General features: G+C 31.4%; 59 protein-coding genes (2 of these 59 running past the window's edge). 21 read left to right on the forward strand and 38 right to left on the reverse strand.

What is annotated here, in order from left to right; translation table 11 throughout:
- The 15 genes in view from ACTTBE_RS03235 to ACTTBE_RS03305 are tightly spaced (at most 20 nt apart) and all read right to left on the reverse strand, a layout consistent with a single transcriptional unit that may run on beyond the window.
- Window positions 1-635, reverse strand: partial view of a hypothetical protein gene (locus tag ACTTBE_RS03235; protein WP_440677114.1) — the start only. 976 nt of this gene lie to the left of the window's left edge; the window shows 635 of its 1,611 coding nt (coding positions 1-635); the start codon lies at window positions 633-635; its stop codon lies beyond the left edge, outside the window.
- Window positions 628-960: a gamma-glutamylcyclotransferase family protein gene (locus ACTTBE_RS03240; protein WP_262590442.1), complete on the reverse strand. Its 333-nt coding sequence runs from the start codon at window positions 958-960 to the stop codon at window positions 628-630. Before ACTTBE_RS03240 ends, ACTTBE_RS03235 begins: the two co-directional genes overlap by 8 nt.
- Before the next feature lie 20 nt (window positions 961-980).
- Entirely contained in the window at window positions 981-1,400 is a 420-nt protein-coding gene (locus tag ACTTBE_RS03245) for a DUF6691 family protein (RefSeq protein ID WP_440651631.1), read from the reverse strand.
- The gene (locus tag ACTTBE_RS03250; protein ID WP_440677115.1) at window positions 1,397-1,816 is read right to left on the reverse strand and encodes a YeeE/YedE family protein; all 420 of its coding nucleotides are present in this window, start codon (window positions 1,814-1,816) and stop codon (window positions 1,397-1,399) included. The genes ACTTBE_RS03245 and ACTTBE_RS03250 overlap by 4 nt, the downstream gene beginning before the upstream one ends.
- A 4-nt stretch (window positions 1,817-1,820) precedes the next feature.
- Window positions 1,821-2,255 (reverse strand): CoA-binding protein, encoded by a 435-nt coding sequence (locus ACTTBE_RS03255; RefSeq protein ID WP_440651635.1) that lies wholly within the window; start codon window positions 2,253-2,255, stop codon window positions 1,821-1,823.
- Between the two features lie 4 nt (window positions 2,256-2,259).
- Window positions 2,260-2,460 carry a hypothetical protein gene (locus ACTTBE_RS03260; RefSeq protein ID WP_440618199.1) on the reverse strand — a complete coding sequence of 67 codons (201 nt, stop codon included), beginning with the start codon at window positions 2,458-2,460 and terminating at the stop codon, window positions 2,260-2,262.
- Window positions 2,461-2,462: 2 nt separating this feature from the next.
- A complete protein-coding gene (locus tag ACTTBE_RS03265; protein WP_440677116.1) occupies window positions 2,463-3,242 on the reverse strand; it encodes an enoyl-CoA hydratase in 780 nt (259 codons plus the stop codon).
- Window positions 3,243-4,094, reverse strand: a complete 852-nt coding sequence (locus ACTTBE_RS03270) for a HalD/BesD family halogenase (protein ID WP_440677117.1) — start codon at window positions 4,092-4,094, stop codon at window positions 3,243-3,245.
- A 6-nt stretch (window positions 4,095-4,100) separates the two neighbouring features.
- Window positions 4,101-4,475 (reverse strand): cytidyltransferase, encoded by a 375-nt coding sequence (locus tag ACTTBE_RS03275; RefSeq protein WP_440677118.1) that lies wholly within the window; start codon window positions 4,473-4,475, stop codon window positions 4,101-4,103.
- Window positions 4,472-4,882 (reverse strand): AAA family ATPase, encoded by a 411-nt coding sequence (locus ACTTBE_RS03280; protein WP_440677119.1) that lies wholly within the window; start codon window positions 4,880-4,882, stop codon window positions 4,472-4,474. Before ACTTBE_RS03280 ends, ACTTBE_RS03275 begins: the two co-directional genes overlap by 4 nt.
- Window positions 4,882-6,117, reverse strand: coding sequence for a M24 family metallopeptidase (locus ACTTBE_RS03285; protein ID WP_440677120.1), 1,236 nt, complete (start codon window positions 6,115-6,117; stop codon window positions 4,882-4,884). The genes ACTTBE_RS03280 and ACTTBE_RS03285 overlap by 1 nt, the downstream gene beginning before the upstream one ends.
- Window positions 6,114-6,749 (reverse strand): class I SAM-dependent DNA methyltransferase, encoded by a 636-nt coding sequence (locus tag ACTTBE_RS03290; protein WP_440677121.1) that lies wholly within the window; start codon window positions 6,747-6,749, stop codon window positions 6,114-6,116. Before ACTTBE_RS03290 ends, ACTTBE_RS03285 begins: the two co-directional genes overlap by 4 nt.
- Window positions 6,749-9,154, reverse strand: a complete 2,406-nt coding sequence (locus ACTTBE_RS03295; protein ID WP_440677122.1) for a GcvT family protein — start codon at window positions 9,152-9,154, stop codon at window positions 6,749-6,751. The genes ACTTBE_RS03290 and ACTTBE_RS03295 overlap by 1 nt, the downstream gene beginning before the upstream one ends.
- Window positions 9,154-10,194, reverse strand: a complete 1,041-nt coding sequence (locus ACTTBE_RS03300; protein ID WP_440677123.1) for a homocysteine S-methyltransferase family protein — start codon at window positions 10,192-10,194, stop codon at window positions 9,154-9,156. The genes ACTTBE_RS03295 and ACTTBE_RS03300 overlap by 1 nt, the downstream gene beginning before the upstream one ends.
- Before the next feature lie 11 nt (window positions 10,195-10,205).
- The gene (locus tag ACTTBE_RS03305; protein WP_440677124.1) at window positions 10,206-11,393 is read right to left on the reverse strand and encodes an aromatic ring-hydroxylating oxygenase subunit alpha; all 1,188 of its coding nucleotides are present in this window, start codon (window positions 11,391-11,393) and stop codon (window positions 10,206-10,208) included.
- A gap of 272 nt (window positions 11,394-11,665) precedes the next feature.
- Here ACTTBE_RS03305 and ACTTBE_RS03310 point away from each other — a divergent pair, with 272 nt between their 5' ends.
- The 5 genes from ACTTBE_RS03310 (at window position 11,666) to ACTTBE_RS03330 (ending at window position 16,453) form a co-directional block, all read left to right on the forward strand.
- Window positions 11,666-12,676: a glycine betaine ABC transporter substrate-binding protein gene (locus tag ACTTBE_RS03310; protein ID WP_034390126.1), complete on the forward strand. Its 1,011-nt coding sequence runs from the start codon at window positions 11,666-11,668 to the stop codon at window positions 12,674-12,676.
- Window positions 12,677-12,732: 56 nt separating this feature from the next.
- A complete protein-coding gene (locus tag ACTTBE_RS03315; protein WP_440677125.1) occupies window positions 12,733-13,620 on the forward strand; it encodes an ABC transporter permease in 888 nt (295 codons plus the stop codon).
- A 57-nt stretch (window positions 13,621-13,677) separates the two neighbouring features.
- Complete coding sequence (locus ACTTBE_RS03320; RefSeq protein WP_440677126.1) at window positions 13,678-14,406, forward strand: methylenetetrahydrofolate reductase; 729 nt, start codon at window positions 13,678-13,680, stop codon at window positions 14,404-14,406.
- The gene (locus ACTTBE_RS03325) at window positions 14,399-15,757 is read left to right on the forward strand and encodes an aminomethyl transferase family protein (protein ID WP_440634385.1); all 1,359 of its coding nucleotides are present in this window, start codon (window positions 14,399-14,401) and stop codon (window positions 15,755-15,757) included. Before ACTTBE_RS03320 ends, ACTTBE_RS03325 begins: the two co-directional genes overlap by 8 nt.
- Before the next feature lie 150 nt (window positions 15,758-15,907).
- Window positions 15,908-16,453, forward strand: a complete 546-nt coding sequence (locus ACTTBE_RS03330) for a hypothetical protein (RefSeq protein ID WP_440614125.1) — start codon at window positions 15,908-15,910, stop codon at window positions 16,451-16,453.
- Here ACTTBE_RS03330 and ACTTBE_RS03335 read toward each other — a convergent pair.
- Genes ACTTBE_RS03335 through ACTTBE_RS03350 form a run of 4 tightly spaced genes read right to left on the reverse strand, consistent with a single transcriptional unit; the run spans window position 16,450 to window position 19,853 of the window.
- Window positions 16,450-16,617, reverse strand: a complete 168-nt coding sequence (locus tag ACTTBE_RS03335; protein WP_440677127.1) for a hypothetical protein — start codon at window positions 16,615-16,617, stop codon at window positions 16,450-16,452. The two genes, ACTTBE_RS03330 and ACTTBE_RS03335, sit on opposite strands and share 4 nt — an antisense overlap.
- Window positions 16,610-17,254, reverse strand: a complete 645-nt coding sequence (locus ACTTBE_RS03340) for a DUF3726 domain-containing protein (protein WP_440677128.1) — start codon at window positions 17,252-17,254, stop codon at window positions 16,610-16,612. Before ACTTBE_RS03340 ends, ACTTBE_RS03335 begins: the two co-directional genes overlap by 8 nt.
- A complete protein-coding gene (locus ACTTBE_RS03345; RefSeq protein ID WP_440677129.1) occupies window positions 17,223-18,884 on the reverse strand; it encodes a hypothetical protein in 1,662 nt (553 codons plus the stop codon). The genes ACTTBE_RS03340 and ACTTBE_RS03345 overlap by 32 nt, the downstream gene beginning before the upstream one ends.
- A 3-nt stretch (window positions 18,885-18,887) precedes the next feature.
- Window positions 18,888-19,853 carry a membrane dipeptidase gene (locus tag ACTTBE_RS03350; RefSeq protein WP_440677130.1) on the reverse strand — a complete coding sequence of 322 codons (966 nt, stop codon included), beginning with the start codon at window positions 19,851-19,853 and terminating at the stop codon, window positions 18,888-18,890.
- 91 nt (window positions 19,854-19,944) lie between these two features.
- Between ACTTBE_RS03350 and purE the strand changes: the two genes are divergently transcribed.
- The 6 genes from purE (at window position 19,945) to ACTTBE_RS03380 (ending at window position 23,608) form a co-directional block, all read left to right on the forward strand.
- The gene (gene purE, locus ACTTBE_RS03355; protein ID WP_440677131.1) at window positions 19,945-20,436 is read left to right on the forward strand and encodes a 5-(carboxyamino)imidazole ribonucleotide mutase; all 492 of its coding nucleotides are present in this window, start codon (window positions 19,945-19,947) and stop codon (window positions 20,434-20,436) included.
- Between the two features lie 2 nt (window positions 20,437-20,438).
- Complete coding sequence (locus ACTTBE_RS03360) at window positions 20,439-21,485, forward strand: 5-(carboxyamino)imidazole ribonucleotide synthase (protein ID WP_440677132.1); 1,047 nt, start codon at window positions 20,439-20,441, stop codon at window positions 21,483-21,485.
- A 1-nt stretch (window position 21,486) separates the two neighbouring features.
- Window positions 21,487-21,954, forward strand: a complete 468-nt coding sequence (locus tag ACTTBE_RS03365; protein ID WP_440677133.1) for a GNAT family N-acetyltransferase — start codon at window positions 21,487-21,489, stop codon at window positions 21,952-21,954.
- 122 nt (window positions 21,955-22,076) lie between these two features.
- Window positions 22,077-22,283 (forward strand): cold-shock protein, encoded by a 207-nt coding sequence (locus ACTTBE_RS03370; protein WP_075506166.1) that lies wholly within the window; start codon window positions 22,077-22,079, stop codon window positions 22,281-22,283.
- 137 nt (window positions 22,284-22,420) lie between these two features.
- Window positions 22,421-23,167, forward strand: coding sequence for an aspartate/glutamate racemase family protein (locus ACTTBE_RS03375; protein WP_440677134.1), 747 nt, complete (start codon window positions 22,421-22,423; stop codon window positions 23,165-23,167).
- Between the two features lie 3 nt (window positions 23,168-23,170).
- Window positions 23,171-23,608 (forward strand): hypothetical protein, encoded by a 438-nt coding sequence (locus ACTTBE_RS03380; RefSeq protein WP_440677136.1) that lies wholly within the window; start codon window positions 23,171-23,173, stop codon window positions 23,606-23,608.
- Window positions 23,609-23,615: 7 nt separating this feature from the next.
- Here the strand turns inward: ACTTBE_RS03380 and ACTTBE_RS03385 are convergent, their stop codons facing one another.
- The gene (locus tag ACTTBE_RS03385; protein WP_440677137.1) at window positions 23,616-23,897 is read right to left on the reverse strand and encodes a hypothetical protein; all 282 of its coding nucleotides are present in this window, start codon (window positions 23,895-23,897) and stop codon (window positions 23,616-23,618) included.
- A gap of 109 nt (window positions 23,898-24,006) precedes the next feature.
- Here ACTTBE_RS03385 and ACTTBE_RS03390 point away from each other — a divergent pair, with 109 nt between their 5' ends.
- Entirely contained in the window at window positions 24,007-24,858 is an 852-nt protein-coding gene (locus tag ACTTBE_RS03390) for a DMT family transporter (protein WP_440677138.1), read from the forward strand.
- Here the strand turns inward: ACTTBE_RS03390 and ACTTBE_RS03395 are convergent, their stop codons facing one another.
- The 4 genes from ACTTBE_RS03395 to ACTTBE_RS03410 are packed head-to-tail and all read right to left on the reverse strand — an operon-like array spanning window position 24,859 to window position 29,965.
- Window positions 24,859-25,446 (reverse strand): sarcosine oxidase, encoded by a 588-nt coding sequence (locus ACTTBE_RS03395; RefSeq protein WP_440677139.1) that lies wholly within the window; start codon window positions 25,444-25,446, stop codon window positions 24,859-24,861.
- The gene (locus ACTTBE_RS03400; protein ID WP_440677140.1) at window positions 25,443-28,439 is read right to left on the reverse strand and encodes a sarcosine oxidase subunit alpha family protein; all 2,997 of its coding nucleotides are present in this window, start codon (window positions 28,437-28,439) and stop codon (window positions 25,443-25,445) included. The genes ACTTBE_RS03395 and ACTTBE_RS03400 overlap by 4 nt, the downstream gene beginning before the upstream one ends.
- A complete protein-coding gene (locus ACTTBE_RS03405; RefSeq protein WP_075506172.1) occupies window positions 28,439-28,708 on the reverse strand; it encodes a sarcosine oxidase subunit delta in 270 nt (89 codons plus the stop codon). The genes ACTTBE_RS03400 and ACTTBE_RS03405 overlap by 1 nt, the downstream gene beginning before the upstream one ends.
- Window positions 28,709-29,965, reverse strand: a complete 1,257-nt coding sequence (locus ACTTBE_RS03410; RefSeq protein WP_075506173.1) for a sarcosine oxidase subunit beta family protein — start codon at window positions 29,963-29,965, stop codon at window positions 28,709-28,711.
- A gap of 124 nt (window positions 29,966-30,089) precedes the next feature.
- Between ACTTBE_RS03410 and ACTTBE_RS03415 the strand changes: the two genes are divergently transcribed.
- Window positions 30,090-31,775 (forward strand): formate--tetrahydrofolate ligase, encoded by a 1,686-nt coding sequence (locus ACTTBE_RS03415; RefSeq protein ID WP_440677141.1) that lies wholly within the window; start codon window positions 30,090-30,092, stop codon window positions 31,773-31,775.
- On the opposite strand, the gene ACTTBE_RS03420 is transcribed toward ACTTBE_RS03415, so the two are convergent.
- From ACTTBE_RS03420 to ACTTBE_RS03450, 7 genes are all read right to left on the reverse strand, one after another.
- Window positions 31,767-32,555, reverse strand: coding sequence for a type 1 glutamine amidotransferase (locus ACTTBE_RS03420; RefSeq protein WP_440677142.1), 789 nt, complete (start codon window positions 32,553-32,555; stop codon window positions 31,767-31,769). The genes ACTTBE_RS03415 and ACTTBE_RS03420 overlap by 9 nt on opposite strands.
- Window positions 32,555-33,706: an iron-containing alcohol dehydrogenase gene (locus ACTTBE_RS03425; protein WP_440677144.1), complete on the reverse strand. Its 1,152-nt coding sequence runs from the start codon at window positions 33,704-33,706 to the stop codon at window positions 32,555-32,557. The genes ACTTBE_RS03420 and ACTTBE_RS03425 overlap by 1 nt, the downstream gene beginning before the upstream one ends.
- Before the next feature lie 51 nt (window positions 33,707-33,757).
- Window positions 33,758-35,014 carry an MGH1-like glycoside hydrolase domain-containing protein gene (locus ACTTBE_RS03430; protein WP_440677145.1) on the reverse strand — a complete coding sequence of 419 codons (1,257 nt, stop codon included), beginning with the start codon at window positions 35,012-35,014 and terminating at the stop codon, window positions 33,758-33,760.
- Complete coding sequence (locus ACTTBE_RS03435) at window positions 35,014-36,207, reverse strand: carbohydrate ABC transporter permease (RefSeq protein ID WP_440677146.1); 1,194 nt, start codon at window positions 36,205-36,207, stop codon at window positions 35,014-35,016. Before ACTTBE_RS03435 ends, ACTTBE_RS03430 begins: the two co-directional genes overlap by 1 nt.
- Window positions 36,197-37,456: a carbohydrate ABC transporter permease gene (locus tag ACTTBE_RS03440; RefSeq protein WP_440677147.1), complete on the reverse strand. Its 1,260-nt coding sequence runs from the start codon at window positions 37,454-37,456 to the stop codon at window positions 36,197-36,199. Before ACTTBE_RS03440 ends, ACTTBE_RS03435 begins: the two co-directional genes overlap by 11 nt.
- A 47-nt stretch (window positions 37,457-37,503) precedes the next feature.
- Complete coding sequence (locus ACTTBE_RS03445; protein WP_440677148.1) at window positions 37,504-38,835, reverse strand: ABC transporter substrate-binding protein; 1,332 nt, start codon at window positions 38,833-38,835, stop codon at window positions 37,504-37,506.
- Window positions 38,836-38,948: 113 nt separating this feature from the next.
- Window positions 38,949-40,025, reverse strand: a complete 1,077-nt coding sequence (locus tag ACTTBE_RS03450; protein ID WP_440677149.1) for an ABC transporter ATP-binding protein — start codon at window positions 40,023-40,025, stop codon at window positions 38,949-38,951.
- A gap of 81 nt (window positions 40,026-40,106) precedes the next feature.
- Between ACTTBE_RS03450 and ACTTBE_RS03455 the strand changes: the two genes are divergently transcribed.
- On the forward strand, window positions 40,107-41,438 hold the full coding sequence (locus tag ACTTBE_RS03455) for an NAD(P)-binding domain-containing protein (RefSeq protein WP_440677150.1): 1,332 nt from the start codon (window positions 40,107-40,109) through the stop codon (window positions 41,436-41,438).
- Here the strand turns inward: ACTTBE_RS03455 and ACTTBE_RS03460 are convergent, their stop codons facing one another.
- From ACTTBE_RS03460 to ACTTBE_RS03490, 7 genes are all read right to left on the reverse strand, one after another.
- Window positions 41,439-42,401, reverse strand: a complete 963-nt coding sequence (locus ACTTBE_RS03460; RefSeq protein WP_440677151.1) for a 2-dehydropantoate 2-reductase N-terminal domain-containing protein — start codon at window positions 42,399-42,401, stop codon at window positions 41,439-41,441.
- 8 nt (window positions 42,402-42,409) lie between these two features.
- The gene (glpK, locus tag ACTTBE_RS03465; protein ID WP_440677152.1) at window positions 42,410-43,888 is read right to left on the reverse strand and encodes a glycerol kinase GlpK; all 1,479 of its coding nucleotides are present in this window, start codon (window positions 43,886-43,888) and stop codon (window positions 42,410-42,412) included.
- 4 nt (window positions 43,889-43,892) lie between these two features.
- Window positions 43,893-46,046 carry an ABC transporter permease gene (locus ACTTBE_RS03470; protein ID WP_440677153.1) on the reverse strand — a complete coding sequence of 718 codons (2,154 nt, stop codon included), beginning with the start codon at window positions 46,044-46,046 and terminating at the stop codon, window positions 43,893-43,895.
- A gap of 3 nt (window positions 46,047-46,049) precedes the next feature.
- Entirely contained in the window at window positions 46,050-47,081 is a 1,032-nt protein-coding gene (locus ACTTBE_RS03475) for a quaternary amine ABC transporter ATP-binding protein (RefSeq protein ID WP_440677154.1), read from the reverse strand.
- A gap of 65 nt (window positions 47,082-47,146) precedes the next feature.
- Complete coding sequence (locus tag ACTTBE_RS03480) at window positions 47,147-47,698, reverse strand: hypothetical protein (protein WP_262590399.1); 552 nt, start codon at window positions 47,696-47,698, stop codon at window positions 47,147-47,149.
- Window positions 47,698-48,075, reverse strand: a complete 378-nt coding sequence (locus ACTTBE_RS03485) for an MORN repeat-containing protein (RefSeq protein ID WP_440633621.1) — start codon at window positions 48,073-48,075, stop codon at window positions 47,698-47,700. Before ACTTBE_RS03485 ends, ACTTBE_RS03480 begins: the two co-directional genes overlap by 1 nt.
- 82 nt (window positions 48,076-48,157) lie before the next feature.
- The gene (locus ACTTBE_RS03490) at window positions 48,158-49,102 is read right to left on the reverse strand and encodes an ABC transporter substrate-binding protein (protein ID WP_440677155.1); all 945 of its coding nucleotides are present in this window, start codon (window positions 49,100-49,102) and stop codon (window positions 48,158-48,160) included.
- Window positions 49,103-49,247: 145 nt separating this feature from the next.
- Between ACTTBE_RS03490 and gcvT the strand changes: the two genes are divergently transcribed.
- From gcvT to ACTTBE_RS03525, 7 genes are all read left to right on the forward strand, one after another.
- A complete protein-coding gene (gene gcvT, locus ACTTBE_RS03495; protein WP_440677156.1) occupies window positions 49,248-51,587 on the forward strand; it encodes a glycine cleavage system aminomethyltransferase GcvT in 2,340 nt (779 codons plus the stop codon).
- A gap of 4 nt (window positions 51,588-51,591) precedes the next feature.
- Entirely contained in the window at window positions 51,592-51,942 is a 351-nt protein-coding gene (locus ACTTBE_RS03500; RefSeq protein ID WP_440647519.1) for a hypothetical protein, read from the forward strand.
- A gap of 102 nt (window positions 51,943-52,044) precedes the next feature.
- Window positions 52,045-53,373 (forward strand): NAD(P)/FAD-dependent oxidoreductase, encoded by a 1,329-nt coding sequence (locus tag ACTTBE_RS03505; protein ID WP_440614090.1) that lies wholly within the window; start codon window positions 52,045-52,047, stop codon window positions 53,371-53,373.
- Between the two features lie 70 nt (window positions 53,374-53,443).
- Entirely contained in the window at window positions 53,444-54,913 is a 1,470-nt protein-coding gene (locus ACTTBE_RS03510) for a glutamine synthetase family protein (RefSeq protein WP_440653866.1), read from the forward strand.
- A 30-nt stretch (window positions 54,914-54,943) separates the two neighbouring features.
- Window positions 54,944-55,888, forward strand: a complete 945-nt coding sequence (locus tag ACTTBE_RS03515; RefSeq protein WP_075506194.1) for a glutamine amidotransferase — start codon at window positions 54,944-54,946, stop codon at window positions 55,886-55,888.
- Complete coding sequence (locus ACTTBE_RS03520; protein WP_262590392.1) at window positions 55,876-56,730, forward strand: GXGXG motif-containing protein; 855 nt, start codon at window positions 55,876-55,878, stop codon at window positions 56,728-56,730. The genes ACTTBE_RS03515 and ACTTBE_RS03520 overlap by 13 nt, the downstream gene beginning before the upstream one ends.
- Window positions 56,730-57,671, forward strand: the 5' portion of a protein-coding gene (locus tag ACTTBE_RS03525; RefSeq protein WP_262590391.1) for an FMN-binding glutamate synthase family protein. The gene runs 462 nt beyond the window's last position; the window shows 942 of its 1,404 coding nt (coding positions 1-942); the start codon lies at window positions 56,730-56,732; its stop codon lies off the right edge, out of view. The genes ACTTBE_RS03520 and ACTTBE_RS03525 overlap by 1 nt, the downstream gene beginning before the upstream one ends.

Here is a 57,671-nt window from a genome sequence, read left to right on the forward strand (position 1 = left end):
TTACCGTATAGAGAAATTTTAGCAGACTGTTCTAGGCTATCTACATCTCTAAATAAAATTACATTCACCAACGCAACTAAAACAGTGCCTCCAATAATTGCAAAACGACCAAGGGTTTGCATTGTTGTATGCATAATTTTAACTTGATCTTTACTGTAATCATTTCCACTCTCATCAGTTAATGGGACAGCTTCAACAGTCATAGCATCAGCAACAACATCTTGAATTACATAACCAACAGGTGCTAAAATTACGCTAATCACAAACCAAGTCTCAACTGTGAAAATTTCAGACATGTCTTCTGTATGAATTATAAGTCCATACATAATCAGCAAACTTAAAGCGATTAAAGAAGCTCCAAAGTAAACCATATAATTTTTTCTATCCCATATAAGATCTACCAAATGTCCTAAAGGCATTTTTAAAGCCCATGGAATTCCAGCCCAAAACCCAAGTCCAGCTAAAAATGCTGCAGATAAATTTAAGTAGTCTTTAACAAAAAAAGTTCCAACTATTCCAGTTAATCCAGAAATACCAGCTGCAACATAAACCATCAAAGGAGGAAGATAAGTCCATTTAAATTGTCGACCCAAATCTAAAAAAGTGCTGTCTAAAAATTTTAAAATTTTATTCATTTAATTCATAAATATAAGCTAATTGTATAGATCCATCATTCAAATAAACGTTGGTTGTAGATCTTCTGTATTCTTTTCCTTCAAAATCATCCAACATTTTTAAATTATTTTGAAGATTATCTGATTCAAGTAACCAGCCACTAACTTTTTCTCCTGATTTGTCCAATTGAATCACAGGAAAACCAATTTTATTTCCCCATCCTTTTTTAAATAAATTGCCTAAAACAAATCCCTGTTTCCAAGTACCTTCCAAATGTTTTAAATAATTTTCATTTGCTTCACCAGGTTGTAATGAACCATAGACAAATAAAGAATTGATGATCACGGTTAATTTAAGTTTTATAGTTACTTAACTTTGTTTAAATTCAAAGTTTTCACAAAATAAAAACCAACTAACATTGAAACAACAAAAGTTATTGAGTAAATATTCAATAAAGCAACAGAAGTTATAGCTGGACCAGGACATAATCCACCCAATCCCCATCCAGCACCAAATAAAGCTGAACCTAATATTAATTGATTATTAATTGTTTTGTTATTTGAATAATTAAATTTCTCTGCAAGCAGTGGTTTTTCTTTTTTCTTAATTATATGAAACAAAGGAGATGAAACAACCAAAGCTCCCATCATCACAAATGCAAGAGAGGGATCCCAATTTCCAAATAAATCTAAAAAGCCTAATACTTTTGCTGGATTAACCATTTCAGATATCACTAAACCAATACCAAATATTATACCTGAAAGAAGGGAAGCTAATTTGTTCATAATAAATTTTTTACAAATACAGTTAATATTCCAACAATCATAAATGTAATTGTTGCAACAATTGATCTTAAAGAAAATCTTCCAATACCGCTTATACCGTGGCCACTTGTACAACCACCACTGATCCGTGTTCCGATTCCAACCAACAAACCAGCTGCTATCATCAAGACATAAGAATTAGAAATACTAATGTTTATTCCTCTATTAGAAAATAAGGAGTAAATAAATGGTGCAATAATTAAACCCAACAAGAATAATAAATTATCAAATTTATTTTCTTTTTCTGTTAAAGCGTTACTTGCAATCCCACTAATTCCAACTAAACGACCGTTCAGTAAAAAAAATACCACTACTGCTAATCCAATTATCAATCCACCAGTAAAAGCCGGTATTGGTGTAAAATTTACTATGTTCATAAAATTAATTACTCAAAACAGGAAAAGCCTGTCTTACTTTTAAAAAAAATTTTTGATATTCCATTTTGGTACATTTGTTTTCTATATATTCTATATTATTTTTTTCTACAAGTGACTTGGCATTTTCATCTCTTATTCCAAGTTGTAACCATAATACCTTAGCACCAATTTTCACTGTATCTTCAGCTATACCAAAGGCTTCTTTAGAAGGTCTAAAAACATCTACAATGTCTATAGGATCTTTAATCTCTGTTATCGAAGCATACACTTCCTCACCTAAAATTTTTTTACCCTTTGCTGATGGGTTAACTGGATAAACTTTATAACCATATTCTTGCATATATTTCATTACAATAGTTGAGGGTTTTTTTAAATCATTACTGACACCAATCATTGCTATAGACTTAGAATTTTCTAAAATCCTCTTTATGTCGCTCATTTTGTTATTTGTTTTCTTTTTTAATTTGTTCCTCGCAGAATTTTCTTGCTTCTTCCAAATCAGTAATTTTAGTCTCAGATAATTTTTGACTTCCTGCAATACAAGCATCCACTGCTCTTTTTAAATTATGATCTTTAAAATTTAATACAAAGTACATTCCAAAAATAACAAATAAAATAATGAGTATATTTTTTTTGTTCTTCATTATTATTTATGTTTCCAATTTGGTTGTCTTTTTTCTAAAAAGGCCGAAATACCCTCTTTGGCATCCATTGCCATCATATTAACTGTCATCATTTTGCTAGTGTGCGCATAGGCTTTTCTTAAAGGCATTTCTAATTGTTTATAAAAAGCTTGTTTTCCAATTTTAATGGTCAAATTTGATTTCGATGCAATTTTTTTTGCAACTTTCAAAACTTCATCATTTAATTTTGATTTGGAAAAATGATCATTTATTAAACCAATTTCTTTTGCATAATTTGCTTTGATAGGCTCTCCTGTTAGAAGCATCTGCATCATTGGTTTACGATTAATTTTTCTACTAACGGCCACCATTGGTGTGCTGCAAAACAATCCAATATTTACACCTGGTGTCGCAAATAATGAGTCTTTAGTGCTATATGCAAGATCACAACTTGCAACTAACTGACAGCCTGCTGCGAAAGCTGCGCCATGAACCTTAGCAATAACTGGTTTTTTTCCTTCAACAATTTGCAACATAACCTTTGAGCAAAGATTAAATAACTTTTGATATTTATCTTTATTCTTAAGACTTCTAACTTCTTTTAGATTGTGACCAGCGCTAAATCCTTTACCTGCACCCTCTATAATTATTACTTTAGTTTTTTTATCAGCATCTAATTTTTTTAATGATTTTAATAAATCGGAAAGATTTTTAAATGAAAGAGAATTATATGTTTTTGGTTCATCAATAATAATTGATGAAATCTCAGAATTAATTCTCTTTATTTTAATATTACTAGTCATTTAATCAGTTAATCCATCGGATCTAGCCTGATTTCTTTCTATATGAATTGGTAAAACTTTACCATAAATTGCTTTTGAGTGTTCTGGAGTATTTACTCTATAAGGATCTAAGACATAAGCAGGAATACACATATATCTGGATTTTTGACCTTCTACTTTTGTAACTCTATGAAGTGTAAATCTTCCTTTAAAAATTTGAAGATCTCCTGGTTCTAATTTAAGCTGCCTTACTCTTGATCGATTTCCTTCTAAAACTTTTTTTACCTCATCAAAATTTTCGTTTCCTGGTGCTCTAATATTTGGACAATATTCAAAAACACCTCCTTTTTCAGGTTTCTGTATCATCAAGCTTAGAGTGAATTCACAACTATCAAAATGCCAAGGAAGAATTCCATCTGGTTTCATAACATTGTACGCATGACAAGCTAAAGGATCTGCCCATCTATAAATAGGAGAAATTCCTAAACATGCAGAAACAAATTTTAAAAGTTCTTCTGTTTCATAAAGATATTTCATTTCTGAATTTTTTGGAAAGCAATCTGAATTTAAATATCCATTATACCTTTCCATAAAATTTCTTTTTGGATGTTTTACAGGTAAACTTGGATCATCTTTAGCATAAAGATATGCATTGATGCTTTCTTTTGACATGTAAACTTCATCAAGTTGTTTTTCCAATTCTATATTCATTACCTCTAAAGATTTAGACAAAATAAAATTTGGGATAGTTGAACAACTATATTGGTCTAATTCTTCCTTACATTTTTTAACTAAATTTTTAATGATTGGAGAATTTAAATCGTGAATAGGATATCTTTTTAAATCGACAATAGTATTTAATCTATCGTTCATTAAAAATTATTTTAATTTACCCTCTTCTCTCATTTGAGCTCTAATTTTAGTTGCCGAGATTTTTTGAGTTTCTTCATCTAAAACTATTTCCTCAATTTTATATCCAACACCTCTTCCGTAACAAATATTTGTAATATTAGGAACCAACATAATTTTAAATTGACTTTCAAACTCAGGATTTAATCTTTCTTCAATATTTTTTTTTACAGTTTGAAAATCAAATGGATTATCATCAACACCTTGTACATCTCTTATTTGGATACAAACTTGTCCTGTTTTTTTTATTATCTCTTTAAACAGTTTATAGTGCCCATCATGAAAGGGTTGCCATCTTCCTAACATTTGCGCTGTCGGTTTTTTATTATCCCATTGATATGTCATTTTTTAATCTCCTCAATTATTAAAGGTGCCCATTTTTTAGCATCCTGAGTTGTTACATGGTAGTCAAAGTTTTTTGGATTAACAAACATTTGGTTGGTATCTTCAAATCTACCTTTCTTTATTGTATCTACCCAAATTCTAAAATCTGCTGGAAACAAATTTCTTGCCTCAGGTGTAGGAGCAACAAAATCTGCAATTACATAATGACCCTCAGCTTTTAATTTTAGAGCAAATTCAGCCATTCTTTTAGCTTGTCTTACTCTACCTTCCTCTGAAAAATCCCAATCATCAGCTGCTTTTCTAACTTCATCAGCATTTAATCTTTTTGCATTTAAATGAGGCGCCATTTCATTTGCTAAAGTTGTTTTACCTGCACCAGGTAAACCCATAACCAAAATAATTTTCATTAAATATCTTCTAACGGATAATGGGACATTAATTCAAGTGCATTTTCACCAATTAAGTATTGTTGCTCAAGCTTAACACCTTCTTTACCACCTACTTTTCCAATATAACTTTCTACTGTAATAGTCATATTTTTCTCAAAACAACCTTCCTTTTGACCACCATCTGTTGGGTATCTTATGAATGGCCATTCATCACAGAGTCCAATTCCATGAACCATACAAGAATATCTATTTCCATAATAGTCATCAGGCAAATTCCATGATTTTTCAATAAATTCCTTAAACGATAATCCTGGTTTAATTAAATTAGAATTGTAATCAATTTGTTCAACTGCCATTGAATATAGTTTTTTTTGATCATCATTAAATTTGTCTCCAACAACAAATGCACGAGATATATCTGCACAATAACCATAGGGGCCAACCATGTCAGTATCAAAAGAAACAATTTCTTTATCTTGGATAATTTTATTACTGCATTCTTGCATCCATGGATTAGTTCTTTCTCCTGAAGCTAACAATCTACATTCAATCCACTCACCATAATTTTCTATATTCGTTTGATGGAGTATTGACCATAATTCATTCTCAGTCATTCCTGGTTTTAATTGTTCCTTCATCTTAACAATACCCATTTCAGCGACATCAATCGCTGATCTCATACATTTAATTTCATCATTTGATTTTATTACTCTTGCTTGTTCTAAAATTAATTTAGCATCAACCACTTGGATGTTCTCTTTATTTAATGCTGAAACCGCAGGACCATTTAAAACATCAATAGCAATTTTTTTAGATTTAAAATATGAGTTTGATAAATCTTTAACTTCATTAACCCATTTTTTTAATTGTTGCTCTGATTGATCACCGTTACTAAAATAATCCCAAGTAATTACAGGTCTTAATTCATCAATAAGATGTAAATGCTCTGATAATTTCTCACAATTGAAATACTCATAAAGTATTGTAGGACCATTAACTGGAATAAAGCAATATCTTGTTAAGTTATGCATATTATAAACACTCATGTTTACACTATCTAATGCATATCGAACATTTACCGGATCGAATAAAATACACGCTTCTAAATTATTTTTTTCTAATTCTTTTTTAACTCTATCTAAACGATAAGATCTTAGCTTATCAAAATCAATCTCGTCTTCTCTTAATCTTTTTTTGATAATAAAATTCTGTTTAGGTTTAAATTCTGGAACTATTTTTCTCTTAAATCTCATTTTGTAATTTTATAAATTCCTAACCATGCATTTACATTTTTACTAGCTATGTAATCTGATTTAAAGAAATCTTTTTCTTCCCATAATTCTTTGTTTTTAAATTCCTCTATTTTTGTATTAAAACTGTATTTCTTAAAAATACCCTCATTTATGGTGAAACCAATATAGCCACCTGGTTTGGTAATTCTTAAAAATTCATCTAAAGCATTATTTTTGACATGACCAAATGTGAAGGTTCCAACGCATAACACGCTATCATAAGTATTATCTGCTTCAGGAATTTCTTTATTTAAATCTAATTTACTTAATTTTTTGTAAAGATTTTTTGGAACTGAATTTAAAAGATCTTGAGATAAGTCTATTCCATGAAAATTATTGAATCCAAATTTCTCTAATTCTTGAGCAACTAACCCTGTACCACAACCCGCATCGAGTATTAATGCATCTTTATTTTGCTGATGTTTATTAAAAGCTGCGGCTGTTTCTTTTGGACCTGTATAGTTCCAATCAATCATGTCTTTATTATATTTGTTATTTTCTGACCAATCTGCGTAATAACTCATCACGTCTTCTGTTTTGTCTAATTTATAAATGTTTAAATTTTTAGATACGTCTTTATCCTGATCAGACATTAACTTCTCATTTTTTGACCACTTGGATCATAAAGTGGTTCTTTAATAATTGAGCAATTAAATAAATCTCCATTTATCTCTACTTGAACTTTATTTTCGGATTTAATTTTATCCTGATCAACAAAAGTAAAAGCAACACTCTTATTTACAAAATGTGCAAAACCACCTGAAGTAACATAACCTATACTTTGATCTCCATTCATAACAGCTTCATTATTTGTTACATCAATATCATTGGTTTCAACAATTAAAGGTATAAGTTTGTTTGAAGAGTTTTCTTTTTGTGCACTTTCTTTACCTATAAATTCTTTATCCCAATTGATAAAAACATCTAATCCTGTTTCTTTAGCAGTAAAATCTGGTCTATAATCTAATGTCCAAGCTCCCCAATTTTTCTCAAGCCTCATTGACATTAATGCTCTTCCACCAAAGGGTTTAATATTAAATTCTTTTCCAGCTTCAACTAGTTCTTCGTATAATTTTAATTGATAATGAGGTGCTACATATATTTCGTAACCAAGTTCTCCAGTAAATGAAATTCTATTTACTAGTGCAGGAACTCCACCAACAAACATTCTTCTTGAGTCTCTAAACTTAAATTTTTCATTTGAAACATCATCTCTTACTATTTTTTCTAAAACCTTTCTTGAATTAGGTCCTGCAATTGATAATCCATGAAACTCATCAGATCTATTTTTATAATTTAAATTAAATTTATCTAAGTGACTTTCAAACCAACGTCTGTGCATTTCTTGAGCAGCACCAGATCCAAATACCATAAATTCATTTTCATCCAAACAAGCAACTGTTAAATCTCCACACAATTTTCCTCTATAAGACAACATTGGTGATAAAGATATTCTTCCAGGTTTTGGAAGTTTTCCAGCCATGATGTGATCTAAAAATTTTCTAGCGTCAGGTCCTTTGAATTCATGTTTTGAAAAATTTGCAACTTCAATCAAGCCAACATTCTCTCTTACATTAATAACTTCTTTTGAAACATAATCATGTGATCTTGATCTTTTTATTGTTGGTTCTTCATGAGCGTCTTCTTTGTTGTTTGCAAACCACAAAACATTTTCTAATCCAAAACTATCTCCCATCACAGCACCTTTATTAACAAAACGATCATAAAGAGCTGTTGTTTTTTGTTTTCTTCCTTTTGGTAAAGTTTCATTGGGAAAAGTCATAATAAATCTTCGTTCATAATTTTCTGAGGATTTTATTGTTCCGTATTGTGGTGATGCATAATCTCCAAAACGAGCAACATCCATTGCCCAAACATCAATGGAAGGCTCACCATCAATAATCCATTCAGCAATACATTTTCCAACTCCACCCCCTTGGCAAAACCCAGCCATCACACCAACTGCAACCCAATAATTTTTCATTCCAGGTACAGGACCAATCAAAGGACTACCATCTGGACCAAAAGTAAAAGGTCCATTAACTATATTTTTTATTCCTGCACGCTCTAAGGCAGGCATTCTCTCAAACCCAATTGCTAATCGATCTTCAATATTATCTAATTTCGGTTCCAATAATTCATGACCAAAATTCATTGGTGTCCCTTGTACCTTCCAGGGAGTAGATTTTGGTTCATAAGTTCCAAGCAACATTCCTTTTCCTTCTTGTCTAAAATAAATATTTCCTTCAAAATCTGTTCCAATAGGCAATCTTTGGTCACCCATTGCTTCAATTTCTGGAATAGGTTCAGTGATTAAATAATGATGTTCCATTGGTTGAACTGGAAGATTTAATCCTGCTAATTGACCAACTTCTCTTGCCCACAAACCACCCGCATTAATTACTATTTCAGCATTAATGTTTCCTTTTTCAGTAAAGACATCCCAGGTTCCATCTTCTTTTTGTTTCGTGTCTTTAACAACTGTATGAGTGTAATATTTTCCACCATGAACTTTTGCAGCTTTTGCAAAAGCATAAGTAACACCTGATGGATCAACTTCACCATCAATAGGATCCCATAAAGCTAGCAGATATCTTGAAGGATCAATTAAAGGATGTTTCTTTTTCACTTCTTCTAAAGAAATAAATTCTTGGTCAAGTCCCATGTATCTTGCTTTTGATCTTTCTCTCTTTAAATAATCAGCCCAAACTTCATTTGAGGCTAAATAAAAACCTCCACTTGGTTTAAATCCAGTTGAGTGACCAGATTCTTTTTCTATCTCTTTATATAAACCTATTGTATAAGCCATCATCCGAGAGATATTTGGGTCAGAAGAAATTACATGAACATTTCCAGCAGCATGCCACGAAGAACCTGATGTTAATTCATTTCTTTCAAGTAAAATACAATCTTTTAATCCAAATTTAGATAAATGGTAAAGAATAGAACACCCAACTACACCGCCACCTATGATTACAACTTTGGCATGCTTTTCCATTAATATTTAATTTCTTTATTTACTTTTTTTAAAGATTTATCAGTACCATGATGAAAATGTTTGCTCATGTCCGGCATGTATTTCATTGAAATTGGTTTTTTACCAATTGCAACAGACATTTCTCTGACATGATGAGCTTCAGCACCACAACATATACCAATAAAATTTATTTTATTCTGAACACAATCTTTTGCAAATTCTGCCATTTCAAATCTGTTGCAAAATAAATTATCTAAAGCTACAGGAAATGCATTTCCACCAGGAATACAATCGCAGCCATGATCAGTAATATTTAAAAAACCAGGTTCTTCCTCAGTAGTTCTGTAAGGAACTGGAAGACCTGACACATGACAAGAAACTTTGTCTCTAACTTTTTTTAAAAGTTTCATTGTCATCTCTGGTCCTCTGTAACAATTTAATCCAACTACATCAGCACCTAGATCTTCCATCATCTTACATGCATCTTCAGCACTGTGTCCTTCTCTAGTTTTATCACCTCTTGGAATTGCAAAATTACAAACTGCAATTAGCCCAGCGTCCTTAATTGCTTTTAATGCAATTTTCATTTCATCAGTCCAACTAATTGTTTCAGCAATAACAAAATCAACTCCAGCTTCTTTTGCCCAAGCAACTTGTTCTTCATACATTTGTTGACATTGTTTGTGAGTATTTGCATCACCAGGATCAAATACGTTTGTATTTGCAACATCTCCACAAACCATCAAATCTAAATCTTCAAACTCAGCAGCAGCATCTTTTGCAATTTTAAGAGCACCTTTTTGCATCGGTTCTAACAAATGTTCTTTGCCAATTATTCTTAGCTTTTCTCTATGACCATAATAAGTAAATGCCTGAACTACATCTGAACCAGCTCTGATAAATTCTCTATGTAATTGGGTTACTACCTCTGGATGCTCCAAAACAACTTCAGGAACAAATGGACCTGCTGAAAGATAACCTCTTCTTTCCATTGCAAAAAGGTATCCTTCTGCACACATGATAGGACCCTCATTTAACCTTGTAATTAAATCTTTTTTCATAATTTATCCTTTCATTTTGTTAAATTTGTTGCAACCCATTTGTGAAACATCAAAGTAGGTGTATCCATTACAGGTGAAAAATTTCCACCATTATAAGCAGGTGAGCTTCGCCCTTTTTGCATTCCTTCAATTGCAGTTACATCTTCGTTCATAACTTCTTGCCAAAATGCAAAATTTTTTTCTCTAATCCCTTTAAACTCATCGCTCGAAGCGCTTTCATCTCCGATATAATATAATTCAAAGTGTTCTTTTGTCTGATTGTTTGAAATTGGTTCTAACCAAAATGCATAAAAATGATCTATGTGAATTCCCAACATTACATTTGGGTATAATGATACATATTCAGATTTTTCAGATACTTCACTTGGCCAATTAGGAAAACATTTAAATTTTATATTCCCATCGAACTGTTGTGAATATTTATCACTTCCTTGTCCAGAGAAATTAAAATTTTCATCCTCTATGTGGTAATGATCTGAAATATTTGAAACTCTATTCAGCTCTGGATGTATCCAGGGTAAATGATAGCTTTCGCAATAATTCTCTATAGCAAATTTCCAATTACTATTTACAATCATATTAAAGTAACCATTGTCAGAAGCATGTCTTATTAATTGTTGATCTTTTTTAGAAATAAACTTAGACCATCTATCTTCTAAAGGTTTAATAAATTCCTCAAATGGTTTTGCGTTAGAATTTATGTTGATGAAAATTAAATCCATCCAAACTTTTGATCTTATTTCTTTAAGGTTGCTATTATTTTTATCAAATCCTTCTACATCATGTTTTCCTAATCCTCCTATATGAGGAGTAACAGTTAATTTACCATTAAAATCATAAGACCAGGAATGATAAGGACATCTTATTACATTTTTTAATTTACATTCTTGGTCAACTAATTTGAAACCTCTGTGACTACAAACGTTATGAAAAACTTTTATCTCATTATCTTTGTTTCTGACTATTAATATTGGAATATCTAAAAGATTAAATGGCTTTGCATCACCAGGATTTGTAACCGAGCTTGCAACACCAACCATCGTCCAATTATTTTTAAAAACTTTTTCTTTTTCAAATTCTAAATAATCGTCATTCAAATAACACTCATTAGGTAATCCATGAGCTTTCTCTATAGGATTTTTAACGACTTCAATTTTTTTAAGATCTAAGATGTCTGATAATTTTTTATTTAAATTCATAAACCTCCTTTAATTAATTAATTAAAAAATTAATTTAGGTTTAAAAATTACGACTCTCTAATAATGATTTGCTGAAAAACTGTTTTACAATTTAAAATATAAACAAACTCTTTGAAAAAAAAATTTGCTGAAAATTTCATTTAAAAACCATAACTAAATTTAATGAATATTTAAAGACAATTTGACTTCAACTTATAATTGAATTTAATTTGCAATATTTCTCTCAATATGTTCAATTTGATTTTTAAATGAATCAAATATTGGGAGATAAAATGAAAATTAAAAGAATACTTCTTTCCCTAGCAGTTGTTTTTGGTCTTACTTCTTTTGGAAGTGTGGCTAATGCTGCTTGTGGAAATATAACTATCGCTAATATGAACTGGGCCTCAGCAAACTTTATGGCTGAAGTTGATAAAATTATATTAGAAGAAGGTTATGGATGTTCTGTAGAATTGGTTCCAGGTGCAACAATGCCTACATTTACATCTATGCAAGAAAAAGGTGAACCAGATGTTGCTCCAGAATTTTGGGCTAACGCTGCAATAGTTGCTTTGAATAAAGCTGTTGATGAAGGCAAAATGCATTCAATTAATACAGCTCCAATCACTGGTTTAGGTGAAGGTTGGTGGGTATTACCTGCTACTCTAGAAAAGCATCCTGAGCTAACAACTGCTGCTGCAATTTTAGAAAGACCTGATCTGTTTCCTCACCCTGAGGATCCATCAAAAGGTGGTTTCCACATTTGTCCTCCAGGTTGGGCTTGTGAATTAATTAACAAGCAACACTTTAAAGCTTGGGGTATGGAAGAAAAAGGTTGGGCAATTGTTGAAACCGGTTCTGCTGCAGGACTTGATGGTTCAATTGCTAAAGCTGCTGAAAGAGGAGAAAACTGGTTTGGTTATTACTGGTCACCAACTTCTTTAGTAGGAAAATACAATCTTCAGTCTGTTGACATGGGAGAATGGGGTGGAAAAGAGAATTGGGATAATTGTCTTGTAAAACCTGAACAAGAATGTGGTACTCCTAAAAAATCTTCATGGGTAAAATCTGAAGTGTTTACTATCGCTACTGACAACTACAAAAAAACTGCTGGTGCAGAAGGTATGAGTTACTTAGAGAAAAGAACTTACCCAGGCCCAGTTATGAACTCAATGTTGGTATGGATGGGAGAAAACCAAGCTGAGGGTGCAGATGCTGCAATTGAATTCCTTAAAACACAAGAAGGTGTTTGGTCTAAATGGGTTTCAAGCGATGCTGCTGCAAAAATCAAAAAAGCACTTTAATTAAATAAAATTATCGAACCCGTTGTCAAACGGGTTCGATTTTAATAAAAAGAATTATGGATTTCTTTACTAAAATTCCAGTAATGGATAGAACAGCTCTTAGAGAGTTTAAGAAAGGAATCGACTTTAGTTTTAAAGAATTTTCAAGAGCCTATGGCGAAGGTATAGAAAGTTTTTTTGATCCACTTTTATATTTTTTAATCTGGTTAGAAAAGTTATTAATCAATAGTCCTTGGCCTGTAGTAATCGGTGTCTTTGCATTATTAGCTTGGATAGGTTCTAGAAGTATAAAATTAACAATTGGTACAGTGGTATGCTTTTTGATTATCGGTTATTTTGGAATGTGGAAAAATTGCATGGCGACTGTAGCCATAATATCTGTATCTACTCTTGTTTGTATAGCAGTAGGAATCCCAATTGGTGTTGTTATGTCTAAATCTCAAAGAGCAGAAAAAGCAATTTTACCAATACTTGATATGATGCAAACTATTCCAAGTTTTGTTTATTTAATTCCTATAATCATGCTACTCGGTATAGGAAAAGTTCCAGGGCTTTTAGCAGTTTGCATTTATGCTTTACCTCCAATTGTAAGACTAACAAATCTGGGTATCAGAGAAGTAGATAAAGAAACTTTAGAAGCGAGTGAGGCATTTGGAGCAACTCCAATGCAGAAACTTAAATCAGTTCAAATTCCATTGTCACTTCCAACAATCTTTGCTGGAATTAACCAAACGATTATGATGGCTTTAGCAATGGTTGTGATTGCATCTATGATAGGTGTAAAAGGCCTTGGAGTGCCTATTTTACAAGCAATTTCTAACCAATATTTGGCATTAGGAATGATGAATGGTTTAGCTATTGTAGCCTTAGCAATTATCTTCGACAGGGTCACTCAGCAGTACGGTCAAAGAATTCAAAAGCACAGAGGTCAGCTTAAGAAGTAATTTTAGCGCGAACGAATTTTCTAGACTCATATTTCAAAATCAATAAAGATCCGAAATATGAATTTTTCTTTGGAGATTGGTCCAAAAACAGATCTTGAAACTTTACCTCCATTAAATGATGTCTATATCACTATGCTTCCAGGAGGAGATTATAAAGAAACTGCATATAAAGCAGCTGAGCTCGTAAAAAAAGGATTTAATCCAGTTCCACATTTTCCGGCAAGATCTATGGGAGATGAAAATGAGCTTAAGGATTATGTTACACGATGTAAAGATGCAGGAGTTAAACAAGCTTTAATTATTGGAGGAGGAAGAGAGCCTCTTGGAAAATTTGATAGTTCATTTCAACTTTTAGAAACAGGTTATTTTGAAAAAATGAAAATAGGAATAGCTGGACATCCTGAAGGGAGTCCTGATATATCCGACACAGATTTAGAAAAAGCAATGATAGATAAAAAGCCTTACGCTGATTATATAGTAACTCAATGGTTATTAGATCCTCAGCCTATTATTGATTTTATTTCTAAACAAAGCGTACCAGTGCATGTTGGAATCACTGGGCCCTTAAAAATATCTAGCTTAATTAAATTTGCTAATATTGTTGGGGCAAAAAATTCCTTAAACTTTCTTAAATCTAATTTTAGTAAGGCGTTAGATTTATTGAAACCTAAAGACCCTAATGATTTAATTGGGAAAGTTAAATCGCACACTGATAACTTCCACATTTATACATTCGGCGGCTTGAAGGAAACTAACAAGTGGTTGAGGGAGAATAGTTATGTCTAATGAATTTGACTATACTAAATTAAAACATGTTACTTCTGTTGATCAGTCAGACAGGGAAGTACCATACAACTTAAGACAAAGTGGGCCAACAAAAGTTGAAATGTTAATTTCAACAAGGGTAAGAAAATCACCTTATTGGCATTTATCAATGCAGGCAGGTTGTTGGAGAGCAACTGTATACAATCGTATTTATCACCCAAGAGGTTATGTAAAACCAGAAGATGGTGGTGCTATGGTTGAATACGATGCTATCGTAAACCATGTAACTATGTGGAACGTTGCTGTTGAAAGACAAATAAGAGTTAAGGGTCCAGATGCAGAAAAATTTACTGATTATGTGATCACTAGAGATGCAACTAAAATTTCACCAATGAGAGCAAGATATGTAATTCTATGTAATGCATATGGTGGAGTTTTGAATGATCCAATTCTTTTAAGAATTTCTGAGGATGAATTTTGGTTTTCATTATCAGACTCTGATATTGGTTTATATCTTCAAGGTGTAAACGCAGATGGAAGATTTGATTGTAAAATTGAAGAAATTGATGTGAGCCCAGTTCAAATTCAAGGTCCTAAATCAAAAGCATTAATGAAAGATTTATGTGGAGATCAAGTAGATTTCGATAATATGCCTTTCTACGGATTAGCTGAAGCAAAAGTTGGTGGAAGAGATGTTGTGATTTCACAATCTGGTTTCTCAGGAGAAGCTGGTTATGAAATTTATTTAAGAAACTCTACTTTATATGCTGAGGATATGTGGAATGCTGTACTTGAAGCTGGAAAAAAACACAGCTTAATGGTTATTGCTCCTGCTCACCACAGAAGAATTCAAGCAGGAATTCTTTCATGGGGACAAGACATGGATCAACAACACAATCCGTTCCAATGTAATTTAGGTTATCAAGTTTCTTTGTCTGGAAAAGGAGAATGGAACAAAACCGCTGATTATGTTGGTAAGGCTGCACTAGAAAAGATGAAAGAGGAATTAAAAGCAGGTAAAAAACCATACAAACTCCAACTAGTTGGTATGGAATTAGGTGGTAAACCTATTGATAATTATGCACCTGACTTTTGGTTAGTTTCTCCTGAAAGTGGTGGAGATCCGGTAGGATTTTTAACGTCACCATGGTGGCATCCTGAAAAGAAAACAAACATTGCAATGGGATATGTTCCGTTCGATGGAACATTAAATGCAAATGGTTTTCCAAAAGGAAAAGTGGGAACTAAATATAAAGTTCATCTACCTGCAGAATATTCAGAAACTCCAGGAACACCTGTTGATGCTGTAGTAGTGGATATTCCATTCAAAGAGTCTTTCAACGCAAACACAAGAGAAGTTGTAAAAGGCTAAATTTATTTAGGGGGAGTTATTTAAACTCCCCCAAATTTCAATGACAAAAGGGTTTTTAATAGCAATTTGCATTATTATTGCGATTGCTTTAATAGTATTTCCATTAATTGTTTCATATAAAGCTCAAAAAAATAAAAGAGATAAAAATTAATGTTTGGTGAATTTTTAAATATAGTTTTCAAATCAATAAAATTAGATAAAACACTTTATTCTGATAACAGAAATTTTGGTGAAGCTTCCATATATTTTGCGGGCTTAATAATGATTTTAGATGGAGTTGCTGGCGCAGTAGCAGCTAACACTGTCATTAAAACAGCAATAGGAATGTCGGGTCTAACAGCAATAGTTACTTGGTTAATATGGGCGATCTTTATTTTTGTGATAGGTGTTAAACTTTTTCCAGATAAACAAACCAAAGTATCATTTAAAAAAGTTTTAACTGCAGTTGGTTTTGCTCATGCTCCTGGTTTATTGAGATTTTTTGCAGTAACTCCAGATTTAATGATACCTATAATTTTTCTTACTCAATTTTGGATTTTTGCAGGTTTAATCATTTCAACAAAAGAAATTTTAAATTTAAAATCTAATTTTAAATCTTTTGGTATAGTCTTATTGTCTTTTTTGATAATAGCTTTTCTGTCAATTACATTCGTAATGAGTAGAATGAACATGCTTCCAACTAATCAAATTAGCTAGATTGGGAAAATAGTTTTAGAAACTCTACAAGATTTACAAATTTTAAAGCCAGTTAAAATTAAATTTTGAGAAACACTCTCATCCTCTTCTTTACACTCATCACAAATATTATTTAAATCTTCGATGTTATCTTGATCCTTAATTTCATCAAAATTATTAGTCATTATCTGTTAGCCCTGCACCTGCTCCACCTTGTTTTAAACTCTCAGTTTCTTCAACAAAAATATCTTCGGATAATTTATACAAATTCTTCCACTCTTCCTCAGAAAAGCTATCAATATTTTCCAAAAAACTGATCTCTAAATGATTTGCAACAGTCGGAAATTCGTTATTAGCAATATTAGAATAGATATTTAAATTTAAATTTAAAATAATTTTTTTTTTATCAAGATTTATGTGAATTTTTTTTCCAATAATTTCTGATGCTCTGCTTACAAAAGCTAAAAATATTGAAGGGTAAGCAACGTTATTTAATTCAATTTTTTTTAAGATTTCTAAAGATTTTGATTGATCCAAAAAACTAACCCCAAGGATTATTGGACAATAAGATTTTTCTGAGGTTTGATTTTTTTCTAATATTAGATTTAAATTTTGAAAACTAATTTCTTTTCTTTCAGAAAAATATTTGTTTATATGCTTTATACCTGGAAGACCAAAAGACTCTAATAGTCTTACACACTTTGCTGTTTCTTCAGCAACTCCCCATGAATATCCACTAGCTTTTGTTGCTCTTTTAACAGTAGTTTCAATTTCACTTAATGATTTCATGTTAAATGCTAGTTTTATAAACCCACTGCTCATCGTAATTTTTTAATTCATGAGGTAAGGGCGCTCCTTGAAACATGCAAATTCTCAACCACTTGTCAGATCTTGGGTCAAATTTTAAAGCCCCAAAGAAAGATAGCTTCAATCTCAACATATCAATAGGCATTATGTTTTTACCAATTGTATTATCTTGAATTTCTGAATAAGGAAATTTTTCAACTATAAAAACCCTTCTAATAACATGTCTTAAATCAGAGTTTTTTATTAAAAAGTCAGATACGGTTTGACTATTTTTAGAAACCAATAATATTTCGTAAAGTTTTTTTATGTCTCTGGCTATGGCTAAAGGTTGTTCTAATTCTGAACCATGTTCTTCAAATCTATCAGCTAATCTTGGCTCTTCTTTATTTTTTGAGATAAACCAAAAATTTTGATTATTTTCTTTTTTTTCAAAATTTATTTCTAATATATTTGGATATTTTTTCTCAATTATATTTCTTAAATCTTCAACAGTCCTATGAGTTGGTATGTTAAAATATTTTTCTTCATCAGAGCTCATTTCTTTTACTAAAGGTTCAGTTATTTCACTATATGGTTCCATCATAATGGATACTATGTATTCAATACATTCTTCACATGTTTCTTTCTCAAGCCACTTATAAATACTATTGAAAGGATATTCTCTTGTAAAATCAAAATCATTCTCAATAAATTTCAAAAATTTTTGAACATCTTTTAGTAAATTATTAATTTTATTTTTTTGATATTCACTATCAGTGTTCCAACTTGTAATGTTTGTTAGTGATTTTTTTACACAATCAATAAAAAGTTCACTATCCTTTTTATTTACATTTTGAATTTCTCTAATTTTTTTTAAAGCTATTTCTCTACTTAAAATCCAGTTATTTAAAAGTGTTGGATGATTAACAATAAAGGGGGCCATTCCTAATCCAGTAGAATTTCCAATACCTAGATTTTTAGAGATTTGCTCGTCTAGTTTGACTGCTTTTTTTGGGTTCTTATGATAAGCAACATGATTTACTTGGTCAAAAGTAAACTGTCTTACAAGATAAACCAGCATCATTTCTAATCTAAATGGTCCGTTAATTTCCTCACGATTTTTAATTCTAAACCTATCTGCTAAACCAAATTTACCTGATCCATAAACAGCTGTAGTTCTATACAAATATCCAACTTTTGATAATAAATTTAAATCTGGTTGTAATCCTTGACTTAAATTCTCTATTACATGATTAAATAGTCTTACAGATTTATTTGCTCTAGATAATGTAAGTTCTTTATAAGAAAGTCTTCCAACTTCTTGTTTAGGAACTTCATTTTTTAATCTTTCAATATCTTTTTTACCTGGTACTCCATCATGAAGTGTAAAGGCTGCGTCCCACTTAGTAGCTATAACTCTGTCTGATCTTTCCTCATCTTTAATATGATTTGCAAAACAAACTAAAGAATAAACTCTTTTGTCTTTTTTAAATGAATAAACTGCCTCACCATAACCATTTTCATCTAAATTAAACAAATCTTGTTTATATTCCCAGTCTTTAAATTCATTCAAAAAACTTCTTAAAAAAGATAATTTTGATTGATGAAAAGATCCCAAACGTGATAATTTCATAATAGTGTTTGGATCTCTTAGTTCTACTTGCATAAATTAAATTGATTTATAAAAATTGTACCAATTATTTCCTAGTATCCCATGTGTCTCATCATCTGAAAATCCAATCTTTTTGAGACCTTTTTCTATATTTGAAAATCCTCTTGTGTCTTCAAACCAATTAGGTTGTTTTGGAAAACCTGGTTTATTTTTTGATCCTTCTCCGTAATTTTTAGTTTTGGTCCAAGTACCATTTCTCATCCACTCAACTACGCTGTCAGGTTGATCAAGACAAAGATCAGACCCTATACCAATTTTACTTGCTCCCATAATTTCTGCAGTCTTTGCTACCATTTCACAAAAACTATCAAGAGTACAATTAGTATTTTCTTTCAAGTGATGTGGATATAAAGATAAACCTAACATTCCTCCACTATCACTTAGCATCTTAAGCAAATCTGAAGACTTGTTTCTTTTCGCAGCATGCCAAAAAGAAGGGTTTGCATGTGTGATCGCAATTGGTTTTTCACTTATTTCAATTGCATCCATTGTGCTTTTTTCTGCAGAATGAGACATATCAACAACGATTCCTACTCTATTCATTTCTTTTATTGCTTCTCTTCCAAAATTAGTTACTCCGCTATCAATTTTTTCATAGCAACCGGTAGCAAGAAGAGATTGATTGTTGTAAGTTAGTTGCATAAATCTGCATCCAAGTTCATGAACTTTTTCAACCAAACCTATATCATCCTCAATTGGTGAACAATTTTGAAAACCAAAAAATATTGCAGTTTTGTTTTCAAGCTTTGCTTTTTCAATATCTTTAAAATCTTTTCCTAGAAATATAAGATCAGAATTTGCTTCAAAAATTTTTTCCCACTTATTTAATTCTATTAGTAGCTCATCATAATCTTCATGATAAACTATAGTTACATGAACTGCATCTAAACCTGCGGCTCTGTTTGTTTCAAAAATTTTTCTAGACCAATTGCAATATTGCAAATTATCGATTTTAAAATTCATAACGAAATAAGATTAATCAATCTAAATTGAAATACTATTAATTTTATTGAAATTTTTGATTAATTTTGAAATAAATAAGAGAGCCATTTTCATGAAAAAAAATACTAATAAAAAAGTTTCAATAGTTATGGGTAGTCAATCAGACTACAAAACTATGCAATTAGCAGAAAAAACTCTTAAACAATTAGGTGTCTCGTTTGAAACTAAAATTGTTTCTGCTCATCGTACCCCAAAGAGAATGTACGATTTTGCATTAAAGGCAGAAAAAAATAATATTGGGGTAATTATTGCTGGAGCTGGTGGATCAGCACATTTGCCTGGAATGATTTCGGCATTAACTCAAATTCCAGTTTTGGGTGTACCGATTGAAAGTAAAAAATTAAAAGGTTTAGATAGTTTGCTTTCAATTGTTCAAATGCCAAAAGGGATTCCTGTCGGTACTTTAGCAATTGGAGAAGATGGCGCTATTAATGCTGCATTACTTGCGGCTGAAATAATGGCTATTAATAATTCATCGATCAAAAATAAGTTAAAAAGTTGGAGATCAAATCAAACTAAATCTGTTAAAAGAGCTCCAAAATAAAAATGTCTAATATTACTCTTGGAATAATTGGGGGCGGCCAATTAGGAAGTATGCTTGCAATTGCTGCAAAAAAATTAGGGATAAAAATAATAATTTTTTGTGATGATTTGCAAGCGCCAGCTCAAAATTTTTGTGACGAATTTATTGGTGCAAAATATGACGATAAAGAAAAAATAAATGAATTTGTAAACAAAGTTGATATCGTAACTTATGAATTTGAAAACATTCCATATGATACATTAAATGATATCAACAAGTTAAAACCAGTTTTGCCAAAACCTTCGGTAAATAGATTAATTCAACATAGGCTAGCAGAAAAAGATTTTGTAAATAAATTAAATATAAGAACAACTAGATATGTCTCAGTTGAAAATCAATCTGATATTGATGTCCTTGAAGATTTTTTACCAGGTATAATTAAAACTACAACATTAGGTTATGACGGTAAAGGGCAACACCCTGTCTCATCATCAGAAGAATTAAAAAATCTTAAATTAGATTTATCAAGAGGATATATTTTAGAAAAATTAGTCAAACTTAAAAAAGAGATATCAATTATTATAACTAGGTTTAGTAATAATAAATATGAAATCTATGAACCTATAGAAAATACCCATGAAGATCAGATCTTAAAACATTCTAAGATACCTGCAGATATAAATGAAAAAATATTTAATCAATCTAAAGATTGGGCAATACTTATTGCTGAAGAACTTAAATATGTTGGCACTCTATGTGTAGAATTTTTTATAGATAGAAATGATAATCTTTATGTAAATGAAATTGCTCCAAGGGTTCATAATTCAGGACATTTAACAATTAATGCTTTTAATGTAAGTCAATTTGAAAATCACATCAGAGCTGTTTGTGGACTTGAACAGATACCTTTAAAAAAATTATCAAATGCAAAAATGATAAATTTACTAGGAGATCAAATATCTCACTATAGAAATTCTACAAAACTTAAAGATAATGAATTCTTTTTTGATTATTTAAAAAAAGAAATTAAAGATAAAAGAAAAATGGGTCATATCACTATTCTGGAATAATATGTTAAAATCAATTGAAGGAAATTTTGATGATCCAGAAGTTCACAAACTTTTAACTAAGCATTTTGTTGAGCTTAGAGCTGCCTCACCAGAGGGAAGTGCTCATGTTTTAGACATCCCTGGTCTTAAAGTTCCATCGATTAAATTCTGGAGTTTATATAACAATGATCAATTAATGGGATGTGGTGCATTAAAATTTTTAGATGAGGGTCATGGAGAATTTAAATCAATTAGAATTCATGACAATTTTAGAAAAAAAGGACACGGTGTTATTGTTATTAATCATCTAATAAGTGAGGCAAAAAAATTAGATATTAAAAGATTAAGTATTGAAACAGGTGCTGGAAATTTTTTTATTCCTGCTAGAAAACTCTTTAAATATTGTGGTTTTGAGCCTTGTGAACCATTTGCTCATTATAAAGAAGATGTTAATTCTGTTTATTTGACTAAGTTGATTGCTACAGATTGACAATAAGATCGAATAATTTCTCTATTTTGTTGACAAAACCCATTAAAATCTAAAGAAAGCCAAAATTACTTAATTAAAATTTTAAGTAATAATTAATATAACAAAAAGTAAGAAGAAATAATATGAGTCTAACAGGTAAAGTAAAATGGTTCAATCCAACCAAAGGTTTTGGTTTTATTGAAAGAGAAGACAAAGAAAAAGATGTGTTTGTACATGTTTCAGCAGTAAGAGATGCTGGTATGAACGGTTTAGATGAGGGTCAAGCTTTGACTTTCGATGTTGAAGATGGTCCTAAAGGTCCTTCAGCAGTTAACTTAAAAACTGCATAATTTCACACTTCCTATTGGCTGAAAAAATTTTATTTTTTAATAAATAATTTTATTCAGCCAGTACCAAATCTTATAAAAAACAACTTTTAGTCAAAAAATTTAATTATATAAGTTGTATTTAAAATAATAAAAAATTTATGATCGGAATTTTAGGTGGAATGGGTACTCAAGCTGGCCTTGATTTTTGTAATAAGCTTGCAGTATTAAACAGAGGTAAAATTGATCAAGAGTATCCTTTATTTGTTTTGTATAACAAATCAAATATTCCTGGAAGACCAGAGTCTATAGGAACTCAAACAAAAAACTTATCAAATCTAAATACAAATAAATCTAATAAAACAAAATATAATAAAGTATTAAAAAGTCTTCTTGAAGGCTGTAAGTTATTAGAAAAGAATAAATGCAAATTTATTGTTATCCCATGTAACACAGCACATTATTGGTTTGATGATCTACAAAAAAAAATCAGTATTCCAATTATAAATATGCCAAAAGAAGTTTTTAAATTTACAAAAAAGAACTGTAAAAAAAATTCAAAAGTTGGTTTATTGGCCACTGAAGGTACTTTAAAAACTGGAGTGTATAATAAGTTTTTTGATGAGACCTATCAATTGGTTAATCCGTCTGAAAATCTTCAAAAAAATTCAGTAAATAAAGCAATCAAGTTTGTAAAAATGGGTAATGTTAGAGCTGCTGAGAAAGCTATCAAACCAGCCATAAAATATTTGCTGAAAATGAAATGTAAAAAAATAATTTTAGGTTGTACTGAGTTACCAATTGCAATATTCGCCTTTAAATCATTCAAGAATATTAAATCTTCAAAGATATTTTTGGATCCAAATTTAATTCTTGCCCGCTCTGCAATGCAGAAACACAAAAGATAAACAGTGACATCTAAAATTGATAAGCCCTATGTTTTAAGAGTTGCTGAACTAATATATTTTAAAATAATTGAAATAAAAAAACAAAATCCTGAAGTTAACAATATCCAAGCATTTGAAATTTTCATGACAACAAAAGATTATGATTTAATTAGTTCAGGAGAATTTCATGAAAAATGGATATCAGAATTAAAAGAAAACAATTTTATTGATAAAATTACAGGTAAAAAAATTAACGAAGAAACATTAAGGCTTTTGGAAATTCAAAAAGATTCGATGATTAAATTTTTACTAAAAATACCAAAATTATATTATACAAAAACACATTTCCCTTTAGAAATATCTCAAAGAGCCTTTAATCATCTCTGGCGAGTTTGTGAAAGTTATGAGATGTGGTGTAAAGAAACTAAGCAAACAAAATTAATTAAATTAAATCTTAATTAATTTAAAATTAGTTTTTTTTAACTTCCTTAAGTCCTTCAATAAATTGTTTTATATCCGCTATAAAACTGTTTCTACCATTAGTAGTTTCAATAGTTTCTCTGAAATGTGTGATAGGATATTTACCTGTTTCTTGTTTAACAGCTGTATTAGCTCCATAGTGAAATCCTGCTTGCGCAACATTTCCTGAAGAAATAATTGTCATTCCTGGACCAAGAAGAGCAGAAGATTGAAAACAACCTGTTAAAAAAATAAAACTAAAAAGAATAAAATATAATTTTAATTTTCTCATAGACAGATGTTTCAAAAGTTATACATCTGAAATTTCAACTCAAGATAGAATTTGTTCAAATTGAGTTTTATTATCGAGACTATGAATATTATTAATTTATAAAACAAAAATGGTTAAGATATTTCCATTTATTTTTATTCTACTTTGGTCCTCAGCATTTATAACCACAAAACCAATTATTGATTACAGCGATCCTTTTGCAGCATTAGCCTTTAGATTTGCACTAGTAGCATTTGGTTTTTTAATTTTTTCTATTTATTCAAAGCAGAAAATAATTGTAAGTAAGAAAAATTTTTTGCAATCTTTTTTTAGTGGAGTTCTTTTTCATGGGTTTTATTTAGGAGGAGTTTTTTACTCAATTTCTATTGGAATGCCCACTGGCCTTGCTGCTTTAATTGTAACTCTTCAGCCAATTCTAACTAACGCATTAAGTGGACCAATACTTAAAGAGAAGGTTTCTATTAAACAATGGATAGGTGTTTTATTAGGATTAATTGGAGCATCATTGGTTCTTGGTTTTGAAATTGGATCAAAAATTCCAACTGCTGGATTAATTGCAACCATTATAGCTTTGATAGCAATAACAAGTTCAACTCTTTGGCAAAAAACAATAAGCAACAACCTACCCTTATCAGTAAGTAATATGAACCAAGCACTTGGGGGTTTTTCATTTCATTTATTAATTATAATTTTCTTTACTGATCCTTACATTGAATTTTCAAAAACATTTATAATTGCGATGAGTCATCAAATTTTTTTAGTGTCCTTTGGAGCATTCACAATACTTATGTTCTTAATTAAAAAAAAATCTGCAAGCAAAACAGTTTCAATATTTTTTTTAATTCCTCCCACATCTGCATTCATGGCGTGGTTATTTTTAAATGAGAAATTATCTAATTTAGATCTTTTAGGATTTTTTATAGCTACTATTGGTGTTTATATTGCTACTAGAGATAAATAATTACTTTGCAATATATCCAAATTCTAAAGATGCGTCTGTTATTGAGTGATAAAGAGATTCACCAAAACTTCTTAATCCAAATATTCTAAATTTATCCGGATCATCATCAAGCATATCTATAGTAACCGACATTCCGTTATAAGTAGAATTTAAACATTGATTTTTTTCTAGCTCACCAAAATTAAATGGGCATCCTTTTTTTAAAACTTCCTTAGCCTCTTTACCTTCAATTTCGATTATTGCTTTTGAATGAGATATGTCTGTTATTGCAAATTCATTATCATTAAATTTTTGCTCTATTTCATTTAAAATGTCCTTTTTCTTAGAAACTAAAATCCAATTTCTTGGACCGTTCCAAAGTATTCTTGTGTTATCATTGGAGCTAACTAAAGATGGATTGTCTCTTAAATTTAGACCATCTACCTGTATATTGTCTAATGATGAGTTTGAACTTTTATACTGAACTATCTGTACAATTAATAAATTAGTAGTTTCAGATATTGAAAGTAAATTTTTTTCATCTTTACCTTCAAAATCTCCAAATTGACCTTTTGTATGCACATTATTTAAAGCTGAAATTAAACTCATGATCTAACTCTTTCTCCTTTTGGATCAACATAATGTGATGAAACTATTTCTACTGGAATAACTTTGTTTTTTAATGGAGACATTACATATAATTTTTCTCCAATCATATTTTTTCCATCTTTTAATATTGCTAGTGAAAATGGATTATCATGCTCAACACTCCAACATGAGGCTGAGATATGACCTAATTTTTTATTTGGTAAAGGAGCGTTAGCGTCTTTAACTAAGTGTGAACCTTCTGGAATACTAGTTTTTTTATCCAATGGAACAACACCGACAATTCGCTGTCTATCCTCAGCTACAAAAGCTGATCTCTGTAGTGATCTTTTTCCAATAAAATCTTTCTTTTTACTCAATAACCCTTCTAAAGCATTGTCGTAAGGAATTGTTCTTCCATCTAATTCAGAACCTGCAACATGTCCCATTTCAATTCTAAGTGTAGACAATGCTTCAGTTCCATATGGTTGAATTTGAAACTCTTCTCCAATTTCAATTATTTTTTCCCACATAAATCTTCCGTTATCAGACTCAACATTAACTTCGTAAGCTAATTCACCTGAGAATGAAATTCTGAAAATTCTAGCTTTAACACCAAATAAATCACCCTCGACATATCCCATAAACGGAAGACCTTCATTAGATACATCTGTTTTAGGGAACAATTTCTGTAATAAATCTCTTGATTTAGGACCAGCTATGGCAGCTCCTGCCCATTGCTCAGTTGTTGAAACTACATTTACATTAAGTTCAGGCCAAACAAGTTGCAAATAATACTCTAAATGCGAAAGCACATTAGCTGCTTGAGCAGTGGTTGTCGTCATGTGATAGTGGTTTTTTGAAATTCTAGTAGTTGTACCATCATCCATCACTATCCCATCTTCTCTTAACATCACTCCATATCTTGCTTTTCCAACAGGTAACTTCAACCATGCATTTGTGTATACTCTGTTTAAAAATTCAGCAGCATCAGGACCCTTAACGTCGATCTTACCAAGTGTTGTTACATCACAAACACCAACATTTGCTCTTACATTTTTCGCTTCTCTTTTTGAAGCTTCGAACAAAGTTTCATTTCCTCTTTTATAGTATCTTGGTCTTAACCAAACTCCTGCATCAACAAAAACAGCGTTATGCTCTTCATGCCAATTGTGAATTGGAGATTTTCTTGTTGGTTTTGAGTGCTTTCCTACTTCTCTACCAACAATAGCACCTATGGAAATAGGTGTATAAGGAGGTCTAAAAGTTGTGTGTCCAACGGACGGAACAACTTTATTTTCAATCTCAGATACTAATTGTAATCCATTTAAATTACTTGTTTTTCCTTGATCTGTTGCCATACCTAAAGTGGTATATCTTTTTACATGTTCTATTGACCTGTAACCTTCTCTGAGTGCAATTTCTACATCAGAAACAGCAACATCATTTTGGAAATCTAAAAATCTTTTATAACTTTTACCTTTTGGTAATGGAACGCACCAAAACTTATCGTGTTTAGAATATTTTTTTTCAACTACATTTGGAATAGATATTTCATTATCTTTCTCAGTAATTTTTTTTGATAATTCTTTTCCTTTTTCAAAGGATGTTTTTAAAGTTTCCTCTAAAGTAAACACACCATTAGCAGCTCCCAAAGTTGTTTCATTTTGTTTTGAAACTCCTGGAACAAACGCGTCTATCTCTCCATTAAATTTAGTTTTATTTCCTGATTGTGATGCCAAATGAATTGTAGGTGTCCAAAATCCAGAAACACATATACAATCACAAACTATATTTTCTATTTTACCAAGTGTTTTTTTATCTTCAGAAATAGTTGACACATCAGCTGATTTTACTTTTTTATAACCTTGTGCTGCAACTACTACATATGAATTTTTAATATTAATTCCTAAATTTTTTGCTTCATCAATAATTTCTGATTGAGGATTTGATCTTGAATCTAAAACTATAGGTTCAACTCCATGTCTTTTAAATTCAATTGCAGTTTCATAGCCACTATCATTGTTTGTAAATACTAAAGGTTTTTTTCCAACCAAGACACCATAAACTTTTAAATATTCTTTAGCTGCAGATGAAAGCATCACTCCAGGAGTATCATTATTTCCAAAAACAATTGGTCTTTCAATTGAACCAGATGAAATTAGAACTTCTTTTGCTCTAATGTACCAAAGTCTTTTGTTTGGATGATATTTTTTAGTTTTAGGTAAATGATCACTAACTTTTTCAGACATTACCAACATGTTGTGATCATAATATCCAAAAACTTGAGATCTATTTTTTACGATTACATTTGGCATCTCTTTCAATTCTGAAATAATACCGTCCGCCCAATCTTTTCCAGATTGGTTACCAATATTCACATCACTTGTTAATAATGAACCGCCATATCTTGGTTTGTCCTCAGCCAAAATTACTTTGGCTCCATTTTTCGCTGCAGAATACGCACTCGCTAAACCTGATGGTCCAGATCCAGCAATTAAAAGATCGCAATACTCATATTTATGTTCATATCTTTCTTTATCATGTTTTGTAGATGCTACTCCTAATCCAGCTGCTTTTCTAATAAATGGCTCATAAATTTTGTACCAAAAGCTTTTTGGCCACATAAAAGTTTTATAATAAAATCCAGCAGGTAAAAAAATCTTTAAAAAATTGTTTATAGCTCCAATATCAAAGTTAACACTTGGCCAACAATTAACACTGCTTGCCTCTAATCCTTCAAACAATTCCTGTTCAGTTGCTTTAATATTTGGCTCCGTTTCACCATTTCTATAAAGTTGAACAACAGCATAAGGTTCATCAACTCCTGCACCAAAAAACCCTCTGGGTCTATGATATTTAAAACTTCTACCGACTAAATGAACACCATTTGCTAGTAAAGCTGAAGCTAATGTATCACCTTCATATCCAAAATAAGATGTGCCGTTGAACTTAAAAGAAATTTTTTTATTTCTATTTATTAAGCCACCTGTTTCTATTCGATAACTCTGCGTCATTAAGCAATTTCTTCGTTAGCTTTATAAGTTTTAAAAATTTCATGTGTTGCAGTATCTCTTTCAACTTTTATCCACTGTCTGCAACCAGATAAATGCTGCCAAAGTTCTAAATGTTTTCCTCTGGGACTAACTCTATTGTATACAAAATTATCCCATTCTTGATCTGTGACTTCTTTATTTAGTTCTGGTCTTTTAACAGTAGCATCTCCACCATAAGAAAATTCATTTTGAGATCTCATTCCACAATGTGGGCATTTAATATGTAACATTTACGAAATCCAAGTTTTTGTACCAAGACCTTTTTCATCAATAAGATGACCAGTACTAAATCTGTTCAAACTGTATCCTGCATTTAATTCATGAACTCTATCTTGAGCAATGGTATGTGCAAATGTCCATCCTGATGCTGGAGTTGCTTTAAAGCCTCCGTAACACCATCCACAATTTAAATACAAACCTTCAATGTGAGTTTTATCAATTATTGGTGAACCATCCATTGACATGTCCATGATCCCACCCCATGTTCTTAGCATTTTTAATTTACTTAAAAATGGCATCATCGCAATTCCTTCAGTTAAAACATGTTGTAATGTAGGAAGATTACCTCTTTGAGCATAACTATTATAACCATCAAGGTCTCCACCCATTACCATTTCACCTTTATCTGATTGACTAATATAAAAGTGACCTGCACCAAATGTTACAACTTTATCTAAAACTGGTTTCACTGGTTCAGAAACACAAGCTTGTAAAAGATGAGTTTCAATTGGTAAAGTCATATTTAATTTTTCTGCTAAAATATTTGTGCTACCAGCAACACATAGACCTACTTTTTTTGCTTTAATATTTCCTCTAGATGTTCTGATCCCTTTTATTTTTCCTGCAGAAACATCAAAACCTGTAACTTCACAATTTTGAATTATATCTACCCCCATCGAGTCTGCTTGACGAGCATACCCCCAAGCAACTGCATCATGACGAGCAGTTCCAGCGCTTGGTTGCATCAATCCACCAAAGATTGGAAACCTTACGTTATCTGAAAAATCAGCCATTGGAATTAATTCTTTTACTTCTTCTCTATTCAAAAGAACTGCATCTATTCCATTTAATCTCATAGAATTTCCTCTTCTTGCGTATGCATTCATTTGTGCATCTGAGTGTGCAAGATTAATTATTCCTCTTGGAGAAAACATTACATTGTAATTTAAGTCCTGACTCATCTTTCTCCATAGATCCATTCCAAACTCACTGAAAAGACCATTTTCATCATGCATGTAGTTTGATCTGATAATTGTAGTGTTACGTCCAACGTTTCCACCGCCAATCCATCCTTTTTCAATGATGGCTACTTTTGTAATTTGATGTTCTTTAGCTAAATAATATGCGGTAGCTAAACCATGACCACCACCTCCGATGATAACAACATCGTACTCTTCTTTAGGATTTGGATCTTTCCAAGCTAAATCCCAATTTTGATGGCCTGTTAATGCATTTTTAACCAAGCTAAATATAGAATACTTTTGCATATTAGAATTTTATATTAATGAATTTAAATAGTTCTTATTTTTTTTATATATATATTTTAGAAGTTTCGAAAAATCTCAAATAAGATAATTATTATGCAAAAAAATTTACAATAAAGGATAACGAATGAGCGAAGTAAAATCAGATATACAGATAGCTAGAGAAGCTAAAATGCAACCAATAAATGATATTTTAGCAAAGATAAATGTACCTGATGAAAGCTCTGCGTTTAGTCCTATGGGCAGACATATTGCAAAAATAAATTTAGAATATTTAGAGCAACTAAAAGACAAGCCAGATGGAAAATTAATTTTAGTAACTGCTATTACTCCAACTCCAGCAGGTGAAGGGAAAACCACAACTTCGGTTGGATTAAATGATGGTTTAAATAAAATTGGAAAAAAATCTATCGTATGTCTTAGAGAACCAAGCTTAGGTCCTTCTTTTGGTATGAAAGGTGGAGCAGCTGGTGGAGGTTATGCACAAGTTGTTCCAATGGAACAAATCAATTTACATTTTACAGGTGACTTTCATGCAATTACATCAGCTCATAATTTATTATCGGCGTTAATCGATAATCATATTTATTGGGGAAATAAACTGGATATCGATGTTAGAAGAATTGTTTGGAAAAGAGTTATGGATATGAATGATAGATCATTAAGATCTATAAATATAAATTTAGGTGGTGTGGCAAATGGTTTTCCTAGAGAAGATGGTTTTGATATCACAGTTGCATCAGAGATAATGGCAATCTTTTGCTTATCAAATGATTTGGAAGATTTAGAAAAAAGAATTGGAAATATCACTATTGGGTACACTAGAGATAAAAAACCAGTTTATGCGAAAGACTTAAATGCTCAAGGTCCTATGACAGTTCTTTTAAAAGAAGCTATCAGACCTAATGTTACACAAACTTTAGAGAACAATCCTGCAATTATTCATGGTGGTCCATTTGCGAATATTGCTCATGGTTGTAACTCAGTTATCGCAACTAAGACTGGTTTAAAATTAGCAGACTATGTTGTAACTGAAGCGGGATTTGGTGCTGACCTTGGTGCAGAAAAATTCTTAGATATTAAATGTAGAAAATCAAATTTAAAACCAAGCTGTGTTGTAATTGTTGCAACTATAAGAGCTTTAAAAATGCACGGTGGTGTTGCTAAAGATGATTTAAAAAATGAAAATGTTGAAGCTTTAAAAAAAGGGTTAGTAAATTTAGAAAGACATATTCAAAATGTTAAAAAATTTGGTTTACCTGTAGCTGTAGCAGTTAATCATTTTATAAAAGATACTGATAATGAAGTGAAAGCACTTATAGATTTTTGTGTCAATTTAGGTGTTAAAGCTAGTCTATGTACTCATTGGGCAAATGGTGGTGAAGGTACAAAAGAATTGGCAGCTCATGTTTCAGAATTGTGTGAAAAAGATGAAGCTAAATTTCAATTTTTATATGAAAGCAAAACACCATTGTTTAAAAAAATAGAGACTATTGCGAAAGAAATTTATAGAGCAGATGAAGTAATCGCTGATACAAAAATTAGAGATCAACTTAAGAATTTTGAAGAAGCCGGATATGGTGATTTACCAATTTGTGTTGCTAAAACTCAATACAGTTTTTCAACAGATCCGAATCTTAAAGGAGCACCGACGGGTCATGCTTTACCAGTGAGAGAGGTAAGACTATCATCAGGAGCAGAGTTTATTGTGGTTATTTGCGGTGCAATCATGACTATGCCTGGATTACCAAGAGTTCCTGCAGCTGATTCTATTAAACTAAATGAGAAAGGTGAGATTGAAGGATTATTCTAAGTTAAGATAATCTAACCAATTCTCTAATTCTCTCATTCTGGAAATTTTATCTAATTTTTTGTTTTCTATTTCTATATTTTTAATGTGATCATCAATATGATTTTGGTCTTTAAATGCACCGCGTTCTATAAGTCTATCTTTTCTAAAAATAATTAAGTTAATCATTTTATTGTATGTAATTTCTGGATGATACTGAAGGCCCCACACATCACAATTTCCAATTTTAAAATTTAAACCTTGAACGTTATTAATTGGGTTCGAAGCTAACAGTGTTGAATTTTCTGGAAGAGTTACAACTTCATCAAAATTAAATGCTGGAGTATTAAACTTTTTATTTTTGTTTTTATATAATGAATGATTTAAACCATTTTCATTAATTTCAATATCTCTTGCAATCCCTCTGTGTGACCCCTTCTCAGCTTTTTTTACTTCGCCACCAGCGGCGGTTACTGCAACTTGCATCCCCCAACAAATCGCTAGAACTTTTTTAATTTTTTTCTGACACTCTTTCATAAATTCTATCTGTCTTAAAATTTCAGGTGTCTTGTTATAAATATTTAAACTACTTCCACCCCAAATAAGACCATCATAACTTTCTAATGGATCAATATTCTCGCTTATATTTTCATCTGAAGATGGATTAACTACATCTATATTTAGTTGATCGGTAAAATGAGAAAGACTATGTTTTAAGCTTTCTGTATGAGTTTGAATACCTGCTTCTGTAAAACTTTGATTTTCCTCTTGTAAATTACCTTCTACTACCAAAATTTTCTTCATTAAAATAACTCTCCTGAAATACTTTTTTTATACATTTCTTTTAAATCATCTTTTGTTATTTTTTTTGGATTGCCTCCCGTAGATGGATCTTCAAATGCCATTAAAGAAAGTTTTTCCAAATCGATTTCATTACAGTCCATAACATCTGAAAGTTTATGAGGTATGTTTAATTCTTTACGCAAATTTAATATCCATTCTAAAAAGCTTTCAAATGTACTATTTAGATTAAGATAATTACAAATAGATATAATTCTGTTTTCAATAACTGATTTATTGAAAGTTAAAACATAAGGCATAAATATCGCGTTACTTAAACCATGATGTACATCAAACTGTGCATTTATTGGATGACTTAGAGAATGTATTGCACCAAGACCCTTTTGAAAAGCAGTAGAGCCCATGCTAGATGCCGCTAACATTTCAGATCTAGCTTCTATGTTCGTACCATTTTTATAAACCTCTATTAAAGAATTTTTAATTATCCTCATACCCTCAAGCGCAATACCGTCTGCCATTGGGTGAAACCCAGGTGCGCAAAAAGCCTCAAGATTATGAGCAAGCGCGTCCATACCTGTTGCAGCTGTTATTCTTGGTGGAAGATCTTTGGTTAAATTTGGATCTAAAATTACAATAGAAGGTAAAATTTTTGGATGAAAAATTATTTTTTTTATTCCTGTTTCTTCATTAATGATGGCTGAAGCTCTTCCTGTTTCTGAGCCTGTTCCTGCAGTAGTTGGAACAGCTATAATGGGAGAAATTTTATTTCCATCAGCTCTTGTCCAATAATCACCTATATCTTCAAAATCCCATATAGGTCTTTTTTGACCGCACATAAAAGCTATTCCCTTTCCGACATCTAATGCACTACCTCCACCAAAGGCAATTACTCCATCACATTTTTTTTCTATATATAAAGAGACCCCATCCATTACATTTTTTCCAGTTGGGTTTCCTGAAAATTGTGAAAATACTTGTAAATGATCAAAGTCTTTTTTTAATTTTTCAATTACTTTTGAAGTCATTGGTAGATTTAAAAGATCCTTATCAGTTACAAAAAGTGGACTTTTAATTTTTAAGCTCAAACAGGCGTTTGCAAGATCTTCTATTTTACCTGCTCCAAACCAAATAGTAGTAGGATAATTCCAATTCATATTATTTTTATAAAAAGAATATATATATTTGATTAATTAATCACTTAAAAATTAATTATTTATTAAATCTAAATATAATGCAGCAGACCAAGAAAAATTATTAGCTCCATAAGGAGTTCCCGATTTACAACTATAGTATTCATGAAAATCCTTTTCATGTATTAAATCTAATGTGTATGATTTTATTTTATTGGCAAATTCAGAATCTTTTTCTAATAATCCTTTGTATAAAATCCAATTACAATTAATCCAAACAGGTCCTCTCCAATATCTTATCTCCTCAAAATATTTGCTATCAGGCTTTATTGACGAAAAGAAATATCTTTCATTAGAATTATACTTTTTTAAACTTTGAATTACCGAGTTATTTATTTCTTGATTTTTTAAATCTGCAAACAATATGAAATAATTTGTAATTGAAGGGATTTCTAATGATTGCTTATTTAAAATATCAAATGAGTAAAATGAATTATCACCTTTATTATATAAACTAATTAATTTATTCTCAGTTTGTATTATTTTTTTTTGTATTGATGTGCAGTCAATATTATATTTTGATGCAATATAGACTAGATCTTTGCAAGCTTTCAAAAATAAAGAATTAAAACCTATATCAGCGACATTAAACATTGAAATATCATAGAGTTTTTCAGGATTATATTTTTCATTTCTGAACTGATTTAAAAGAGTAATGTAACAATCATAGTCCCTTTTAAGTGGTCGTACATCACTACTTGAAACATCTAAATCTCTTCTTTTGTATTCAAGATTTTCTTCAATTAAAATTTTACTTAAAGGAAAATCCCATAAAGGTGAATTATCTGTGCCACTTTCCCATGGATGTAATATAGAAACTAAACCAGTATCATTTGGGTCTCTATATTTGTAAAACCATTCTAAATAATTTTTTGTTTTTTTTACTAAATTCAAAATTCTTTCCATTTCACTAGAATTAAATTCATGCTTATCCAACATTAATTTTAAAATACTTGAAACTATAGGAGGTTGAGTTATTCCAGATGATGGAATTTTGTTACCACACTGCCAAGTATTATGATTTGGAAAATAATTTTCATCCTTATGATGAAATAAAATATGAGGAACCATACCATCAGACCATTGTCCCTCGAACAACTTTTCTAGCTCAACTATTGCGTATTCTTTATTAAAATATGAATAACCGAGAGCAATATAAGCTGAGTCCCAATTCCATTGAGCTGGGTATAACTTATTATTTGTAGGCAGAGTATATCCCTCACGCCTATTATTTAATAAAATATTCTCTGCTTCTCTTTTTAACAAACTCATTAACCCTTAACGCTCCCTGATGTTAATCCACTAACTAAATATTTTTCAAAATAAACAAAAATAAATAAAATTGGCAAAGTTACAACAACTGAACCAGCCATCAAATATTGTCTAGGCGTTTCAGCTCCAACATTTAAAAACTGTATTGCTCTTGATAATGTAAATGAGCTAGGACTATCTAAAAACATTAATGAAAATAAAAATTCATTCCAGGCAATCATAAATACATATAATGCTACAGAGGCAATTGCTGGTAAGCTTAAAGGTAAAATGATTTTAACAATTATTCCGAACCAATTTTGGCCATCCATTATGCCCGCTTCTTCTAGTTCTTTTGGTATACTTTTGAAATATCCTTGGAGCATATAAATTGCTACTGGCAGAGTTGTAGCTGTATAAATAATCAATAATCCAAATACTGAATTACGTAGACCTAATTGACTAAAAACGGTGTACAGTGGAATCACGAGCACTATCGCAGGAAACATATATATTATTAAAATAGAGGTAGACAAAAAGTGTTTTCCAAAAAAGTTCAATCTTGCTACCGCATAAGCTGCTGGGATCCCAAGTAATAAAGTAATTATAACCGTACCTACTGAAACAATTGAACTATTAAGCATGTACCTGCCAAAATTATATTCAGTAAAAACTATAATATAGGATTTGAATAAAGATTTTATATTTTGTGTAAAATCGATACTGAAATCTAAAGGATTAATTAATAAAAGAGCTTGGGTTTTGAAACTTGTTACTAACATCAAGTAAAATGGGAATAAAATTACAAAAGAAAAAAAGATTATTCCAAATAAAGTTAAAAAATCAAAAAATATAATTTGTGCTGAAAAATCATAACTAAAATGTTTTTTGTTATAGCTAGATAGCTTATTAACAAAAAATAATAGGATCAAAAATGTACCTAAATAATGCCAAATAGGTAAAGAACTATTATTAAAATAATCAATCAATACAAACACTGATGCTAATAAAATTACTTTAGATAATTTGTTTAATTTTTCACTTAAGAAAATTGAAATAATAGAAATTACGATTCCACTTAAAAAATAAAAATTGAAATTTAAATTTTTAAGTTCAATTCCTTGTAAAGTAGAAAGAATTTTCCAAATAGATATTAAAGAAAATAAAAAAAATGAAGAAATTAAACTGAAAGTGATAATTGATTTAACTCTCATTGGCTCTTTTTCCTATCAGTTTAAAATAAATTAACATGAAAAATAAAAGTAATAGCACAATCACCATTGATACAGCAGATCCCATACCAATATTTCCTATTGAAAATCCCTGTTCATAAACATTTATTGGCAGTGTTCTGGTACCTGATGCACCACCTGTTAATAGAAAAATATCTTCAAACTTGTTAAAATTCCAAATAAATCTAATCATAAATAAAATTGAAATCACTGCTGTAATCTGTGGCAATGTTATATTCATAAATTTTATGTAAGGACCTGCTCCGTCAATATCTGCCGCCTCATAAAGTTCTTTAGGAACTGCTTGAAGTCTTGCTAAAATAAAAAGGAAAGCCAAAGGAAAATATCTCCAGATTTCAAAGATAATGACAGTTGTTAATGCTAATCTTAATTTAAATTCAAAACCGAAAACAAAAATAGATACATACTTTTGACCTAACAAATTTATTGGCTTATCTATAATATTATAATTCAGTAGCAGATTATTTAAAGTACCGCTATTAGGATCTAATAAAAGCTCCCAAGTAAATGCCAAAGCCACAACTGGAGCTACATAGGGAAACAATAACGTACTTCTAACAAAGCTTCGACCTCTAAACTTTTGATTCACCATTTGGGCTGACAAAATTCCAAAAACAATTGCACCCACTGTTCCAAAAAAAGTATAATAAAATGTTGTTAATAATAAATCTTTAAATTCATAGTTTGTGATTACTTTTTTAAAATTTGACAAAGTAAAATCACTTGTGAGCAGAATATTTTCTGCTTTTCCTTTTAAATTAGGTTTACTTAATTTAAATTGTTTCTTATCAATTTTTTCACCATTTTTTGTCTCAAAAAAAATTACAAATTGCTCTCTGTATTTTTTTGACCAGTCGCCAAAATCACACTGAACTTTATTTGAGGTGACCTTACATCTCTCATCTAAATCAATTGGTTTAACATTGCTTGGGAATTTGTCTTGAAATTTAACGTTTCTAATATCTTGAATTAAGGAACTATTTCTTAATTTATAGGTAATCTTTATTTTTGAATCTTCGTTTTTAATAGATTTAACTATTTTTTTGGCTCGTGGCTCTGGAATTCTTATATCTTTTAATTGAACTTCCTTAAAACTAATCCAAACGTTTGAAAATATTGGAAATATTACTATTGCAAATACGATTAGAACTGCAGGCAAAGTTAAAGCATAGGCAGTTCTTTTTTCTATTTTTGAAAGTGAATTACTCATAAAAAAAGCGGATAATTAATATTATCCGCTTTTTTAAAAAATTAAAATTAATTGAACTGTTTTAATGCAGTATTGATCATATCTACTGCTTCATCAACATCGATTTGATCATCAATATACAATCTTGTGATACGGTTTAAGAATTGAGAATTGATAATTTTAGAAGCTCTAGAAAGTTCGCCTTCTTTAACTCCCCATCTGCTCGCAGTATCTAAACCAGCAACAATATTATTGATAACATCTGCTGAGTACAAATCCGTCAAAGCAGCTTTTCTATCAACACCGACTGGTAATTTACTCCAAGCTTTAGTGAAAGCCTCAGGATCAGTTGAGTTACCTCTTCTTACAGGAAACTTACCTTCTGGTGCAATTGATAAAGTACTCGTATAACCTTCATCCATTGAATACATTATAAATTGTTTTGCTTCATCAGTGTCAGCATCTGCCGTTATTCCAAAGTATCTCACATCTGCCCAAGCAGCACCTTTTTTATTACCTGGTCCACTAAAGTTAGTAATAAAACCAGTTTTTGATGCTAACTCGCTTGATGTTGGATCGTTATTAATTGTTGGTGGCGCTGAATCTCTTAAACCAGCAAGTTCATCCATAATGAATGGAGACCAAATAATCATTGGAGTTTTTCCAGCAAAATAAAGTTCTCTTGACTGTTTCCAATATAATTCACCTTCAGGACTTGCTTTAGCGATTGTTTTATAAAACTCTAAAGCTCTTTTTAATTTCCAGCCTTGATTTTGTACTCCACCTTTTTTTACAACATTTACTCCATTAGCTAACAAAACATGCTCTAAAACTTGACTCATAAAGTTTTCGTCTGTTTTAGTTGCAGCAACAAAACCAAACATATCGTCAGACGATAATGCCTCAACTGCTTTTACAATGTTTTCATAACTTGTTGGTGGTTCTAGGCCAGCTTTTTTAAATAGATCTTTTCTATAGACGATCATTTGTGTCCAACCATCTACAGGAACAGCAGCTATCTTAGTTCCTTTTTTAGCCATGTTCAAAGCACCTGGTGCAAATGTTTTCTTGCCTAATTCTTTAACTACATCATTGTTAGCATCAACATCTAAAATTCCTGCTTCAGCCCATGGCAACACATATTGCAGTGTATGATAAATTACATCAGGTAAATCACCTGCTGCAGCTGCAGCTGTTGCTCTTTTACCTAATTCTTTTTCATCGATTGGAATAACCTCAACTGCAATACCAGTTTTTGCTTCGAATGCTTTAGCCATATCTTCTTGCTTAGCCATTCTTGCTGGTTGAGTTTCAGTTGTCCAAAACTTAATATCTGCAAAAGCAACATTGTTTATAAAAAATGCTACAGCAGATAATAGTATTAAAGTTTTTTTAAACATAATTACCTCTTGTTAATTAATTTTTTTAAACCTTAATATTTTTTAGAAAAAATTTCTTATGCAATAGTGTCATCCCTGCAATGGGTTAATTTCAAGAATTTTTAAAAAAACCTTTATTTAAAGGCTAAATTATTGCTGTCGAACAAATGACATTTGTTTAGATCGAATCCTAAACTAAGACTATCTCCAACATTGACTTTACTAGCTCCATCAGTTTGGACTACTAATGGCTCCACCTCTTTTTCTAGATATAAAAAAGTAGATGAACCTAATTTTTCAATCACGAATACCTTGCTCTCCCAACATTTTTCACCACTATTTATTAAGATATGCTCAGGTCTGATACCAATCTTTACATTATCTCCAGGTGAAACTTTATCTGAAGTTTTTGGAACGATAATTTTTCCTTGTCCTGAAATTTCAACTTCAGTTCCAGAATTATTAGAACTTATAACTTTAGAATTAATAAAGTTCATCTTTGGTGAACCAATAAACCCACCTACAAATAAATTTTCAGGTTCATTGTAAAGTTTTAAAGGTGATCCTTTTTGAGAAACAATACCTTGATCTAATACAACTATATCATCTGCAAGTGTCATTGCTTCTGTTTGATCGTGTGTAACATAAATCATCGTCGCATTTAATTGATCATGTAATTTAGCCAATTCTACTCTCATCTGAACTCTTAAAGCTGCATCTAGATTAGACAAAGGTTCATCAAACAAAAATACTTTTGGTTTTCTTGTAATGGCTCTACCAATTGCAACTCTTTGTCTTTGTCCTCCTGACAATTGCTTTGGTTTTCTCTCTAAGTATTCTTCAATTTGAAGAATTTTAGCAGCTTCCATAACCCTTTCTGTAATTTCTTCTTTAGATTTTTTTTCAATCTTTAATCCAAAAGCCATGTTATCAAAAACAGTCATATGTGGATACAATGCGTAAGATTGAAATACCATTGCGATATTTCTTTCTTTAGGAGGAAGATCATTCACAACTTGTCCATCTATTGAAATTGTTCCTGAGTTGATCTCCTCTAAGCCTGCAATCATTCTTAACATTGTTGATTTACCACATCCGCTTGGTCCAACTAATACAGTGAAAGATTCACTTTTAATATCTAGAGACACATCTTTGATCACATGTGTAGATCCAAAAGATTTATTTATGTTCGAAATATTTATCTCAGCCATCTTAAATTAATATTTATATTGTATTTTCAGTTTATTTTTGATTATATTTATTTAGCATATTTATAAACTGGAGAAAACACAATGAGCAAAATTGCAATTATTGGAGCAGGACCCTGCGGTCTATCAATGTTAAGAGCATTCGAACACTTAGAAAATAAAGGTGAAAAAATTCCTGAAATAGTTTGTTTTGAAAAACAAGAAGATTGGGGAGGTTTGTGGAACTATAATTGGAGAACAGGTAGTGACCAATATGGAGATCCAGTTCATAATAGTATGTATAGATATTTATGGTCAAATGGGCCTAAAGAATGTTTAGAGTTTGCTGATTATTCTTTTGATGAACATTTTGGACAACCAATTCCTTCTTTTCCGCCAAGAGAAGTTTTGCAAGATTATATTCTTGGAAGAGTAAGCAAAGGCAAAATTAAAAATAAAATAAAACTAAACACAAGAGTTACAAATGTATCTTTCAGCAATGAAAAATTTGAAATAACCTATCAAGACAAAGTTAAAGATGAAATTTCAAAAGATACATTTGATTATTTAGTTGTTTCTACTGGTCATTTCTCAGTTCCTTTCATTCCTGAATATAAAGGAATGAATTCTTTTCCAGGAAGAATAATGCACTCACATGATTTTAGAGATGCCGAGGAATTTAGAGGAAAAGATGTGATAGTTTTAGGAAGCAGTTATTCGGCTGAAGATGTTGCGCTACAGTGTAATAAATACGGGGCTAAAAGTGTAACTATTGGATATCGAAATGCACCTATGGGATTTAAATGGCCTAAAGGTATGAAAGAAGTTCATTATCTAGATAGATTGGAAGGAAAAAAAGCAATTTTTAAAGATGGTACTGAACAAGATGCAGATGCAATAATCTTGTGCACTGGTTACCTGCATCATTTTCCATTTTTAGATGAAAGCATAAAGTTAAAAACACATAACAGATTGTATCCACCGAAATTATATAAAGGAGTTGTTTGGCAAGATAATCACAAACTTTTATATCTTGGTATGCAAGACCAATTCCATACTTTTAATATGTTTGATTGCCAAGCATGGTTTGCAAGAGATGTGATTATGGGGAAAATTAAAATGCCAAGTGCCGATGAAATCAACAAGGATATCAATAAATGGGTTGCTATGGAGGAAAAATTAGAAAACCCAGATCAAATGATTGATTTTCAAACTGAGTACACAAAAGAACTTCATGATATGTCTGATTATCCAAAAATAGATTTTGAATTAATCAGAAAACATTTCAAAGAATGGGAACATCATAAAGTAGAAGACATCTTAACTTACAGAAACAAATCGTTTTCATCACCTGTTACAGGTTCTGTTGCACCTATACACCATACTCCATGGGAAACTGCGATGGATGACTCGATGAAGACTTTTTTAAATAAATAATTAATAGTTAAGTTTTAATTTTTTATTTTTTGTGATTGCACTTAATAGTGCATGCATAAGTGGTATTTTATTTTTATTAATTTTTTTCAATATGTAAGGTGCAATCTCTTTAGCTAGATCTGCGCCCTCTACTGTGTCATTTTTCATAAATTTATTTTTTGCAACTTTAAAAGTGAAACCTTCTCCTAAATATTCACCCATTTTACTGTTTCTTCCTCCAACTGCACTAACATATAAGTCACCCACTCCAGCTAACCCATGAACTGTTTCTTTTTTACCTCTAAAATATTTTATTAAATATTCCATTTCATCCAATGATTTTCTAAATAAAGCTGAAGCAGTATTTTCACCTTCACCTGATCCAATAATCATTGAATATATATTTTTAATTGCAGATGAAAATTCAATTCCTTTTACATCAGTTGAATATTCTGTTTTGTAATATTTAGTTGAGATTAATTTTCCTATATTTTTTGCAATATTAATATTCTTATTTGCTATCACAGTGTAACTTTTGATTTTTTTTGCTAACTCTTTTGCTAAACAAGGTCCTTTTAATACTGAAATATTTAAATTTTGATTTCCTTTGTTTAGTTGCTCAGACATAGTAATAATTTTTTTATTATTTCGATCATATTTAAGACCTTTGGTCAAAACGAGAATAGAAACTTTTCTTTTTATATTTTTTAAATGCTGTCTAACCATTTCAATTCCAATAGAACTTACTGCAACAACAACTAAATCCCATTTTTCATTAAGTAAGTTTGATGAAAATTTTTTGACAGAAACTCTTTTAGATAACTTAAGTTTTAATGCTGGATGAAATTTGTTTTTTGTTATTAATTTATTTAATAGATCTTTACTGTAAGGCTCGGTTAAAGTTACTTTATGATTATTATCAGCAAGGGGAAAAGTGAATGCAGCACCCATTGCACCCGCTCCTATTATTAAAACTTTTTTCATGAGACTAATTACGCTAAAGTTTTTTTAATTGCTAGTTTCCACCCCGCTAAAAGTTCGTTTCTTAATGTTTTTTTAATATTTGGAGAGAAAACACGATCTTTTTTCCACATATTTTTGATTTGATTTAAAGATTTATATTCTCCTATTTGATATCCAGCTAACAAGGCTACGCCCAAAGCAGTTGTCTCTAATATTTTTGGTCTAACAACTTTTAAATTAATAATGTCAGCTAAAAATTGTGTAAACCAATTATTTGCAACCATTCCACCATCTACTTTAACTATTTTTGGTTTCAAACCATCTTTATTCATTGAATCAAACAAATCAAAACTTTGATAACCAACTGATTCAACTGTCGCTCTCACTATACTTTTCCAATCACTATCTCTTGTTAGTCCTGTAATTACTCCTCTAGCATCTGGTCTCCAATAAGGTGCTCCCATTCCGCTAAAAGCTGGTACAACAAAAACACCGTCATTAATTTTAGATGATTTTGAAATCTTTTCAGTTTCGGGTGCTTTTTTAATCAATTTTACTTTATCTCTTAGCCATTGTACTCCTGCGCCTGCTATAAAAATTGAACCTTCTAAGGCGTAAGTATTTTTATTATTTAATCGATAACAAATAGTAGTCAGTAATTTATTTTTTGAATTAATTTTCTTTGGACCGGTATTCATAATAACAAACGCACCAGTACCATACGTGCTTTTTATAGATCCTTTTTCAAAACAAGTTTGTCCAAATGCTGCAGCTTGCTGATCACCAAGAACTGCAGAAATTGAAATTTCAACTCCTGTAATTTTTTTGTCTGTTTTTCCAAAATTATCTGCTGAGTTTTTAACTTCTGGTAAAATTTTTTGTGGAATATTTAGTTTTTTTAAAATTTCTTTATCCCATTTATTGTTATTAATATTATACAGCATTGTCCGACTTGCATTAGATGCTTCTGTTAAATGCTGCTTACCTTTTGTTAATTTCCAAATTAAAAATGTATCTACAGTCCCAAACAATAAATCATTTGAATTAAGAAGTTTTTTTGAAATTTTAACATTGTCTAAGATCCATTTAATTTTAGTTGCTGAAAAATATGGATCTATAAATAATCCAGTTTTATTTCTAAATAGATTTTCATAATTTTTTTTCTTAAGCAGTTTACAGTAGTCTTGAGTTCTTCTATCTTGCCATACAATTGCATTATAGATTGGCTTTCCTGTTTTCTTATTCCACAAAATTGTGGTTTCCCTTTGATTTGTAATTCCAATTGTAAGTATGTGACCTTTTAATTTTTTGGCTTTATTTATTACTTGTTTTAAAGCTTTAAGTGTTGTGGACCAGATCTCATTTGGATTATGTTCTACCCAACCATTTTTTGGAAAATATTGTTTAAACTCATATTGTGAAACAAAAACAATATTACCTTTTGTGTCAAATAAAATTACTCTTGAAGATGTTGTTCCTTGATCAATAGAAATAATAAATTTTTTCAATGGACTAAGCTATGCCTAAGTGTTTTTTTCTTTTCTCAACCCAAGTTCTGATTAAATTATCAAAAATCAATCCTATGAAAGCAACACAGATACCTAGAGTTAATCCTATTCCAGCTCCATTTTTATCTGACAATGCCTTTAAAATGTACTGGCCTAGATCTTCTGTTCCAATAAATGCTCCAATAATGACCATAAATAAAGCAAATACGATTGTTTGATTTATTCCAAGCATCATATGTGGGAAAGCTAATGGAAATTCAATCTTAGTTAATCTTTGAAATTTATTAACACCAGACATAGTTGCTGCCTCATGCAAACCAGCAGGTACACTTCTTAACCCTTCAATAGTATATCTGGTTGCTGGAATTGTTGCGTAAACAATTACTGCAATTAAAACTGAAGTATCTGTAATTCCAAATAGCATCATTACTGGAATTAAGTATACAAACGATGGGAATGTTTGAAAAATATCACAAACCCCTAACATAAATGCTGCAGACTTTTTGTTTTGAAAACATAAAGTTCCAACCGTAAAGCCTATTAAACAAGAAACGACTACTCCAAAAGTAGCCATGTACAATGTAACCAATGCTCTATCCCACCAAGGACTTAATGCTATAAATAAAGTTAAAGCAGCAACAACTAATGCTGATCTAATTCCTCCAATTAAATAACCAGCACCTACAGCTAACACTAAAGTAGCAACAGCTGGCATTCTTAGATACAGAGCTCTCATTGGTTGAAGCACTTCTGTAATTAACCATGTATTAAATGCTTTTATATAAACAAAAAATGTATCAAAGATCCAATCTACACCTTTGTTCCAAAAATCAGCTGTTGAAAATCCTTTGTTATGTGGAACTTCAAATAAATAATTAAATGTATCTTTAAAAATAAATGTTCCGATATAAGCAAGAATAGCTCCAACAACTACTGATCCACCAAAAAATATAATATTTTTATTTCTTTGGAAGAAAGTAAGATTGCCGAAATAATCTTGTTGTTGATTTGCCCACGCTAATGACATTTTATCTAATAGAATTGCAATCAAACTAATACATAAACCTGCTTCAAGAGCTAACCCGATGTTAAGTTGATTTAAAGCAAGCAATAGATTAAATCCTAATCCTTTAGCACCAATAAACGCAGAGATCACTGCCATAGAAAAACAAACCATAATAACTTGGTTAACTCCGATTAAGATATCTCTTCTTGCGGTTGGAATAAGTACTTTCATCATTAACTGCCAATTTGTACAACCACTCATTCTTCCTGCTTCAATGACTTCTGGAGGAACTGCTCGTAGTCCAAGTATGGTTAATAAAATCATTGGAGGAACTGCTACTACCATTGTAATTATTACAGCTGCATGATCACCAACACCAAATAAAACAAGTGCAGGAACTAATACCGCATATTGAGGCATGGTTTGCATCACTAAAAGAATTGGATACAAAGCATTTTCTACTCTTTTGCTTTTGTAAGCAGCAATACCTAAACTGATACCGAATGCAAATGACAGAGGAACAGCCACTAATATAAAAGAAAGTGTTTGCATTGAAGGTTTCCACTGACCAAAGATTGAAATATAGACCATTGTTAAACCTGCAAATAAAGCAAGTCCTATACCACTCAGTTTATATGCAAGTATTGTTGCTCCTGCTGCAACGATAGTCCAAGGTAAACCTGGTAATTCTAACCAAGGATAAGCATCAATAAAATCCCAGCTAGTGAATGCAACTATAGTTTCTAACCCTCCAAGCAAAATTTCTCTAATTAACTCAATCAAAAACGTCATAAAAGATGTTAAATTTCTACTAATCTCTAATAACAGTGGTCTCGTTTTAAACTCTTGAGTATCTTCATTCCAAAACTCCATTGGCATCCACTCATTCATTAAGAAAAATAAAGAGTCGTTTATCCAAATAGGCAACCAACCAAGTAGAGGTGGTAATCTCCAAAACACATCAAACGCATAATATCTGACTTCTTTACCTAGAAAAAAATAAACACTTTGGTTAGGATCTTTTACAAATTCTGCTTGGCCTCTTATAAATTTATAAGTTTCAGGAACTTCTATTGCAAAACATAGGGCAAAAAATACAATTAGCAAAAATATCCATTGAAACAACTTTGGGTATTTTTTTAAATATTCCATGGTCTAGCTACTATTTTTTCTTCCTCCAAAAACTGTATCAATAATTGTTGAAGGTTTTATTGAACCAATAATATTGTTATTAGAGTCAACAACCCCTACAATTTTTTCTTGGGTAAGAATTTTTTCTGCAACATTTTCGATAATGTCATCTTTTGAAACTTTTATATCTCCTAAATTATCTTTAGTTGAACTATCCATTACATCTTCAATGACTAAAACTTTTTCTCTTGGAACTTCTTCAGTAAATTTTCTTACATATTCTGTAGCTGGATTTAAAACAATGTTAGCAGGTGTATCTAACTGTTCTATAATACCATCTTTCATGATCGCAATTCGATCCGCTAATTTTAAAGCCTCGTCAAAATCATGGGTAATAAACATAATTGTTTTTTGTAATTTTTCTTGCAATCTTAGAAACTCGTCCTGCATTTCTTTTCTTATTAGTGGGTCTAATGCTGAAAACGGTTCATCTAAAAACCAAATATCAGGTTCTACTGCTAAAGATCGAGCAATCCCAACTCTTTGTTGTTGACCTCCTGAAAGCTCTCTTGGAAAATAATTTTCTCTTCCATCAAGTCCAACTAGTTTAACCATTTCCATTGCTCTACTAATACTGTCTTCAGTCTTAATACCCTTTATCTGAAGTGGGAAAGCAATATTTTCTACAACTGTTTTATGAGGCAACAAGGCAAAGCTTTGGAAAACCATTCCCATTTTATTTCTTCTAAGCTCAATTAATTCTTTATTGTTTAATTGAAGTAGGTCTTGGCCTTCTATAAAAATTTTTCCTCCAGTTGCATCTGTTAATCTTGAAATACATCTTAATAATGTTGATTTACCTGAACCAGATAAACCCATTACTACCAGCATTTCTCCTTTTGCAACTTCAAACGAAGCGTTGTTAACTCCAACTATGCAGCCGTTTTCTTGAAATGTTTTTGCGTCTACATTCCCGTTAGATTCCTCAAGCATTTTTTTGGCATTCTCACCAAAAATTTTATAAACTGACTCACACTTAATAACGGTCTCAGACATAAATCTTTTCAAAGTTATATGAAATTTAATAAAATTTAAATGTTAATTATTGTAACCTTTCATCATTAAAAATTCTTAATATAGTAAACTCTTGTATCAATACCTGTACTTAAAAAACTCAAAGCTTCGCCACTAACAGTAATGGTTTCATCTACCCCAACATTGTTTCCGCTTACTGTAAAACCTGCATAACATTTGCCTTTTTCTTGATCCCATTTGACAAAAGTTTCATCAATTTTATTTCCGTTTATTGTGTAAATCTCATGTGCTCTAAAATTTAAAAAATTGGCACCCATAATTGCTCTTTGTGGAATTAATTTTGTAGCTTTACATACTTGCTCATACACCTCATCAGTTAATCTATAGTGGTCAGTTCCATCGAAGGATACTAATATTCCTGAAGGTAATTTAGATATTAATTCACTTAGTTTTCTTTCTTCAGCAATTCTTTGTTCTTCCAATTTCATTTTTTCTACAAGCTCGTCTCCCCCTCCAAATATTCCATTTAAAACAGCAAAAAAAGCTATCACTATTGCTGTAACAATAACTAAACCAATAAATTGCTTTGTTGAGTTTGAATTGTCTTCAGTTTTATTTAAACTATTTTCTTTTGACATTACTCTTGTAACTTTCCGTTTACCCAAGTGCCTGATTTTTGTTTTCCATCTGCCCAAGTAAATGTTCCTTGTCCATTCATAAAACCTTTGGACCATTCACCGTCATAAGTAGATCCATCTGGAAAAGTTAAAACTCCTTTTCCGCTCCATTGACTATTTTTAAATTCACCTTTGTAAATATATCCGTTTGGCCATGTCTCAACTCCTTGACCTTCTTTTTTTGTTGCAACCCACTCACCTTCATAAGTTGTCTTATCGGTATAAATCCATTTACCAAAACCATTTTCACAGTTTCCTTCTTTACATCCTGTACTTCGAGCAAATGCAGATGAGTTAATTAAAGAAATTAAAAATATGAAAATTAGAAATTTTTTCATTTTGTCACTTTACACAAATTAGAATAAAAAAAAATCCCCCCCAACAAGTTGGGGGAGATTTTAATTTTTTTAACTTTTACCCTTATTTAGTAAAAGGTTTCCAAACTGACTCGTTGTCAGCTAACCATTTTTTAGCTGCATCTTCGTGAGTCATTTTATCAACATCAACTAAAGCTGCCATCGCACCAATGTGACTTGTTGAGAATGACATCTTTTTAAATGCTGCTGCTGCATCTGGGTGAGTTTTTGGGAAATCCTCATGAACTGCTTTTTTCAAGTATCCATCAGGAGAACCACATTTACCATCACCACCATCTTCTGGTCTGCAACCTGCTGTGTATGGAGGGAAGTCAATAAATGTAAAACCAGCACCATCTGTAAAGTTTGGTGTCCAGTTAAAGATTATAGTTCCTCTTCCTTCTTTTTCAGCCGCTGCTAATTCAGCCCAAAGTGCATCTGCACCTCCAGCAAATTTAACCCACCAAAGATCACCTAAACCTAAAGCTTCAACTCTTTGAGGAATTAAATCACCATGCCAACTTTGAGGTCCTTCCAACATTCTTCCTTTTCCATCTGGAGAATCAGGTGTTGTAAAGTTTTTAGCACAGTCTGGATTTTTTAAAGCTGTCCAATCTGGTAGACCTGGGCATAAACCTTTTTCAACAACCCAGTTTGGGTATCCCATATCTTCAAGAGTTCTTGCCTCATGATCACCCCAGTCAAGTAAACCACCTTTATCTAGAGCAGTAGTAAATGACTTACCGAATGCAGACTCCCATACTTCGTGAGAAATAGTTACGTCTCCAATTCTGATTGATTCATAAACTGCTTGTGAGTCAGCGTTTACATATTTTACGTTGTTACCCATGCTTTCAAAAATTCCACCAATAACGTAAGCCATTACAATTTGAGATGACCAGTTATGAGTTGGGATTACGATGGGCTTTTTGCTATCAGCGTTAGAAATTCCTGAGAAACTTACTACAGAAATAACTAGAGCAGATAATAATGATATTATTTTTTTCATTTTTTTCCCCCCTATTAATATTAATAACAACACTCTATGTTAAAACGAATAGCTAGGTAAAGAATTATTAGTTCTAAAAAATATATATATATTTAATCAATAAAAATGGTGATAAAAAATATATCAATATAAAAAAATTTTAAAAATGTTTGGAACAAGTAAAGACATTAAAAATCCTGGACTAAATATTTTACCACCTGGAGTTGAACGACATATTGTAAATGGCGGTGCTCTTACTGCTTTTCAAATTTTTCCAGATGATGAAATAGAAATAATCAACGATGAAGGAAATCAAATTTGTGAAATAATTTGTTTTAATAAAGATGGAAAGTCAGAATTAGGAATTTTAAATTTAAAAGAAAATAGTCAAAAAAATTTCATAAGAAATATTTTAAGTAGAAAAGATGAAACAATCTTAGCAACAAATTATCAATTAAAAAAAAGAAACTTAAATATAAAAGAGTCTAAATCATCAATAGTTTTTGATCTTGATACAAAAGCTGAAGAAAAGATAAAACTTAAATCAAAAGATAAATGCTATGCAATCTTTGCTGCACCAGGTGAAGATATGGTTGTTACCAAACAAAATCCACCAACAGATTTAACTATATTTATTAAAAGAGCGAAGGTAATAAATGATAAAGAGTTAAGTGTTATACCTGATCCAGTTTTTGAACCACTTTATGAAAAAAACATAGATAAAGAAACTTCAACATCTTACCAAGTTAAAGAAGGAGATTACATTCAAGTTATAAGTCCAACTGGAAGACAATGTTCGGACTTTGTAGCATTTGATACAAAAAAATTAGAAAAAGGGATTGAAAAAGGATTAGATTGGCAAACAACTAGAACTTTTATGGGAAACACTTTTCCTGGTCCTGGATTACATTCAAAATTTTATGATACTGATCATGAACCCTTAGTAGAGGTAATAAGAGATACAGTTGGTAAACATGATACTTTTAATCTTGCATGTACTTCAAAATATTATGAAGACGCTGGTTACTTTGGTCATCCTAATTGCTCAGATAATTTAACTGAGAGCATGTCTAAATATGGAGTACAAAAACAAAAAGGATGGCATGCAATTAATTTATTTTTTAATACATCAGCTGCTGGATTAAATTCAGTAATATCAGATGAATCTTATTCTAGACCTGGTGATTATGTAATGTTTAGAGCGTTAAAAGATTTAACAATTGGCACGACAGCTTGTCCTAGTGATATTGATGCTTGTAATTCATGGAATCCTACTGAAATTTTTGTTAGAACTTATGACAAAAATAAAGAATTTAGAAAGTCATTTGCTTTTCGAATGAAAACAGATTCAGAAAAAAAATTAACAAGAAATTCAGGTTTCCACGAACGTACATCTCAACTTACTAGAAATTTTGTTGATGCAAGAGGTTTTTGGCTTCCAAATGATTATACGAAACACGGAATAGTAAATGAATATAATGCCTGTAGAAACGATGCGGTATTAATTGATTTATCTTCACTTAGAAAATTTGAAATAATAGGTCCAGATGCTGAGGAATTATTAAACTACACACTTACAAGAAACATCAAAAAATTATCAGTTGGCCAAGTTGTATATTCTGCAATGTGTTATGAAAATGGAATGATGTTTGATGATGGAACATTATTAAGATTAAGCGAAACAGGATTTAGATGGATATGTGGTGATGAGTATGCTGGAGAATGGTTAAAAGAAATAGCGAAGAAAAAAAATTTTAATGCAAATGTTAAAAATTCAACAGACCAAATCAGTAATGTTTCTATACAAGGTCCAAAAAGTAGAGAAATTTTAAAAAAGATAATTTTTACACCACCTACCCAACCATCTATTGATGAGCTTGGTTGGTTTAGATTTACAATTTGTAGAATTGAAGAATTACAAGGTATTCCGCTAATCGTTTCTAGAACAGGTTATACAGGTGAACTTGGTTATGAAGTATGGTGTCATCCAAATCATGCTCCTGAAGTTTGGGATAAATTAATGGAAGCAGGAAAAGATGACGGTTTAATTCCTGCTGGCTTTGCTGCTCTTGATAAACTTAGAATAGAAGCTGGATTAATTTTATTTGGAAATGAATTTGATGGTCAACAAGATCCCTTTGAAGCAGGAATAGGTTTTGCGGTTCCTTTGAAAACTAAAGAAGAAGACTTCATTGGTAAAGAAGAATTGATTAAAAGAAAAAATAATCCTCAAAAAAAATTAGTTGGCTTAGAATTAATTGGAAAAGAAATTGCAGGTCATGGTGATTGTGTTCATATTGGTAGAGCTCAAGTAGGTATTGTTACAAGTGGATGTCTATCATCAACTCTAAATAAAAATGTAGCTCTTTGTAGAATAGATGCTCAATATTCAGAAATTGGAACTGAAGTTGAAGTTGGAAAAATTGATGGTCACCAAAAAAGAATTGGTGCAAAAGTTGTTGGCTTTCCATTCTACGATCCAACTAAGTCTAGAGTAAGATCTTAAAAAAATGCCGAAAGAAAAAAAAACCCTATTAGATTTCTGGGAAGAACAAATGAAACAATCCCATACTTCAAGTAATTATTTTTTCAGAAAGTCACCTTCTCACTATCACATGATGTTATTAGTTATGTCAGCTTTTAAAGAAGGAACAAAACTATCTGTTGAAGAATTAAAAACAAAATTATTTAAAACATCTAGGCCTAAATCAGCTTTAATAATTACAGAGGCTTGTGAAAAAGGATTCTTTAAACTTGAAAAAACTTCAACTGACCAGCGAATTAAAAATATAGTCCCAAGTGAGTCATTTATTAAAGAATTTAATAACTACTTAGAAACGCTAAAAAACATCAGTTATTAATTAATTTTTTGACTGATATAAAAAGTATCTAATTTTTATATATAATTTTTACTTCTATAAATAATTATATTAATTAACATTATCAAAAATTAATGTTTTGATATGACGACATTACCTTCAAAAGCAAAAGTAGTGATAATCGGTGGTGGTATACACGGTTTAAGTACTGCATGGAAACTTTCAGAAACTTACAAAAATCCTGGTGACATAGTTGTATTAGAAAAAAAAGATACAGCTGCTGGTGCAAGTGGAATTGCATGTGGAGTTGTAAGAAATAATTATTTTCAGCCAGCAATGAGAGAATTAATGGCTCATTCAGTTTCAGTTTGGGAAAGTGATCCGAAAGCGTTTAAATATAATCCAGTTGGATACTTACAAATATCTCCAGAAGTAATGCATGAAGATGTTGCAAGTATATATGAACAACAAAAAGCAATTGGATATGAATCAGTTTTTATTGAAGGTGAAAAAGATTGCACAAATTACATGAAGGGAATTTTTGACGATTGGCAAGCTCAAGGCATCACTTCTGTACTTCATGAGAAAAAAGGTGGATACGCATTTAATAAAGATTCAATTAAAGCTTTAGAGAGTAAATCTACATCTAATGGTGTTCAAGTTATGAAAGGTGTAAGAGTAACCGGTTTTAAAAAAGGAAGTAACAGTCAAGCAGTAACTGGTGTTGAAACTGACAAAGGAACTATTGAGTGCGAACAAGTAGTTGTTGGTGCGGGACCATGGGCAAGAGATTTTTGGAATATGTTAGAGTTACCAAAGACAGCTCACATAAAAGGTAAAGATGGTAAGATGCATGAAACTGATATGTGGACTTACTGGATGCTTCAAGAAGGAGTTATCGGTGTTGAGCCAGATTTTTTAAAAACAAATGATGGTAAACAACCACCTGTAGTTCACGTTGACTCGACAGCACCTTTATACTCTGACAAAACAAAAAAATTATTAACAGATAAAATTTGGGGAATTTATTATAAACCTGATATTGAAGGTTTGGGTGTACAAGGTGGAACTTCTCCTTACATTGTTAAAAAACATTTTGATCAAGTAAATGTTGATCCTTATGGAATTGAATCTCCAGAGTATCAAACAACAGATGCTTTTAGTGAAATGTGGTGTTCAGCACTTGCACATTGCCAAAAAAGATTTGAAGGAAAATCAGATTTATACAGAAAAGGACCATCAGGTGGTTTAGGATGTATGACACCTGACTCTTTTCCTATCTTCGATAGATTTTTTGAAAACGTTTATATGATTGCTGATGCTAATCACGGATATAAAATGATTGGTGTTGGTGAACTTGTTGCAAAAGAAATTCTTGGTACTGAAAGTGATTTATTGAAGCCGTTTAGATTCAACCGTTACGAGAAGGGTGAACTTCATCCTACTTCTAACAGTCCGTTCCCTTGGAGTTAAACTCTAAGCCTAGACACAAATAAAGTTTTCAGCTACGCTTGAATAATTAATAATTCATTGAGGGGTGAAAATGACGGATCTAGAAAAACATGTTAACCAGCCAGGTAGAGCTAAACTAGTAAAAAAAGTTCGAGAAAAAATTAACGAACTTGGAATAACTTATATTTATTATCAATTTATTTCTGTAACAGGAAGAGTCGTAGGTAAAGGTATACCTGCAGATCACTGGGAAAGAACAGCAGAAAAAGGATTTCAATTAGTTTACGGAGCAACAGCAAACTTATTTTTAGATCGTCATAATAACTACATTGGTTATGGTCCAGAGGCTATGGAGCTTGTTGGAATACCTGATCCAGAAACTTTTGTGCAATTACCTTGGGATAAAAGAGTTGGAAGAGTTTTTGTAACATGTTTTAGAAACAGAGAAGAAAGAGAAAATCCAGGTGGTCACTTAACTTCAGACTGCAGAGGAAATCTAAGAATTTTCATGGATGAATTTAAGAAAAAACATGGTCTAGAATTAAGAGTTGGTACTGAGCCTGAAATGATGTGGTTAACAAAAAATGAAGATGGAACCCCAACAGGTAAAGGTTTTTCTAAGCCATTCTGTTATCACATTGATCAATTTGAATCGTTAAGACCAGTATTTATGAAGGTAATTGAATACGCAAAAGCAATGGGACTTGATATGATTCAAGGGGACCACGAAGATGCACCAGGTCAATTAGAATTAAATTGGACTTATGATAACGTCTTAAGAAATGCAGATAGATTATCAACATACAGACAAATTTGTGCTCAAGTTGCAAGGGAACATAATTTAATAGCTTGCTTTATGACTAAACCTTTTATGGGAGTTTCTGCAAGTGGATGTCATACAAATATGTCTTTGTGGAAAGGTGGAAAAGTTAAAGTAAACAAACTTGGAAACAAAAATCTTCCAGGTGTTGAAGAAGTGTTTAGTTACGTTGAAGGTGGAACTAATACTTTTATGCCTGATACTAAAGACATGCAGTTACCAGGTAAAATTGGTTTGCAATCAATTGCAGGTATCATGGAACACTTGCCAGCACTAACAGCATTAGGATCTTCTACGGTTAACTCTTATAGAAGATTATGGGATCAAGGTTTCTGGGCGCCAGTTTATGCTGACTGGGGATACCAAAATAGAACATGTGGATTAAGGGTTTCTGCACCAGGTAGATTTGAATACCGATCAGTAGACTCTATGCATAATCCATACTTATTAGGTGCAGCGTTACTAAAAGCATGTGATCATGGAATTAGTAAAAAATTAAAACCAGCTGCTCCTGAGTCTAGAAATATTTACGAAGCTCAAAAGGCTGGTAAAGATGTTAAAAAACTTCCATTAAGTCTTGGTGAAGCTTTGGCTAGACTTGCAGAGGATGAAGTAATTAAATCTGCAATGCCAGATGAAATGTATAAAGTTTTCCATTGGTACAAAAACGATGAGTGGGAAAGATTCTTGGGTGCTACAACTCAATGGGATCTGGATACTTATCTTGATTGCTTACCGTAGGTCATAAAATAATAGAAAGGGTATAAAAATATGTGTGGGATAGCAGGATTAATTCATAGAGGAAAATCCTCAAATGTTGGAAGCGAATTACAAGGTATGCTTCAAGCGTTAAAACATAGAGGTGAAGACTCAACTGGATATGCTTTGTATGGAGATACAGATGGCAAAAATTTCATCATGCGTTTTAAAGTTGGTGAGAACGTTGGAGAAGGAAGTTCGTCTGTTATGGAAGATGTTTCTGTATATGATGAAAGAAAAAAAGTTGTAGATCAAACTCTAGCTGAGATGGGAGCAAAAGTTGTTAAAGAAGAAAGAACACTTCCCTACTCTTTAAGATATGAGATTGATTACAACACAAAAGATTTGTTAGATTTTTCTCAAAGAATAGAAAGTATTCCAGGTGTAGAAATTTTATCTATGGGTAAATCATTAGAAGTTATTAAAGATTTAGGTAACGCAAAAATGGTTTGTGATAGATATAGTCTAGATAAAGTTGTTGGAACTCATGCAATAGGTCATGCTAGAATGGCGACTGAGTCTGGTGTTGATATCAAATCTGCCCACCCTTTCTGGGGCTATCCTTTTAGTGACGTTTCTGTAGTTCACAATGGTCAATTAACGAACTATTGGAACAACAGAAGAGTGTTGGAAAATAAAGGAATGAGATTTATGTCTGAGTGTGACTCAGAATTAATCGCAGTTTATCTTGCAGAAAAAATGAGAGATGGTGCAACTTTAGAAGAAGGCATGAAAGAGAGTTTAACTGGTTTAGATGGTGTATTTACTTATTTTGTTGCTACAAAAGACTCTTTAGGAATGGCTAAAGACACTATGGCTGCAAAACCTTTAGTTTTATATGAATCAGATGATTTAGTTGCAATGGGATCAGAGGAGATAGCTATTAGATCAGTGTTACCACAAGAAATAGACACATATGATCCATTTGATGGGGAGGTTAAAGTATGGCAAATCTAAAAACAGTATCAAAAAAATCTAAAGCCCAATCAATGGGTATGCATACCGAAGTTCTAACAGGGAGAACTCAACAAAAATTCTTTAACCCAGATGAGGCAGAGAATTTTTATTACTTTGGAACTTATGATGTAGACTTTAACAAAAGAACTGATCTTGACGTTAAAGATATGACTGCTGCGGAGGCTAATAAAGAAATTGATAATTTAATGAGCCAAGGTTACGGAACAATTGTAATCAAAAACCCTCAAGGAAAACATAGTTTGGGTGTGGGTATCCTTAATAAATTAAATTTAATTTTTGAAGGAAGTTTAGGTTATTTTGGAATTGGTTCGTGTGATGGACCAATTGTTAGAATCAATGGAAGAGTTGGTTGGTCTTGTGCAGAAAACTTGATGGCTGGTAAAGTTGTAATTGAGAAAAACGCTGGATCTTGTTTTGGTGCAGCAATCAGAGGTGGAGATTTAATCTGCAAAGGTAGCGTTGGTGCTAGAACTGGTATTGATATGAAAGGTGGAACTATCATTATTGGTGGTGATGCTGGTGCTTTTACTGGTTTTATGATGCAAAGAGGAAGAATAATAATTCTTGGAGATGTAGGAATTAACCTGGGCGACTCAATGTACGATGGGACAATATTCGTAGGAGGAGAAATTGGATCTTATGGTAGTGATGCTGTAGATGCTGAATTAACAGCAAGCGACCAAGATTGGCTAAAGAGAAAATTAAAAGTTGCTGAAATTGGTGAAAATTTTGACGTTAGTAAAATGAAAAAAATTGTAGCTGGTAAAAAACTTTGGAATTACGATAATTTAGAACCTACAGAGAAGAAGGGAGCAATTTAATGCCTAAGAAAAAAAGTAAAAAGAATGGTAAAGGCGTTGGTGGAAAAGCTGACGTTCATGTTCATGAAGAAGGTAAAAGAAATAAAAGTCTACTAGGACACAATGCTATTTTTACTCCTGAAGTAATAGACGACATTCACATCAAATCTCAATTAGGAAGATACAGAATGCGTGGAATGGCATTAATGAAAAAAATTCCAACATTCGATGATTTAGTATTTTTGCCTGGAACGCTTACAAGATTTGTAATCGAAGGTTACAGAGAAAAATGTGAAACTAAAACAGTAATTGGTCCAAGATGTGAAAACCCAATTGAATTAGATATACCTGTTTACATTACAGGGATGAGTTTTGGTGCACTTTCCTATGAAGCAAAAACTGCTTTAGCAAGAGGAGCTACTATGGCAGGAAGCGCTACTTGTTCAGGTGAAGGTGGAATGATACCAGATGAGAGAAGATATTCAGAGAAATGGTATTACCAATGTATTCAATCAAGATATGGTTTTAATCCTCATCACGCTCAATTGGCTGATGGAATTGAAGTATTTATTGGACAAGGACAAAAAGTTGGTATGGGTGGACACTTAATGGGTCAAAAGGTAACCGACCAAGTTGCAGAAATGAGATCGCTGCCATCTGGTATTGACCAAAGATCACCTGCAAGACACCCTGACTGGTTAGGTCCAGATGATTTAGCTCTAAAAGTTGAAGAGTTAAGACAATTAACGAAAAATAAAGTTCCAATTCAGTTAAAACTTGGTGCATCTAAAGTTTATGATGATGTGCGTATGGCTGCAAAATGTGATCCGGACTCTATTTATTTAGATGGTATGGAAGGATCTACTGGAGCAGGACCACACATTGCTGCTGCAAATACTGGAATTCCAGGAATTGCTGCTATTAGAGAAGCAAGAAGAGCAATTGATGATGTGGGTAAAACT

The organism is Candidatus Pelagibacter sp. HIMB1587 (assembly GCF_052047775.1).
GTDB lineage: Bacteria > Pseudomonadota > Alphaproteobacteria > Pelagibacterales > Pelagibacteraceae > Pelagibacter.

Coding starts and splice junctions, on each gene's coding strand:
- ACTTBE_RS03245 (WP_440651631.1), bottom strand. CDS start 1,400: ATGAACAAATTAGCTTCCCTTCTTTCAGGTATAATATTTGGTATTGGT.
- ACTTBE_RS03250 (WP_440677115.1), bottom strand. CDS start 1,816: ATGAACATAGTAAATTTTACACCAATACCGGCTTTTACTGGTGGATTG.
- ACTTBE_RS03255 (WP_440651635.1), bottom strand. CDS start 2,255: ATGAGCGACATAAAGAGGATTTTAGAAAATTCTAAGTCTATAGCAATG.
- ACTTBE_RS03260 (WP_440618199.1), bottom strand. CDS start 2,460: ATGAAGAACAAAAAAAATATACTCATTATTTTATTTGTTATTTTTGGA.
- ACTTBE_RS03265 (WP_440677116.1), bottom strand. CDS start 3,242: ATGACTAGTAATATTAAAATAAAGAGAATTAATTCTGAGATTTCATCA.
- ACTTBE_RS03270 (WP_440677117.1), bottom strand. CDS start 4,094: ATGAACGATAGATTAAATACTATTGTCGATTTAAAAAGATATCCTATT.
- ACTTBE_RS03275 (WP_440677118.1), bottom strand. CDS start 4,475: ATGACATATCAATGGGATAATAAAAAACCGACAGCGCAAATGTTAGGA.
- ACTTBE_RS03280 (WP_440677119.1), bottom strand. CDS start 4,882: ATGAAAATTATTTTGGTTATGGGTTTACCTGGTGCAGGTAAAACAACT.
- ACTTBE_RS03285 (WP_440677120.1), bottom strand. CDS start 6,117: ATGAGATTTAAGAGAAAAATAGTTCCAGAATTTAAACCTAAACAGAAT.
- ACTTBE_RS03290 (WP_440677121.1), bottom strand. CDS start 6,749: ATGTCTGATCAGGATAAAGACGTATCTAAAAATTTAAACATTTATAAA.
- ACTTBE_RS03295 (WP_440677122.1), bottom strand. CDS start 9,154: ATGGAAAAGCATGCCAAAGTTGTAATCATAGGTGGCGGTGTAGTTGGG.
- ACTTBE_RS03300 (WP_440677123.1), bottom strand. CDS start 10,194: ATGAAAAAAGATTTAATTACAAGGTTAAATGAGGGTCCTATCATGTGT.
- ACTTBE_RS03305 (WP_440677124.1), bottom strand. CDS start 11,393: ATGAATTTAAATAAAAAATTATCAGACATCTTAGATCTTAAAAAAATT.
- ACTTBE_RS03310 (WP_034390126.1), top strand. CDS start 11,666: ATGAAAATTAAAAGAATACTTCTTTCCCTAGCAGTTGTTTTTGGTCTT.
- ACTTBE_RS03315 (WP_440677125.1), top strand. CDS start 12,733: ATGGATTTCTTTACTAAAATTCCAGTAATGGATAGAACAGCTCTTAGA.
- ACTTBE_RS03320 (WP_440677126.1), top strand. CDS start 13,678: ATGAATTTTTCTTTGGAGATTGGTCCAAAAACAGATCTTGAAACTTTA.
- ACTTBE_RS03325 (WP_440634385.1), top strand. CDS start 14,399: ATGTCTAATGAATTTGACTATACTAAATTAAAACATGTTACTTCTGTT.
- ACTTBE_RS03330 (WP_440614125.1), top strand. CDS start 15,908: ATGTTTGGTGAATTTTTAAATATAGTTTTCAAATCAATAAAATTAGAT.
- ACTTBE_RS03335 (WP_440677127.1), bottom strand. CDS start 16,617: ATGACTAATAATTTTGATGAAATTAAGGATCAAGATAACATCGAAGAT.
- ACTTBE_RS03340 (WP_440677128.1), bottom strand. CDS start 17,254: ATGAGCAGTGGGTTTATAAAACTAGCATTTAACATGAAATCATTAAGT.
- ACTTBE_RS03345 (WP_440677129.1), bottom strand. CDS start 18,884: ATGCAAGTAGAACTAAGAGATCCAAACACTATTATGAAATTATCACGT.
- ACTTBE_RS03350 (WP_440677130.1), bottom strand. CDS start 19,853: ATGAATTTTAAAATCGATAATTTGCAATATTGCAATTGGTCTAGAAAA.
- purE (WP_440677131.1), top strand. CDS start 19,945: ATGAAAAAAAATACTAATAAAAAAGTTTCAATAGTTATGGGTAGTCAA.
- ACTTBE_RS03360 (WP_440677132.1), top strand. CDS start 20,439: ATGTCTAATATTACTCTTGGAATAATTGGGGGCGGCCAATTAGGAAGT.
- ACTTBE_RS03365 (WP_440677133.1), top strand. CDS start 21,487: ATGTTAAAATCAATTGAAGGAAATTTTGATGATCCAGAAGTTCACAAA.
- ACTTBE_RS03370 (WP_075506166.1), top strand. CDS start 22,077: ATGAGTCTAACAGGTAAAGTAAAATGGTTCAATCCAACCAAAGGTTTT.
- ACTTBE_RS03375 (WP_440677134.1), top strand. CDS start 22,421: ATGATCGGAATTTTAGGTGGAATGGGTACTCAAGCTGGCCTTGATTTT.
- ACTTBE_RS03385 (WP_440677137.1), bottom strand. CDS start 23,897: ATGAGAAAATTAAAATTATATTTTATTCTTTTTAGTTTTATTTTTTTA.
- ACTTBE_RS03390 (WP_440677138.1), top strand. CDS start 24,007: ATGGTTAAGATATTTCCATTTATTTTTATTCTACTTTGGTCCTCAGCA.
- ACTTBE_RS03395 (WP_440677139.1), bottom strand. CDS start 25,446: ATGAGTTTAATTTCAGCTTTAAATAATGTGCATACAAAAGGTCAATTT.
- ACTTBE_RS03400 (WP_440677140.1), bottom strand. CDS start 28,439: ATGACGCAGAGTTATCGAATAGAAACAGGTGGCTTAATAAATAGAAAT.
- ACTTBE_RS03405 (WP_075506172.1), bottom strand. CDS start 28,708: ATGTTACATATTAAATGCCCACATTGTGGAATGAGATCTCAAAATGAA.
- ACTTBE_RS03410 (WP_075506173.1), bottom strand. CDS start 29,965: ATGCAAAAGTATTCTATATTTAGCTTGGTTAAAAATGCATTAACAGGC.
- ACTTBE_RS03415 (WP_440677141.1), top strand. CDS start 30,090: ATGAGCGAAGTAAAATCAGATATACAGATAGCTAGAGAAGCTAAAATG.
- ACTTBE_RS03420 (WP_440677142.1), bottom strand. CDS start 32,555: ATGAAGAAAATTTTGGTAGTAGAAGGTAATTTACAAGAGGAAAATCAA.
- ACTTBE_RS03425 (WP_440677144.1), bottom strand. CDS start 33,706: ATGAATTGGAATTATCCTACTACTATTTGGTTTGGAGCAGGTAAAATA.
- ACTTBE_RS03430 (WP_440677145.1), bottom strand. CDS start 35,014: ATGAGTTTGTTAAAAAGAGAAGCAGAGAATATTTTATTAAATAATAGG.
- ACTTBE_RS03435 (WP_440677146.1), bottom strand. CDS start 36,207: ATGAGAGTTAAATCAATTATCACTTTCAGTTTAATTTCTTCATTTTTT.
- ACTTBE_RS03440 (WP_440677147.1), bottom strand. CDS start 37,456: ATGAGTAATTCACTTTCAAAAATAGAAAAAAGAACTGCCTATGCTTTA.
- ACTTBE_RS03445 (WP_440677148.1), bottom strand. CDS start 38,835: ATGTTTAAAAAAACTTTAATACTATTATCTGCTGTAGCATTTTTTATA.
- ACTTBE_RS03450 (WP_440677149.1), bottom strand. CDS start 40,025: ATGGCTGAGATAAATATTTCGAACATAAATAAATCTTTTGGATCTACA.
- ACTTBE_RS03455 (WP_440677150.1), top strand. CDS start 40,107: ATGAGCAAAATTGCAATTATTGGAGCAGGACCCTGCGGTCTATCAATG.
- ACTTBE_RS03460 (WP_440677151.1), bottom strand. CDS start 42,401: ATGAAAAAAGTTTTAATAATAGGAGCGGGTGCAATGGGTGCTGCATTC.
- ACTTBE_RS03470 (WP_440677153.1), bottom strand. CDS start 46,046: ATGGAATATTTAAAAAAATACCCAAAGTTGTTTCAATGGATATTTTTG.
- ACTTBE_RS03475 (WP_440677154.1), bottom strand. CDS start 47,081: ATGTCTGAGACCGTTATTAAGTGTGAGTCAGTTTATAAAATTTTTGGT.
- ACTTBE_RS03480 (WP_262590399.1), bottom strand. CDS start 47,698: ATGTCAAAAGAAAATAGTTTAAATAAAACTGAAGACAATTCAAACTCA.
- ACTTBE_RS03485 (WP_440633621.1), bottom strand. CDS start 48,075: ATGAAAAAATTTCTAATTTTCATATTTTTAATTTCTTTAATTAACTCA.
- ACTTBE_RS03490 (WP_440677155.1), bottom strand. CDS start 49,102: ATGAAAAAAATAATATCATTATTATCTGCTCTAGTTATTTCTGTAGTA.
- gcvT (WP_440677156.1), top strand. CDS start 49,248: ATGTTTGGAACAAGTAAAGACATTAAAAATCCTGGACTAAATATTTTA.
- ACTTBE_RS03500 (WP_440647519.1), top strand. CDS start 51,592: ATGCCGAAAGAAAAAAAAACCCTATTAGATTTCTGGGAAGAACAAATG.
- ACTTBE_RS03505 (WP_440614090.1), top strand. CDS start 52,045: ATGACGACATTACCTTCAAAAGCAAAAGTAGTGATAATCGGTGGTGGT.
- ACTTBE_RS03510 (WP_440653866.1), top strand. CDS start 53,444: ATGACGGATCTAGAAAAACATGTTAACCAGCCAGGTAGAGCTAAACTA.
- ACTTBE_RS03515 (WP_075506194.1), top strand. CDS start 54,944: ATGTGTGGGATAGCAGGATTAATTCATAGAGGAAAATCCTCAAATGTT.
- ACTTBE_RS03520 (WP_262590392.1), top strand. CDS start 55,876: ATGGCAAATCTAAAAACAGTATCAAAAAAATCTAAAGCCCAATCAATG.